Origin of the sequence: Paraglaciecola sp. (assembly GCF_039964565.1) — a bacterium.
Lineage (GTDB): Bacteria > Pseudomonadota > Gammaproteobacteria > Enterobacterales > Alteromonadaceae > Paraglaciecola.
The window spans coordinates 57,672-115,342 of the sequence record NZ_JBDVXF010000028.1 but is presented as its reverse complement, the minus strand read 5'-3'; the positions used below and the strand labels follow the sequence as shown (position 1 = coordinate 115,342).

50 protein-coding genes (2 of these 50 cut by a window edge) are annotated in these 57,671 nt (G+C 40.2%); 23 read left to right on the top strand and 27 right to left on the bottom strand.

Annotated elements, in window-relative coordinates:
• The 7 genes from rlmM to ABJK37_RS11300 all read right to left on the bottom strand — a co-directional run.
• Positions 1-337 carry the beginning of a 23S rRNA (cytidine(2498)-2'-O)-methyltransferase RlmM gene (rlmM, locus tag ABJK37_RS11330; protein ID WP_348353441.1) on the bottom strand. Its footprint begins 734 nt before the window's first position, so only the first 337 of its 1,071 coding nucleotides appear in the window; its start codon is at positions 335-337; its stop codon lies off the left edge, out of view.
• Positions 338-340: 3 nt separating this feature from the next.
• Positions 341-712: a DUF423 domain-containing protein gene (locus ABJK37_RS11325; RefSeq protein WP_348353438.1), complete on the bottom strand. Its 372-nt coding sequence runs from the start codon at positions 710-712 to the stop codon at positions 341-343.
• Positions 713-894: 182 nt separating this feature from the next.
• Positions 895-1,419, bottom strand: a complete 525-nt coding sequence (locus ABJK37_RS11320; RefSeq protein ID WP_348353435.1) for an outer membrane beta-barrel protein — start codon at positions 1,417-1,419, stop codon at positions 895-897.
• A 1-nt stretch (position 1,420) separates the two neighbouring features.
• Positions 1,421-1,642: a helix-turn-helix transcriptional regulator gene (locus tag ABJK37_RS11315; protein ID WP_348353432.1), complete on the bottom strand. Its 222-nt coding sequence runs from the start codon at positions 1,640-1,642 to the stop codon at positions 1,421-1,423.
• Positions 1,642-2,211, bottom strand: coding sequence for a DUF2975 domain-containing protein (locus ABJK37_RS11310; RefSeq protein WP_348353429.1), 570 nt, complete (start codon positions 2,209-2,211; stop codon positions 1,642-1,644). Before ABJK37_RS11310 ends, ABJK37_RS11315 begins: the two co-directional genes overlap by 1 nt.
• Positions 2,212-2,737: 526 nt before the next feature.
• Positions 2,738-3,358 carry an alpha/beta family hydrolase gene (locus tag ABJK37_RS11305; protein ID WP_348353426.1) on the bottom strand — a complete coding sequence of 207 codons (621 nt, stop codon included), beginning with the start codon at positions 3,356-3,358 and terminating at the stop codon, positions 2,738-2,740.
• The gene (locus ABJK37_RS11300; protein WP_215926061.1) at positions 3,339-4,247 is read right to left on the bottom strand and encodes a transcriptional regulator GcvA; all 909 of its coding nucleotides are present in this window, start codon (positions 4,245-4,247) and stop codon (positions 3,339-3,341) included. The genes ABJK37_RS11305 and ABJK37_RS11300 overlap by 20 nt, the downstream gene beginning before the upstream one ends.
• A 222-nt stretch (positions 4,248-4,469) precedes the next feature.
• Between ABJK37_RS11300 and ABJK37_RS11295 the strand changes: the two genes are divergently transcribed.
• The gene (locus tag ABJK37_RS11295) at positions 4,470-4,772 is read left to right on the top strand and encodes a hypothetical protein (protein ID WP_348353423.1); all 303 of its coding nucleotides are present in this window, start codon (positions 4,470-4,472) and stop codon (positions 4,770-4,772) included.
• Between the two features lie 144 nt (positions 4,773-4,916).
• Here the strand turns inward: ABJK37_RS11295 and kdsA are convergent, their stop codons facing one another.
• Positions 4,917-5,768, bottom strand: coding sequence for a 3-deoxy-8-phosphooctulonate synthase (gene kdsA, locus ABJK37_RS11290; RefSeq protein ID WP_348353420.1), 852 nt, complete (start codon positions 5,766-5,768; stop codon positions 4,917-4,919).
• A gap of 275 nt (positions 5,769-6,043) precedes the next feature.
• Between kdsA and miaB the strand changes: the two genes are divergently transcribed.
• The 6 genes from miaB to ABJK37_RS11260 all read left to right on the top strand — a co-directional run bounded on the left by miaB (position 6,044) and on the right by ABJK37_RS11260 (position 12,077).
• Complete coding sequence (gene miaB / locus ABJK37_RS11285) at positions 6,044-7,477, top strand: tRNA (N6-isopentenyl adenosine(37)-C2)-methylthiotransferase MiaB (RefSeq protein WP_348353416.1); 1,434 nt, start codon at positions 6,044-6,046, stop codon at positions 7,475-7,477.
• Positions 7,478-7,513: 36 nt separating this feature from the next.
• Positions 7,514-8,563, top strand: a complete 1,050-nt coding sequence (locus tag ABJK37_RS11280; protein WP_348353413.1) for a PhoH family protein — start codon at positions 7,514-7,516, stop codon at positions 8,561-8,563.
• A gap of 7 nt (positions 8,564-8,570) precedes the next feature.
• Positions 8,571-9,059 (top strand): rRNA maturation RNase YbeY, encoded by a 489-nt coding sequence (gene ybeY, locus ABJK37_RS11275; protein WP_348353410.1) that lies wholly within the window; start codon positions 8,571-8,573, stop codon positions 9,057-9,059.
• Positions 9,060-9,134: 75 nt separating this feature from the next.
• Positions 9,135-9,995, top strand: coding sequence for a CNNM family magnesium/cobalt transport protein CorC (gene corC, locus ABJK37_RS11270; RefSeq protein ID WP_348353407.1), 861 nt, complete (start codon positions 9,135-9,137; stop codon positions 9,993-9,995).
• A gap of 19 nt (positions 9,996-10,014) precedes the next feature.
• Entirely contained in the window at positions 10,015-11,577 is a 1,563-nt protein-coding gene (gene lnt / locus ABJK37_RS11265; RefSeq protein WP_348353404.1) for an apolipoprotein N-acyltransferase, read from the top strand.
• On the top strand, positions 11,574-12,077 hold the full coding sequence (locus tag ABJK37_RS11260) for a GNAT family N-acetyltransferase (protein ID WP_348353401.1): 504 nt from the start codon (positions 11,574-11,576) through the stop codon (positions 12,075-12,077). Before lnt ends, ABJK37_RS11260 begins: the two co-directional genes overlap by 4 nt.
• 36 nt (positions 12,078-12,113) lie before the next feature.
• On the opposite strand, the gene ABJK37_RS11255 is transcribed toward ABJK37_RS11260, so the two are convergent.
• A complete protein-coding gene (locus tag ABJK37_RS11255) occupies positions 12,114-13,055 on the bottom strand; it encodes an EamA family transporter (protein ID WP_348353398.1) in 942 nt (313 codons plus the stop codon).
• A 113-nt stretch (positions 13,056-13,168) separates the two neighbouring features.
• Between ABJK37_RS11255 and ABJK37_RS11250 the strand changes: the two genes are divergently transcribed.
• Positions 13,169-14,611, top strand: coding sequence for a PLP-dependent aminotransferase family protein (locus tag ABJK37_RS11250; protein ID WP_348353395.1), 1,443 nt, complete (start codon positions 13,169-13,171; stop codon positions 14,609-14,611).
• A 47-nt stretch (positions 14,612-14,658) separates the two neighbouring features.
• Here ABJK37_RS11250 and ABJK37_RS11245 read toward each other — a convergent pair whose 3' ends face one another.
• The 3 genes from ABJK37_RS11245 to ABJK37_RS11235 all read right to left on the bottom strand — a co-directional run bounded on the left by ABJK37_RS11245 (position 14,659) and on the right by ABJK37_RS11235 (position 18,404).
• Positions 14,659-16,302 carry a methyl-accepting chemotaxis protein gene (locus tag ABJK37_RS11245; RefSeq protein WP_348353392.1) on the bottom strand — a complete coding sequence of 548 codons (1,644 nt, stop codon included), beginning with the start codon at positions 16,300-16,302 and terminating at the stop codon, positions 14,659-14,661.
• Between the two features lie 611 nt (positions 16,303-16,913).
• Complete coding sequence (locus ABJK37_RS11240) at positions 16,914-17,834, bottom strand: PHB depolymerase family esterase (protein WP_348353389.1); 921 nt, start codon at positions 17,832-17,834, stop codon at positions 16,914-16,916.
• Between the two features lie 111 nt (positions 17,835-17,945).
• Positions 17,946-18,404 carry an N-acetyltransferase gene (locus tag ABJK37_RS11235; protein ID WP_348353386.1) on the bottom strand — a complete coding sequence of 153 codons (459 nt, stop codon included), beginning with the start codon at positions 18,402-18,404 and terminating at the stop codon, positions 17,946-17,948.
• 181 nt (positions 18,405-18,585) lie between these two features.
• Between ABJK37_RS11235 and ABJK37_RS11230 the strand changes: the two genes are divergently transcribed.
• Complete coding sequence (locus tag ABJK37_RS11230) at positions 18,586-19,551, top strand: phosphate ABC transporter substrate-binding protein (protein ID WP_348353383.1); 966 nt, start codon at positions 18,586-18,588, stop codon at positions 19,549-19,551.
• 9 nt (positions 19,552-19,560) lie between these two features.
• Here the strand turns inward: ABJK37_RS11230 and ABJK37_RS11225 are convergent, their stop codons facing one another.
• The 6 genes from ABJK37_RS11225 to dapB all read right to left on the bottom strand — a co-directional run bounded on the left by ABJK37_RS11225 (position 19,561) and on the right by dapB (position 29,344).
• On the bottom strand, positions 19,561-22,431 hold the full coding sequence (locus ABJK37_RS11225) for an EAL domain-containing protein (RefSeq protein WP_348353380.1): 2,871 nt from the start codon (positions 22,429-22,431) through the stop codon (positions 19,561-19,563).
• A 315-nt stretch (positions 22,432-22,746) separates the two neighbouring features.
• Positions 22,747-23,136, bottom strand: coding sequence for a RidA family protein (locus tag ABJK37_RS11220; protein ID WP_348353377.1), 390 nt, complete (start codon positions 23,134-23,136; stop codon positions 22,747-22,749).
• A 111-nt stretch (positions 23,137-23,247) separates the two neighbouring features.
• Positions 23,248-23,724, bottom strand: a complete 477-nt coding sequence (gene greA / locus ABJK37_RS11215) for a transcription elongation factor GreA (protein WP_215926092.1) — start codon at positions 23,722-23,724, stop codon at positions 23,248-23,250.
• A gap of 107 nt (positions 23,725-23,831) precedes the next feature.
• Positions 23,832-27,050: a carbamoyl-phosphate synthase large subunit gene (gene carB, locus ABJK37_RS11210; protein ID WP_348353373.1), complete on the bottom strand. Its 3,219-nt coding sequence runs from the start codon at positions 27,048-27,050 to the stop codon at positions 23,832-23,834.
• A 46-nt stretch (positions 27,051-27,096) separates the two neighbouring features.
• Complete coding sequence (carA, locus tag ABJK37_RS11205; RefSeq protein ID WP_348353370.1) at positions 27,097-28,242, bottom strand: glutamine-hydrolyzing carbamoyl-phosphate synthase small subunit; 1,146 nt, start codon at positions 28,240-28,242, stop codon at positions 27,097-27,099.
• A 292-nt stretch (positions 28,243-28,534) separates the two neighbouring features.
• Positions 28,535-29,344 carry a 4-hydroxy-tetrahydrodipicolinate reductase gene (gene dapB / locus ABJK37_RS11200; protein WP_348353367.1) on the bottom strand — a complete coding sequence of 270 codons (810 nt, stop codon included), beginning with the start codon at positions 29,342-29,344 and terminating at the stop codon, positions 28,535-28,537.
• 193 nt (positions 29,345-29,537) lie between these two features.
• On the opposite strand from dapB, the gene ABJK37_RS11195 reads away from it, so the two are divergent.
• Both ABJK37_RS11195 and ABJK37_RS11190 read left to right on the top strand, forming a co-directional pair.
• On the top strand, positions 29,538-30,080 hold the full coding sequence (locus ABJK37_RS11195; protein WP_348353361.1) for a PH domain-containing protein: 543 nt from the start codon (positions 29,538-29,540) through the stop codon (positions 30,078-30,080).
• Complete coding sequence (locus ABJK37_RS11190; RefSeq protein ID WP_348353358.1) at positions 30,073-31,689, top strand: PH domain-containing protein; 1,617 nt, start codon at positions 30,073-30,075, stop codon at positions 31,687-31,689. The genes ABJK37_RS11195 and ABJK37_RS11190 overlap by 8 nt, the downstream gene beginning before the upstream one ends.
• A 57-nt stretch (positions 31,690-31,746) precedes the next feature.
• Here the strand turns inward: ABJK37_RS11190 and ABJK37_RS11185 are convergent, their stop codons facing one another.
• From ABJK37_RS11185 to grpE, 4 genes are all read right to left on the bottom strand, one after another.
• The gene (locus ABJK37_RS11185) at positions 31,747-32,187 is read right to left on the bottom strand and encodes a DUF2059 domain-containing protein (protein ID WP_348353355.1); all 441 of its coding nucleotides are present in this window, start codon (positions 32,185-32,187) and stop codon (positions 31,747-31,749) included.
• A 137-nt stretch (positions 32,188-32,324) separates the two neighbouring features.
• Positions 32,325-33,461, bottom strand: coding sequence for a molecular chaperone DnaJ (gene dnaJ, locus ABJK37_RS11180; protein ID WP_348353352.1), 1,137 nt, complete (start codon positions 33,459-33,461; stop codon positions 32,325-32,327).
• Between the two features lie 148 nt (positions 33,462-33,609).
• Complete coding sequence (gene dnaK / locus ABJK37_RS11175) at positions 33,610-35,544, bottom strand: molecular chaperone DnaK (RefSeq protein WP_348353349.1); 1,935 nt, start codon at positions 35,542-35,544, stop codon at positions 33,610-33,612.
• Positions 35,545-35,688: 144 nt separating this feature from the next.
• Entirely contained in the window at positions 35,689-36,306 is a 618-nt protein-coding gene (gene grpE / locus ABJK37_RS11170) for a nucleotide exchange factor GrpE (protein WP_348353346.1), read from the bottom strand.
• 197 nt (positions 36,307-36,503) lie between these two features.
• On the opposite strand from grpE, the gene ABJK37_RS11165 reads away from it, so the two are divergent.
• The 5 genes from ABJK37_RS11165 to ABJK37_RS11145 all read left to right on the top strand — a co-directional run bounded on the left by ABJK37_RS11165 (position 36,504) and on the right by ABJK37_RS11145 (position 45,175).
• A complete protein-coding gene (locus ABJK37_RS11165) occupies positions 36,504-39,878 on the top strand; it encodes a PAS domain-containing hybrid sensor histidine kinase/response regulator (protein WP_348353343.1) in 3,375 nt (1,124 codons plus the stop codon).
• Positions 39,879-40,073: 195 nt separating this feature from the next.
• On the top strand, positions 40,074-40,628 hold the full coding sequence (locus tag ABJK37_RS11160) for a sigma-70 family RNA polymerase sigma factor (protein WP_348353340.1): 555 nt from the start codon (positions 40,074-40,076) through the stop codon (positions 40,626-40,628).
• Positions 40,621-41,205 (top strand): hypothetical protein, encoded by a 585-nt coding sequence (locus ABJK37_RS11155; protein ID WP_348353337.1) that lies wholly within the window; start codon positions 40,621-40,623, stop codon positions 41,203-41,205. The genes ABJK37_RS11160 and ABJK37_RS11155 overlap by 8 nt, the downstream gene beginning before the upstream one ends.
• 9 nt (positions 41,206-41,214) lie before the next feature.
• Positions 41,215-43,137: a hypothetical protein gene (locus ABJK37_RS11150; protein WP_348353334.1), complete on the top strand. Its 1,923-nt coding sequence runs from the start codon at positions 41,215-41,217 to the stop codon at positions 43,135-43,137.
• 181 nt (positions 43,138-43,318) lie between these two features.
• A complete protein-coding gene (locus tag ABJK37_RS11145) occupies positions 43,319-45,175 on the top strand; it encodes a diguanylate cyclase (RefSeq protein ID WP_348353331.1) in 1,857 nt (618 codons plus the stop codon).
• A gap of 150 nt (positions 45,176-45,325) precedes the next feature.
• Here the strand turns inward: ABJK37_RS11145 and ABJK37_RS11140 are convergent, their stop codons facing one another.
• The 3 genes from ABJK37_RS11140 to ABJK37_RS11130 form a co-directional block, all read right to left on the bottom strand.
• A complete protein-coding gene (locus ABJK37_RS11140; protein WP_348353328.1) occupies positions 45,326-46,129 on the bottom strand; it encodes a transporter substrate-binding domain-containing protein in 804 nt (267 codons plus the stop codon).
• Between the two features lie 178 nt (positions 46,130-46,307).
• Complete coding sequence (locus ABJK37_RS11135; protein ID WP_348353325.1) at positions 46,308-46,958, bottom strand: response regulator transcription factor; 651 nt, start codon at positions 46,956-46,958, stop codon at positions 46,308-46,310.
• 125 nt (positions 46,959-47,083) lie between these two features.
• Positions 47,084-49,426, bottom strand: coding sequence for a TonB-dependent receptor (locus ABJK37_RS11130; protein ID WP_348353322.1), 2,343 nt, complete (start codon positions 49,424-49,426; stop codon positions 47,084-47,086).
• 179 nt (positions 49,427-49,605) lie between these two features.
• On the opposite strand from ABJK37_RS11130, the gene ABJK37_RS11125 reads away from it, so the two are divergent.
• From ABJK37_RS11125 to ABJK37_RS11110, 4 genes are read left to right on the top strand one after another with little or no spacing between them, the layout of a single operon-like run.
• Positions 49,606-50,901, top strand: coding sequence for an SLC13 family permease (locus tag ABJK37_RS11125; protein ID WP_348353319.1), 1,296 nt, complete (start codon positions 49,606-49,608; stop codon positions 50,899-50,901).
• A gap of 21 nt (positions 50,902-50,922) precedes the next feature.
• The gene (locus tag ABJK37_RS11120; RefSeq protein WP_348353316.1) at positions 50,923-52,122 is read left to right on the top strand and encodes a homoserine O-acetyltransferase; all 1,200 of its coding nucleotides are present in this window, start codon (positions 50,923-50,925) and stop codon (positions 52,120-52,122) included.
• Between the two features lie 24 nt (positions 52,123-52,146).
• On the top strand, positions 52,147-53,139 hold the full coding sequence (locus ABJK37_RS11115; RefSeq protein WP_348353313.1) for a PHB depolymerase family esterase: 993 nt from the start codon (positions 52,147-52,149) through the stop codon (positions 53,137-53,139).
• Positions 53,140-53,149: 10 nt separating this feature from the next.
• Positions 53,150-53,917 carry a 3-hydroxybutyrate dehydrogenase gene (locus ABJK37_RS11110; RefSeq protein ID WP_348353310.1) on the top strand — a complete coding sequence of 256 codons (768 nt, stop codon included), beginning with the start codon at positions 53,150-53,152 and terminating at the stop codon, positions 53,915-53,917.
• A gap of 48 nt (positions 53,918-53,965) precedes the next feature.
• Here the strand turns inward: ABJK37_RS11110 and ABJK37_RS11105 are convergent, their stop codons facing one another.
• On the bottom strand, positions 53,966-54,718 hold the full coding sequence (locus ABJK37_RS11105; RefSeq protein ID WP_348353308.1) for a helix-turn-helix transcriptional regulator: 753 nt from the start codon (positions 54,716-54,718) through the stop codon (positions 53,966-53,968).
• Positions 54,719-54,870: 152 nt separating this feature from the next.
• Between ABJK37_RS11105 and ABJK37_RS11100 the strand changes: the two genes are divergently transcribed.
• The 3 genes from ABJK37_RS11100 (at position 54,871) to yiaA (ending at position 56,677) form a co-directional block, all read left to right on the top strand.
• Positions 54,871-55,233 (top strand): hypothetical protein, encoded by a 363-nt coding sequence (locus ABJK37_RS11100; RefSeq protein WP_348353305.1) that lies wholly within the window; start codon positions 54,871-54,873, stop codon positions 55,231-55,233.
• A 55-nt stretch (positions 55,234-55,288) separates the two neighbouring features.
• Positions 55,289-56,083, top strand: a complete 795-nt coding sequence (locus ABJK37_RS11095; protein WP_348353302.1) for a DUF2145 domain-containing protein — start codon at positions 55,289-55,291, stop codon at positions 56,081-56,083.
• Positions 56,084-56,218: 135 nt separating this feature from the next.
• Positions 56,219-56,677 carry an inner membrane protein YiaA gene (gene yiaA, locus ABJK37_RS11090; RefSeq protein WP_348353299.1) on the top strand — a complete coding sequence of 153 codons (459 nt, stop codon included), beginning with the start codon at positions 56,219-56,221 and terminating at the stop codon, positions 56,675-56,677.
• Between the two features lie 82 nt (positions 56,678-56,759).
• Here yiaA and ABJK37_RS11085 read toward each other — a convergent pair whose 3' ends face one another.
• Positions 56,760-57,671: the 3' portion of a carboxylesterase family protein gene (locus ABJK37_RS11085; RefSeq protein WP_348353296.1), read on the bottom strand. It continues 741 nt past the right edge of the window; only the last 912 of its 1,653 coding nucleotides appear in the window; the start codon falls outside the window, past its right edge — the gene reads right to left on this strand; it ends in the stop codon at positions 56,760-56,762.

Below are 57,671 nucleotides of genomic sequence, written 5' to 3'. Positions count from 1 at the left end.
TGCCTTCAGTGGTGTCCGCGTATTCTACTCGCAGTTCTCCGCATAAAGGAAAGTCTTCACAGGCAGCTAAAATTGAACCAATACGGTCGGTCACATCCATGTTTTCAACTACTTGTTTACAAGCAAACTGTTGGCGAGCAAAAATTAAGTGACTTAACTTGAGTTTGTTGGCTAACTCATCTGCATGCTCTTCTTGATAACAATTAAACAAGACATAACCACTGTTGGCTTTTGTTTGCGAATACCCAAACACCTCCAGTTGACTGGCTTTATCCTGAACTTCATTCGCCACATCGTTTTCAAATCCACTACGGCAATACAACAATAATCCGGCCATAGTTTAATTCGCTCCTTTTAAGGCTGCAGCTACTAATAGTGCCCAGCCGACAATAAAACACACTCCGCCTAAGGGCGTTACTGGGCCAAACCATTTAATTTGAGTTAACGCCAACAAATATAAACTGCCACTAAATAGCATGATGCCAGCCATCATAAAGCCTGCACTGTATAACAATAATGACTGAGGCATTTGGCGATACAAAATAACTAACAATATTAGAGCAAGGCTATGATACATCTGATACTGCACACCAGTTTGAAAAGTGTTTAATAGTGTTTCAGATAACTTATTTTTAAGGCCGTGGGCAGCAAAGGCCCCCAACACCACCGACAACATCGCACTAAAAGCAGCGCAACTTAATAGGATTTTCATCAAAAAGTGACTCATAAAAAAGATTAGGATCCAACAAACACCTTGTGGGTATTTGCATAAGTCATGATCATAACAAAAACCAACAACCGTTGGTTATCAATTACACGGCTAAGATTGATAGAAGGTTGTGATGTTAGTCAAAAGCACAGATTGACGATAGTTTTTGACTAATAAACTGGCTCTTAAAATTTATCGTACTTAGACTTACCAACGCCAATTGATACCGTTGATCCTTCAGATAATTCAAATTCAATCCCTGCTTGTAAATCAGTCGCGGTATCCCAAGTGTTATTCGATTGTCCATTAAGGGAATAATCTACATTTACGATCCCCACACCAGCCTGAATAAAGGGAGAAGCATGATCAAACAGACCAGTATATTTTAGTTTAGCGTGACTCCACAAACCGACATTAGTTAAGACAGAATATTTGGGAACCGGTATCTCCGTTGCGGTGATATTAGCTTTCGAAAAATTTAAGCTATTATTCCATTCAAGCTTCCAATCATTATCAAGATTGAACTGGTAACCCATTCCAATGAAAATCGTTGGTACATATTTAGCACTAACTATACTCTGCTCTGGAGCTGCGAGCATATCAACTTGAGATAATGCTGCACCGTAAAAATATTGCGGTTGTATCTCTTCAGCCATCAAGGGTGTCACACTAAAGTATGCCATAGTGATAACGGGAATTAAGGTTTTCATTTTATTCATCCTTTGGTTGTTCAGTTTGGTATAGCAAAATATCGCCGGGGTTACATTTAAGGGCTGCACATATTGCATCAAGGGTTGAAAATCTTATCGCTTTAGCTCTACCACTTTTTAGTACAGATAAATTCTGAGGGGTCACATTAACTATTTCAGCTAATTCAATTAGCTTCATTTTTCGCTTGGCTAACATCACGTCGAGTTCAATAATAATAGCCATTAGATTGTTAATTCCTGCTCTTGCTGCAGTCGCTGTCCTTCCATCATGATCCAGCTCATCACAAAAATGATTAACCCAATCAATAGTTTGAGCAATTGGTCTGAACCAAGAGAAAGCACCAGCGGTAGCGAATCTGATAACCCAGTACTTCTAAATAACAGTGTCAGCAGTATTGGGTAAAATAAATCAAATACTGGCCACACCAATAAACAAGTACCTATATTACGCAGTTGCTTAATGTGATGAATAGTAAATATGCCTCCCCGTTGATAAAGACCAAAAAGTTTAATTAGTGACCAATAAATAAATAGATAAAACAATAATTCGGGTATTAATATAATGGCATGACTATCAAATCCCTCTGCAAGCAGCTCTTCTGCAAACACACTTGAGGATTCAGGCACCCCTACTATTTGAGATACATATGACTGTGATGTTCCAACAGCTAACTCAGCAGAATTTGTTTCACTTTGCGAAATAATCGCCACAGCAATAACAATTATATTGAGACTGGCGACTAAGATTATCAACAGCCTTATTAATAAACTCACCTTTGCAATTTTTTCCATTAGTCCACTTAACAATAAGATTTCATTGTTTTAAGGCTATCACAGAAAAAACAATGAGCAACATTAAAATTATCGTTTACCGATAATTTTTTACCAAAAAACAATATTAAATTATAAATTAAGGGAAAACGGATTGGGTCACGTAAGCTGATTTCTCGAATAATATGATACGGCTAATATCATTGACAAGATGGGCGCCCGTGAGCGCGGACTCCGTGAAAATGACAACGACAGCTGAGAAATCGCTGAAGACCTTCGTTATAATGCTCCTAAAAAATGCGTAAAAATATAACTTTGTTGTGTTTTTTATAATATCTAAATTTAGCTAAAGATAGCTTGTAAATGCTCACCGTCTGCAATCTACATTAGCCGCCAAGTCGAACAGCGCTCCATGTCTGTCAATCTTGGCACAGTAGAACCCATCAGTTCACCTTGACCCAATCCCCTGCTTTTATATCCGTGTTTTCTGTGTGGTGAAGATTCTTTTTTTAACGGGATTAAAATGAGTTAATACTGTGAACCCGATTCAAATATGTAACTTAATAAATTCAGCAGTTTGAGTAATCGCTAGATTGATATGACCATCGAGAGTAAAACCAGACACTTTGCGTGGTTTAAAACTATGATCGCCATCGGGTAAATAGCTTATTTGAACCTGTGTAGACAAATTATATTTGGCGATCTCTTGACGCGTGCCAAAAGTATCTCGTTCTCCTTGCAAAATAAGTACGGGCTTATTAATAGTCTCTAAATGTTCAGTACGTAACTTTTCAGGCTTACCCGGTGGATGAAACGGATACCCCATACAAATACAACCTAGTGCAGTAGACTCTTGCAGCAACATACTGGCCATTCTGCCTCCCATTGATTTACCACCAATAAAAATCGGTAAAGTCCCAACCACTTCACTCAAAACTGTTTTAAAATGAACGAGTAATTTATCGGCTCTTTCGGGTGGTCGTCTTTTACCTAACTCTTCGGCCAATTGCATATAGGCAAAATTAAAACGCACGACATTAATATTATGTTTAGCTAACCTCTCTGCCACAAGCTGCATAAATTCACTGTTTTGCCCTGCCCCCGCACCATGGGCAAAAACAAAAGTCGCAATGGGATTTAGTGCTGAATTAATTAAAGTCTTGATCATCTTGTTCTTCTTTTACTTGGGCCAATAGCCATTCTCTAAATGCGGTAATTTTACCTAGATCAGCTTGAGATTGATGGCAAACCAAATAATAAGCATTTTTAGTAATTAACTTTTCTTCGAATGGACAAATTAAACGCCCTGCTTCAATTTCTGGCCTAGCTAAAAAGCTATAACCTAGCGCGATCCCTTGTCCTAATGCAGCCACTTGCTGAACTAACAAAGAGTGACTAAAGATGGGTCCATGATTAACATTAACGCCCAAAACATTAAAATGCCGTATCCATTCTTGCCAAGCGTCTCGGGAAGAATCATGCAACAAGGTATGCTGTCGCAGATCATCTAACTTGTCTAAAGGTTTGTTACCTTGGAACAATAATGGCGAACACATGGGCGTCAAATATTCAGTGTGTAACTTATCTGCTGCTAAACCAGACCATTTACCCTTACCAAAATAAATAGCAACATCCACATCATCAGTTAAAAAACCCTCGTCTCCATCCACTGCCTTTATGCGCAAGTCTATATCAGGATTTAACTGACTAAATTTACTGATCCTTGGTACTAACCACTGACTCGCAAAGCTAGTTTGCAATGCAACCGTTAATGCGCCCTTGCCACCTTTCGCCACTAAGCGTTCGGTTGCATCATTAAGCGACTGAAAAATTTCTTTTAAATCAAGATAATAACTCTGGCCCTCTTCAGTTAAAAACAAAGCTCGGTTTTTTCGCACAAAAAGTTTCATCGATAAAAACTCTTCTAATGCTTTTATTTGATGACTCACTGCCGCTTGGGTCACAAATAGTTCATCTGCTGCACGTGTAAAACTTAGATGCCGGGCCGCGACTTCAAAGGCTTTTAGGGAATTCAAGGGAGGTAATCTGCGATTCATAAGCAAATAATTAAACTATGTAGTGGATAAAACCTATTAAAGCATTAGTTTTTCTAATCCACAACCATACAAAATGTCATTTTATTAGATAATTTTGGTCGTATATAATTTGTGCAGTGATAAATATTTATTGTTTTAAAACAAAGAATAAAGATCACGCAGCAGATTAACGAACTATGAAAAAATCATTACTTTACATTACTAATACTAAAGGTTTACAAAATGAAAACATCTTACGCAATATTAGCTGTGCTAGCCACAGTATTTTTTACTCAATCAGCATCGGCAAAACTAGGCGAGAGTCGCTCTACTATGCAACTTGAAAAACACATGGAAATTAACGTAGAAGCTGAAATTGTTGGTAATATCAACAATATGCTAGCAAACATTCATACCTCTACCATTAAAGATGACGTCACCAAACAACTTAGCCTTGGTACAGTCCAGTCACAAACAAACGAATTAGTGCAAAACATTAATGGAACCTTGCCTGAGTTCAAATTCAAGGTCGTGCTTACTGACTAAATTTATTAAAGGTTTGTCTGCTGATTAAAACCCGTTATTCCTATTAGTAAGTTATCGCTGTGCTAAGGCCGCTAAAAACCCTTTAAGGGCTTAGCACAGCAAAACTTACAAATACACACCTTAAAATTAAGCATCTATTTTTAATTAGTCAGCACTGGTATCCAAAGGTGCGAATTCTTTAACTAAATTATCCAATGCCTGCATTTGCTGTAAATACGGCTCCAATTTATCCAAAGGCAAAGCACAAGGTCCGTCACATTTAGCTTCATTAGGATTAGGATGGGCTTCAATAAACAAACCCGCTAAACCTAAAGCCATTCCGCTTCTAGCAAGCTGGGCTGCCTGAGCACGCCTGCCATCGGCTGAATCACTGCGACCACCAGGCTTTTGTAAAGCGTGCGTAGCGTCAAAGATAACAGGCGCATAGGTCTTCATTTCGTCCATCGCTAACATATCAACTACTAAGTTGTTGTAACCATAACAGGAACCTCGTTCGCATAGGATGACTTTGTCGTTTCCAGCTTCTCCAAACTTGGTAATGATATGACGCATTTCATGGGCAGCGAGAAATTGTGGTTTTTTAACGTTGATGATGGCGCCCGTTTTTGCCATAGCCACAACTAAATCTGTCTGGCGAGCTAAAAACGCTGGCAGCTGAATGACATCTACCACTTCAGCAACAGGCGCTGCTTGGTATGTCTCGTGAACATCTGTTATCAAAGGCAAATCAAAGGTTTGCTTGATTTCTTGAAATATTTTGAGTCCTTCTTCCATTCCTGGTCCTCGATAAGAATGCACAGAAGAACGGTTAGCCTTATCAAACGACGCTTTGAATACATAAGGAATACCCAGTCTTTGAGTCACTTCTTTATAATGTTCGGCAATACGCATTGCCATATCACGGGATTCGAGCACATTCATGCCACCAAAAAGCACGAAAGGTTTATCATTAGCCACGTCAATATCAGCAATGGTGAGTTTCTGTAAATTTTGCATAAAATAGGTCTTAGTATAGTAAAATTGGTGTTGGGCAATAGCATACCAATCTATGTGATTGCTGGGTATCTGAAAAGCGTATCCTACTTTGAATTTTGCAAATTTGAGCTAACATGCAGTAAATCCCCCCCTTTAGATGTTTTTATGTTGCGTAAAAGTAGCGCTTGGCGCAAATAACCAGTAAAATCACCGGTCCGATTTTAGTGGCTGCGATTAGACGTAATCTCTATCAAGTTACTGCACAAAATGATTGCCAAAGGTAAGTACAATCCGCTATGACAAAAAAGCTATTTATTAAAACTTGGGGTTGCCAAATGAACGAGTATGACTCGGAGAAAATGGCCGACCTCTTAGACTCGACTCATGGTTATCAAGCCACAGAAACAGCTGAAGATGCGGATATCATTTTGCTCAATACTTGTTCCATTCGCGAAAAAGCCCAAGAAAAGGTATTTCATCAATTAGGGCGCTGGAAAAATCTTAAAAAAGATAAACCAGAACTAATTATTGGAGTGGGTGGTTGCGTAGCTTCCCAAGAAGGTAAAACCATCCGGCAGCGGGCCCCATTTGTTGATCTTGTATTTGGTCCGCAAACCTTGCATCGTTTGCCAGAAATGATTAATCAACTAAATGGTGGTAGTCAATCCGTCATCGACATTAGTTTTCCCGAAATTGAGAAATTTGATCGTTTGCCCGAACCCAAAGCCGATGGCCCAAGCGCTTTCGTTTCTATTATGGAAGGCTGCTCTAAATACTGTACATTTTGTGTCGTGCCCTACACACGCGGTGAGGAAGTCAGTCGACCAGTTGATGACGTGTTGTTAGAAATTGCGCAATTAGCCGAACAAGGGGTTCGCGAAGTTAACTTACTGGGGCAAAATGTGAATGCTTTTCGCGGTCCAAACTATGATGGCAGCATTTGTACCTTTGCAGAATTGTTAGAACTTGTCGCATCTATCAATGGTATTGACCGTATTCGATATACGACCTCGCATCCAGTTGAGTTTACTGACGACATCATCGATGCCTATGCACAGATTCCAGAGCTAGTTGATCACTTACACCTCCCTGTACAATCAGGTGCAGATCGTATTTTAAACCTGATGAAGCGTGGCCACACTGCAATAGAATATAAATCTAAAATCAGAAAACTGAAAAAAATTAGACCTAATTTGAGTATGTCTTCAGATTTCATTATCGGTTTCCCTGGCGAGAGCGATGCAGATTTCGAAGCAACCATGGATTTGATCCAGTCAATGGACTTCGATTTAAGCTTTAGTTTCATTTATAGCGCCCGCCCTGGTACTCCAGCAGCTGATTTACCAGACGACGTAACAGAAGAAACTAAGAAACAACGTTTAAGCCTATTACAACAACGGATCACTCAACAAGCTCTGCGTATTGCACGCAATATGGTAGACACCGAGCAACGTATATTGGTAGAAGGCCCCAGCAAGAAAAACCCGATGGAATTATCAGGACGTACTGAAAATAATCGTGTGGTTAACTTTGAAGGCTTTCCCAGCATGATCGGCCAGTTTGTTGATGTGAAAATCACCGATGTGTTTGCTAACTCATTAAGAGGTGTTGTACTGAGAACCGAAGATCAAATGAATTTACGTACTGAATTAGCGCCACAGACTATATTAGCTAAAAACCCAAATAATGTTGATGAATTGGGTGTCGGCCAAGTGGTTGTCACTCAGTAAAGTTAACCATCCGTTTAAATTAAAGAGATTTGCCATTTGAGTAACCTTGTTAGTAATGAAATTGTATTAGAACCATCAGACCACAAACGTTTATCGAGCTTGTGTGGGCCCCTAGATGACAATATCAAACAAATTGAACGTCGCTTAGGTGTTGAAATCACTTATCGAAATAACGAATTTAAAGTGTTAGGTCAAACTCAACAATCTAGTGGTGCCGCACAATTACTTAAATTGTTATATATGGAAACACAACCTATTCGAGGTCAAATTCCAGATATTGAACCAGACCAAGTACATCTAGCAATCCAAGAAGCAAAATGTTTGGAGCAAGCCGAAGCCGGCCAGTATGGAAAAGAAGTCCATATCAAAACCAAACGTGGGGTGATTAAACCTCGTAACTCCAATCAATCCCAATATGTAACCAATATCATTAATCATGATATTAGTTTTGGTGTTGGCCCTGCAGGTACCGGTAAAACTTATTTAGCCGTTGCATGTGCGGTAGAAGCCTTAGAGCGTCAAGAAGTACGCCGTATATTATTGACTCGTCCTGCGGTAGAGGCTGGGGAAAAACTTGGGTTTTTACCAGGGGATTTATCCCAAAAAGTCGATCCCTATTTACGACCACTGTACGATGCGTTGTTTGAAATGCTCGGCTTTGAGAAAGTCGAAAAACTAATGGAACGCAGTGTTATTGAAGTGGCGCCTTTGGCCTATATGCGCGGACGAACCCTCAATGATGCATTTATTATTTTGGATGAAGGTCAAAATACTACAGTCGAACAAATGAAAATGTTCTTAACCCGAATTGGATTTAATTCTCAGGCTGTCATTACCGGAGATATAACTCAAGTTGACTTGCCACGGGGCGTTCGATCTGGCCTGCGACACAGCATAGAAGTACTAAAGGATGTAAAAGATATATCCTTTAACTTTTTTAGTGCAAATGATGTAGTGCGACACCCTGTTGTGGGGCGAATAGTCTTGGCATATGAAGAATTTGAAAGCAAACAAGAAAAAGCACGAATACAAAAAAAAGCACAACAAGATGCGCTTGTTAACAAGGATGAAAACTCCTCTAAGTGAATAATTGATGAGCGCCATTTTAGATTTACAAATTGCCAGTGATTCCCCAAACATCCCTAGTTTAGAGGCTATCCAACTATGGATAGACGAGGTGTTTTTGCATCAACAGATAGCTGATAGAGAACTAACAGTACGTATTGTTGATGAATCAGAAATTCAAGAACTCAATAGTCAATATCGAGGCAAGGACAGTCCCACAAACGTATTATCTTTTCCTTTCGAAATGCCCGAACTTACTTTGCTTACTGATGTTCAAATTGATGAATCACTCTCTGCTTTTTTAGGCGACATTGTCATTTGTGCGCAAGTTGTTAGGCGTGAAGCCAGCCAACAAAAAAAGCAAAATGAGCACCATTGGGCACATATGATGATTCACGGAACCTTGCATTTGCTCGGCTACGACCATATTGAAGAGCATGAGGCACAAGAAATGGAAGGGATAGAAATCGCTATATTACAAAAATTAGCCATTGACGACCCATACCAAAATCATTAATGATGCAGTCTAAGGTATCAACTGCATTGTGTTTACGTGTAAAACTTTAATTAAACTAACCTAAATAACGAGATCATGAGCGAAGATAACCCCCCATCTACTAACGGTTCTGCCAATAAAGGCTGGCTTGATAAAATAGTTCAGACCTTCACGGGAGAACCGAAAAACAAGGAAGAGTTGTTTGACGTCATTACGGACGCCGAGCAACGTGAAGTCATTAACCCCGAAACCAAAGCAATGATTGAAGGGGTCATGGAAGTAAGCGAGATGCGTGTGAGGGAAATAATGATCCCAAGAGCACAAATGCGCACAATTGAAATAGATCAAAGTGTAGAAGAATTTCTACCTATCCTGCTTGAATCAGCCCATTCCCGTTTTCCAGTTATCAATGAAGACAAAGATCATATTGAAGGAATTTTGCTAGCAAAGGATTTACTCGAATTTGCATTTATTCCAGGCAAAGAGTTTGAACTGAAAAACATTCTGCGCCCAGCTGTTATTGTCCCAGAAAGTAAACGGGTCGATGTACTGTTAAAAGAATTTCAACAAAAACGCTATCACATGGCCATTGTTGTTGATGAGTATGGTGGCGTATCGGGTTTAGTGACTATCGAAGATATTCTTGAATTGATCGTTGGCGAAATAGAAGATGAACATGATATTGAAGAAGGTGATAAAGACGGGATTCGTCCTTTAAATAAATACACCTATTCAGTCAAAGCGCTCACTTCCTTAGAAGATTTTAATAAATTTTTCGAAACCCAATTTGACGAAGAAGAAGCCGACACCATAGGTGGCATTGTATTAAAAGCGTTTGGTCATATGCCTGAGCGTGACGAAAAAGTGACGATTAATGATCTTATATTTAAGGTGACAAACTCCGATAAAAGGCGTTTAGTACAGCTCAAAGTCACGATCCCAGAAACAGAAGAATAACCCTAGGCCTTACAAAACCTTGCAAATCACAGCAAAAGTGAACGAGTTGTCGTTCACTTCAAAATTACTTTTGTCCATTGTATTGGGTGCGTTGTTAACCTTTGCTTACGCCCCTTTTTCATTTTGGTTTACTACTTTCCTAAGTCTCAGCAGTTTTATTTATTTACTCAGCAATGCGTCCCCTAAGCAAGGTTTTAAATTGGGCTTTGCTTTTGGACTCGGTTGGTTTGGGGCTGGAGTGAGTTGGGTACATGTCAGTATCGCTGATTTTGGAGGTATCCCTCTGCTTGGCTCTTTGACGTTAATGTTGCTGCTAAGTGGTTATTTGGCCCTATTTCCGGCACTAAGTTTTAGTGTACTGTGCAGATACTTTAATCAAAATCTCTGGCCAATTGCCCTGCCCTTTATTTGGCTTTTGTTTGAATGGGTAAGAAGTTGGTTATTCACAGGGTTTCCTTGGCTTTCTTTGGGTTATAGCCAACTCTCTGGTCCACTTAGTGGTTGGTTTCCAGTCATTGGTGAGTTTGGGGTGTCTGGAGTCATTATATTGCTCAGTACAGTAATGGCGACTGGGTTGATTGCAAAGAAATGGATACCTAGCTTTTTGTTAGTCACAGTATTATTTGTATCTGGTATAACCTTAAACCATGTCGAATGGGCAAAACCAACTGGCCAAAAAGCACGTATTGCTATGGTGCAAGGTAATATAGAACAAGCGCTTAGGTGGACACCAGAGCAAGATCAGCCAACCATGGACAAGTATAAAAACATGACCGCGGCTCATTGGCATAATGATGTAGTTATATGGCCAGAAGCGGCCATTCCTCAGCTTGAGCCTGTGGCGACCGAATATCTAACTGAAATGGATAATATAGCGGCGCAAACTAACACTGGCCTGATTACCGGCATAGTCAACTACAATTTTGAAACACGCGAAGCCTACAACAACCTTATTGGGCTGGGTCAAAAACAAAGCAATGACCTAAACGATGCGTCACCGGCACGTGGGCAATATCATTACTTCCATAGTAACCGTTTTGCTAAACATCATCTATTACCCATAGGCGAATTTATTCCTTTTGAAGACTGGATACGAGGCATTGCCCCTTTGTTTGATTTGCCTATGTCATCATTTAGTCGAGGTGATTTTCAACAAGGTAACATTGAGGCAAAAGGTTACCACTTTGCACCGGCAATCTGTTTTGAAATAGCTTTCCCTCGGCAGATATCCGCTAACCTTTATTACAATACGGATTTTATTATCACTGTGAGTAACGACGCTTGGTTTGGGGGATCCCATGGTCCAGCGCAGCATTTAGAAATTGCTCAAGCGCGAGCCAAGGAATTTGCTTTGCCGGTATTACGTGCTACCAATAATGGCATAACTGCTTTTATCAATCACCGGGGTGAAATTCAAAGCCGAATACCACAATTTGAAGCCGCGGTACTTGAAGATACTATGCAACAAGTGAAAGGCTATACCCCTTACCGCTTTCTAGGTGACTGGATTATTTGGTGTTTGTCATTGTTGATCTTTGCATTCGCCTGTTTTTATCAAAAAAACCTACGGGGCACCAAATGAGTACAAAGACTCGCGACCCTAACTTTATCATTCGAGCAGCGACTATCGAAGATACTTCACTTATTTTAGGCTTTATCAAAGAGTTGGCGGAATACGAAAAGTTACTTAATGAAGTGGTAACAGACGAAGTGACCTTAAAGAATAGTCTATTTGGTGAAACCCCTTATGCAAAAGTGGTAATTGGAGAGTACCAAGGTAAACCGGTATCCTTTGCTTTGTACTTCCATAATTTCTCCACATTTTTGGGTCGCCCAGGGATCTATTTAGAAGATTTATACGTGCAGCCCGAGATGCGCGGCAAAGGTTTAGGTAAAATACTGTTAGGATATTTAGCCTCACTCGCCATTGAACTCAACTGTGGACGTTTAGAATGGTGGGTATTAGATTGGAACAAACCCGCCATTGATTTCTATCAGTCTTTAGGGGCGCAATCTATGGACGAATGGACAGTAAACCGTGTTACAGGTGGCGCCTTGGACAAATTGGCTAAACAACTGTAAACATCAATAAGTCAGCTGCCTAGCCAAGTACTTAGGTTATTTTAAATTTGTTGCTTCAACAGAGTTTGTCGCAATAACTTTATTCAACCCTAGTAGCGTTTTAATCCGATTAATGGGTGTTAAAACCACAATATTCCCCATTAACACTAGAACAAAACCCATTAAGGTACTTGATTGCCACACAAAACCTTCGAACATCATACTAAGTGCCACCGCCACCACTGGAAATAACACAACAGCATAACTCGCCTTCTCAGGACCTATATCTTTTAACAATACGAAATAACAACCAAATGCGATAACGGTTCCAAATACGCTTAGATAAAGCAGTGAAGCAATATAAGGAAGGCGCGTGTCTAATGTAAACTCACTGCCATTGATTGTAGTAAAAATCAGTAGAAACAAGCTGCCATAAAACATGCCCCAAGCATTACCTTGCATAATCCCAATACTATTTTTTGAATTGCGCACACTGGTCATATTTCCTAAAGAGGCCACAAATGTTCCACCTAAAGATAAACCCAAACCTATTATCGCCTCACTAGCAAAGTCCAAAGTTTTAACATCCTGCCAGAACAAAGCGACAATTCCGGCTAATCCCAAAATAGCGCCCATAAAGATCCTTGGCGCTATCGGTTGTCCAAAAAATATACGTGTATTAACTATGTTCATTACGAGTAAAGTGGAGAAGGCGATAGAGGTCATAGCCGAGGTTAAGTAGTTTTGTGCCCAGTACAAAATCAAATAGTTAAAGCCGAAGTTGCAACATGCCAGCACCATGAAAAACAAATGATTTTTAACGCTAAAGCCCATTGGAAGTTTTTTGATTACGCAATATCCCCACATCAGCAACGCCGCAATAGAAAACCTATAAACTAACGACACCTCTGGTGCTACGACCCCAAGTTGATATTCAATCGCTAACCATGTCGAGCCCCAGATCAACACAGTAATAATGTATAAAAGCGCGCTTCTCATATTGTCCAAAATTCCAATCTTATAGCTTTAGGCTAATTTAACTCGTAAACTGGATACTAAACAGATACAGTTAATTTAAAATACAACCTATACAGATTAAAGCGATAAGTAAGATGACTCCCTCCTCATTGAAAGAACCCAATACCTATTTGTATCAACAAGTCATCAATTTAATTACCGAAATGCGTATCAATGGTACTTTACAAACTGGGCAAAAGTTACCTTCACTACGTAACTTATCAAACGCTCTTTCTGTAAGTATACCCACAGTCAAACAGGCCTATATCGAGCTCGAACGACAAGGATTAATACGCGCCAAACCTAAATCAGGATATTTCCTTACCCAGCAAAATAAGTCAGAGCAGCCCAAAAAGGCACGTTTACCTGCTAAGCCAATAACGGTAAGTCGCCAACAGTTAATTGAGGATGTTTTTAAGTCAATTCACCAACCTCATAATCTCGCTCTTGGTGTGGCTAACCCTGTTGCCGCATTACCTATTACCAAAACTCTTAACCGCACTATGCGGCGTATTATGTCTGTGATGGGTGACAAAGCCCTACACTATGGACCCGTTGCTGGCTATGAGCCACTTAGAAGACAACTTGCCTTTAGTTATATGGAGTATGCCCTGCCATTGGCCCCAGATGACATCATTATCACTAATGGTGCCCAAGAAGCACTCAATATCGCTTTGCAATGTGTCGCTAAGGCTGGTGACGTTATTGCAGTAGAATCCCCCTGCTATTTTGGGATTTTAGAACTAATAGAAAACCTCGGCATGTTAGCGTTAGAAGTGCCAATTTGTCCCGAAGACGGCTTATCCATTCAAGATGTTGCAAGTGCCATTGCGAAACATCCAGTTAAAGCTTGCGTTTTTTCTAGCACTATTGCCAACCCTATGGGATGCGAATTAACTGATGGCGCCAAACAACAGATAGTTGAATTATTAGAAAATAATGACATCCCTCTTATCGAGGATGATGTTTATGGGGATCTGTATTTCACTGAAAAGCGTGGTTCCCCTGCGCAAAAATACAGTAAAAAGGGGCTAGTGATTACCTGTAGCTCGTTCTCTAAAACTGCAGCACCAGCCTACCGCATTGGATGGCTAGCGACTCATAAGTTTAGTCAAAAGTGTGCTCAGATAAAACGCGCGCTATCATGTTCATCCTCCCATATGAATCAAATTACACTTTTTGAATTTGTAAGAACCTGTGATTACGACCGTTATCTGGTGCAATTACGTAATATATTGCTCACTAACAAAGTGCGAATGCGCAATAAATTACAGCAAAGTTTAGGTGATAGCGTACGTATCAGTGACCCCAAAGGAGGGGCAGTGTTATGGCTAGAATTTAATAAAAACATCAATAGCGCTGATATATTTCAATTAGCGTTACAGCACAATCTGAGTGTTAGTCCGGGTACCTTGTTTTCTCCTAGCAATCGTTACCAACACTGCATAAGACTCAGTTATGGTTTGCCTTGGAACACTGAGTTAGAAGAAGGACTGGGGGTATTTGCTGATATATGTCTAACACTACAAAAAAATTGAATACTCAACTCAGAAGGCCCCCTATCTTTCTATCTTTGCGAGCTACACTAAGAGGTTTTGAAGAAAGCAACTTCTTCATTTAATTTTTCTGCAAGTTTGTCCAAGGCAATAGTAGCGGTATTATTTTGATCTAAAGAATATACCGTCTTCTTACTTATCTCATCGATTTGTGCCATCACCTCGGTTATCGAACCAATCCCAACCACCTGTTGAGTCGCGGTATCAGAAACTAACTTGGCATTTTTGAAAGAATTTCCAGCATTTTCTTCAATCTCATGTAGCAAACTCATTGCATCATGAGTTTTGCTTTGACCATCTTGCACTTTTGGTAACGTATCTTGCATCACGCTCACTGCAATTGAAGTTTCTTGTTGTACTTCTTCAATCGTTGTTTGGATCTCGCGGGTCGCCTCACCGGTGCGCAATGCAAGTTGCCTTACTTCGTCCGCTACAACAGCAAAACCTCGACCTGTTTCACCAGCACGCGCAGCCTCAATAGCGGCATTTAACGCCAGTAAATTGGTTTGATCGGATATCCCGTTGATCACATTGGTGATCCCGTCTATTTGACTCGTTAACTCTTCCAATTTACTTATCTGTTGTACTGCCTGATTCACCGTATTAGCAACATTTTGCATTGACTCTACGCTCAATGACATCGAATCAATTCCATTTTTAGCTCTTTCCACCATACGTTTTGCATTGACTTTATTTTTGGCGGCGGTTTCTGAGACATCCAAAATATTGGTTTTGATTTCATCGAGACGAGTACGAGTAGCAACTGTTAAAGTGTCTTGCTCTTGAGCAAGTACAATGATGTTTTTAGAGCCACTAGTAACAATAGTAGACTGCCGTTTTAAGTCATGTGAGGCCGCTACAATTTCTAGTACTGTATTACGTAAGCGATCCTGCATTTTGGCCATGGTAGCCAACATACTTTTGTCAAATGGGGTACTTAGTTTTTGTATTAAATTGCCTTCGGCAATCTGGGTGAGGGCTTCTGCAGCAATGACTGGTTCAGCTCCCAGAGATGTTTTAAAACTTTTGGCGATAATATAAGCCACAAAAATAGACAACAGCAAAGCGCTTAGAGTTAATACCAACATGGTTATTTTAAAGCTCGAGGCATTCTCTAAAATTTCATTGGTAGCCGCGACATTTTTGACTTCTTGCAAGTCAATAAAGGCGTTAATTGTATTTAGCCACTCAACAAATAATTGACTACCACCGGTTTTTAACAGCCGTAACGCATCGCTATTTAATCCTTGTGTTTTCGCTGTAATAACTTCGCTAATCAAGTTTTCGGTTTTTCGTTGCAGGTCATCAAGTGTGTCCAATATTGTGGATTCTTGGCTGCTGAAATATACCCCCGACTCCTGCATAGCGCGCATTTTTCTGTGGGATACCTTATAAAACTCCGTTAAACCATTAATATCATCGATATGTGTTTTAATGTTAGCTTGACTATCTGCAGTGGCAAGATCACGAATAGCAATAGCCCGATCATGCACACTACCGCGAAAGTTAATGGCATTGCGTTGTTTAACAACATTAATTTCAGTCATTGTGGTTAAGGTATCCGCTATCATATTGACGCGGTATATCCCCACCATAGTGAGTACCACCATAAGCAAAGAGACAACACTAAAGCCTATAAGGAGGCGCAGATTGATACTTAAATTATTTAGCATATTTATTATCTCTTCTATTTAAATAAGGTCACGGCAAACCATGTAAAGTGGAATTTATTTTGTGTCAGTTTGGGCGACACTACTCGAGTATAACGAAACGCAAAAAGGCACAATGTAAGTAAGAACTACCTTAAACCAATTGATTTTCGCATCACCGAAAATCGCCTCTCCTTGGTTTATTATCGTCAATATTGTCCCTACAAAAATACTGATAAAAATGGCCATTTTAATTTGTTTTTTGGACACCTTCATTTCGATCCTTTTTAATTAACTAAGCGCCAAAATTTAATGGTAATCATTGTAACCGTATCTTTAACGACTAAAAGCCTGGCTGGCAATTTTCATTTCTTTAAGCGAAACGCTATCATGGCACATGAAAGAACTGGATTTCTAAATAAAACTTTCAATTTAAATAGGTTACTTGGTAAAAAAATGTTTCATCGGGATATTGCAGTTGAGTGTACGTAAAATCTAAATTTAATCTATTAGACTAAAGCAGCAGTTGTAACAGGTTTTGCCAGCGACACTTGCGTACTAATTTAACAAAATAGTAATCAACAGGAATTCAATTTTCTAATTAGTTTAGTCGTGATTACTGACGATTTATACTGTTATTTCGGTTCTTCTTTAAGAGAATGGCGTTTGAAAAATTGCCAAATTAGTTGTGTTGCAGGTAAACCTGTTTCCGTCTTACCTAGTCCGTAACCTTTTAACGTTTCAGCCATTGGAGAGCCTGGCCAAGTATGACCCGCCTCCGTAGAACGATAAAAATCGACTTCACCTTGACCCGCACAATTTTTATATTGAATTAATTCGACAGATAAAGAATATTGAGTTCGTGTTATTGATCCACACCGATTATTTTCTACCCATGCACTTAGCGCATCCTCTACCCCCATTTTCCAATAAGCAGGCGAATCACTTTGCAGATAATAGTGATTAACATTGTCCTTTTTACCATGAAAACTAATAGTTGCCACGCCTCGTGACGGCTTACAGTCACTTGGATACCTTATGCCTGCCACAGGCCCAATAGCAGCGATGGTTGCCGATAGGTCACAGGCCAGTCGACTGCTCATTCGAGCGCCACCAGAAAAGCCAGTGGCGTAAATTCGCGTCTCTTCGATTGAAAACTGTTTTTTCAGTGTCGCAATAAGTTGCCGTATAAACAAAACATCATCAGGGCCCTTTGCCCGATTTACATTCCATGTAATGGGTCCGTTCGATTGGCGTTTGAACAATGCGAGTGGCGAAACCACAATGAAATTTTCTATTTCAGCGAGCTTTTCAAACTCAGATAATTCAACTTGTGAATCCGGATGGCTATTTGTTCCGTGAAAATTGAGTACTAATGGATAGGTCGTCTTCGCATTATAAGAAGACGGAACAAATAGTCGGTATTTTCTTATTTCACCCGCCACCTCAAGTATATTCAATAAAGGTGGTTGCTGAGCACATAAAGCGACACTTGTTAAAAGTAAGCTTAATATAACAACCCCCAACCTAAGACCTTTACCTAAAAACTGCAACATTAAGAATGACTCCGTTGTTAATTTGTTTTTTATGAAAAGATAAATAACGAGCTAATTTTTATTCGTTTTTAGTAAAATTGATGCGCTTGCGCAATTTGATAAGTACTCGCCTTAATTATCGCAGGACTTAAACAACATTGCGATCTTAGGAATCCCATGGGATGGGATCCAACGTTTATACTCAACAAACCCATGTTTTTTATATAAGATGATGGCAGGCTCATTCACTACCGCCGTTTCTACCACAGCCTCGGAGTATTCAAATGTATCTAAAACATATTCTATCAATCTGCCGGCTATGCCTTTTCTAAAATACTGAGGATCAACAGTTAAACTGTCGATTTCTAGTCGTTTTTCATTTATCGATATTTCAATTACCGCAGCAAGACAATCGTTACATTGAAAACCATAAAACAACGTTTTTGAACTTGCGATATCTATAGTGCTACGTGACAGAGGCGGAAAATTAACCGCGCCTATTAGCTCAGCCTCAACTTTATAGGCATGTTGAAAAACCTTGTAAATTTGACTCGCAACTTGTTCATTAGCATTTTCAAGTGGATAAATCATTTAATAATCTCATATATTTTATTGTTAACTTATACCTAGATTTTATTCACACTGACATAAAATATTCACAGTAATCTGTTGTAATCGATCTTTACAACGGTTTCAGTAACCAATAGTCACCTAACTAATTAAGACATATAGTCCGCCAAGTCATTAACTTATGGCACACAAGGTAAGTCATTTGAATATTTACACTGCAAGTCTAAAGGCGCTGCTCGTATCTTCAATGTTTGTTCTAAGTACGCATGATGCACAGGCCATTGATCCCCAAATCCTCCCATATCAACACATCCCCGCTTTCAAAGGTAAAGTAAATTCTATGGGTTCGGATACCTTAGCGAATTTGATGGCATTTTGGACTAATGAATTTAAGGTCATGTATCCTGAGGTTGAAATTAGTCTGCATTCAGAAGGCTCTGCAACTGCTCCTCCCGCGTTATTAAAGGGTATTGCTAATATCGCTCCTATGAGCCGAAAAATGACAGCTAATGAACTAAATGTATTTGAACTTAAACATGGTTACCACCCCACACCAATAAAAGTTGCGATAGATGCGATTGCCATATTTGTACATAAAAGTAACCCTCTTGAGCATATTAGCATTTCACAACTAGAGGCGATTTTTTCTGCCGCTCCACGTTGCATGCAATCTTCACGAATCCATTATTGGCGCGACCTTATCGAAACCGATATCAAACGGACAGTCATTGATGTGTTTGGCAGAAATGCAGACTCGGGCACTAATGGCTTCTTCAGGAATTTAGTTTTGTGCAATGGTCGATATTTAGACTCTATGCAAAGGTTGCCTGGAAATGCGTCCATTGTTCAGGCAATTTCTAACAACCCTAATGCAATAGGGTTTTCAGGCCTAGGGTATAAAACTTCAGGTGTACGGACTTTAGCCATCTTGCACAAAGGCAAAGCCACGCTTCCTGATAATATAGGTGGAACCAATTGGGAGTATCCATTAGCACGCTATCTCTATCTTTATGTAAATAAACAACCAGACAAAACACTTGAAAAATCTGTCTATGAGTTCATCTTGTATGTCCTATCCAAAGCGGGACAAACCACCGTTGAACTCGACGGCTACAACGCTTTACCACTATCTGTAATACAGCAAGAACTAAAAAAAATAGCCAACTAGTGGTTGCGCTTAAGCTGCAGTTAATCCTGTTTTCAGCATTTCAATAAAAGGTTGCGGTTTAGAAATAGCGTAACCTTGAGCGAAATTAATTCCCATATCCTTCAAGCACTGTTCGGTTTTTGCATCACCAACAAATTCAGCAATGGTTTGTTTGCCCATACTTTTGGCAATATCATGTATGGCTTTTACAGTCGCAAGATCACAAACATCATTACACATGTTTTTAACGAAAGAACCATCAATTTTGACGTAATCGACACTCATATTTTTTAGATAAGTAAATGAGGACATACCCGCACCAAAATCATCTAAGGCAAACTTACAACCTAGAGATCTAATTTCATTGACCATAACATCAGCGTTAACCAAATTCATAACTGCCGAGGTTTCGGTGATTTCAAAACACAGTTTTTCAACGGGAATAGTGCTCGTTTTGAGCCGATTTAGCATTTTAGTTAACAAGGAAGGAGAATTTAAGCTCGCTCCGGAAAGATTGATTGCACACTTCTCTAAGTTTTCAACATGTTCGTTGTTTTCTTCGAGTAACTCGATAGTTGTTTCAAACACCCAATGGTCTATACGAGTCATTAAACCATGTCGCTCGGCAATAGGGATAAACATTGCTGGGCTAATATTATTTCCTTGTTTGTCCTTCATACGCAGTAAAATTTCATAACTGTGGCGTGTATGAGCTTCACTAAGAGGTTTAATGGTTTGAAAATATAACTCGAAACAACCATATTCTAGCGCATGTTGTAGTTGCGCTAAGGTGTCTAACTCGGCGTTGCGAAAGGCTAATTCATTGTCTCCTTGTTGATGCAAGTGGTACTGATTACGTCCATTATTTTTAGCCGTATAACAAGCTGTATCAGCAGCTTTAACTAACCCTACCGCTTCAGTATAGCTGTGATCAATCTGCACTAGTCCAACACTCGCTCCGACATGGAAAACCTTGTCTTCCCATAGAAAGCGAAAGGCAGCGACGTTATCAAGTAACGCTTGTACTCTGTGTTGGGCTTGGTCACTATTCGTATCTTTTAATACCAGACAAAATTCATCACCTCCTACTCGAGCTAGTATGTCACTGCCTTTAAGGGACTTCCCTAAAATATTAGCGATATTTCTCAACAATTTATCACCCGCTTGGTGACCACAAGTATCGTTAACCAGTTTAAATTGATCCATATCGATATAACATAGAGTCGCGATTTTTTGATGGGTGTGGATGTCATTTAATACTTTCTGCAATTTTCGGTCAAAGGCATAGCGATTAAGTAGCCCCGTCAATTGATCATGGTTAGCTTGGTAGTAGATTTTTTCTCGAAGTTGAATATCAGCGGTAACATCCCGAGCAATTCCTTCTATAGCGACTAAATTATGATGTTTATCAAATATTGGAGAGTCGGTGTATTCAATAATCACGTCTTCTTTTGAAGCCGAAATGTAAGTCACTAAATACGCTTCTGTTCTGTCTCCTTGCAACTGTCGCTGGCGAATATCCTGCATATTATTGGGCATATGTTTTACAAAGTTTCTGCCATTGTGTTGAAAGTTGCTAGCTTCATAACCCAACACATCTTTTACGCCGTGGCTAATATAAGTTATCTCTCCACTGGCTTGCATCGAATAGATAAAATGACCACGTAGCCCGTCGATTAAGCGACGAAACTTAGCTTCACTGAGTTCAAGTTTTTGTTGTGAGAGGTGGCGCTGAGTAATGTCTCGTACCGTCATTGCGATACCTATTCCAGCCTTTACAATTTGTAGTTTAAGCCATTGTTTTTGAGATCCTTTATACCGGCTTAAGACACATTCAAAAGGTTCTCCATTTTCGTTCACCTTTTTGATTTTAGAGAATATATCCTTACCATTCATCTGGTCTAGGTGTTGATTAAGTGACAATGATTCTTGCTTGAGCATATCTTTACCAAATAGCTTACTGGTAATTTTGTTGGCATCAACCAATGTAAAATCGACAACATTACTCACGCCATCTGATACGGCTTCATACAACATGATACTATCCAATGCGGCTTCGCTCGCCGCTTGATAATGCAGTTGACTTTGACTTAAGCGAACTGCACTCCTTAGTTGCCAAAATAGAAATAGACAGATCAACGCCGACATTAACGAACCGCCAACTAATATCAAATTACCCATCAACACCATTTGATGTGAGCTTTGTAAATTCAATACCCATTCTCGCTCTGCAAAAATTACCGGAACTGAAACAATAGTGCCGTCATTGACCAGCACGCCGTAATCAAGAAGCTCAGTCGTACCGTCATAGATTGAGAAACTGAACTGCGGCCCAATTAAATCTCCTAGCATGGTTTCTAATGTCGTTTTAATATCGAAACTAGCAACGACATAACCCAAACTTAAATTATTCGGATCAACTCTCAATACATAAAGATCAAGTAATTTATTAAGACGAGTCAAACTTGTCGCTTTTCCCTGTTGAAAAAGTTCGTCTCCATTAATGCCGAAATCGGTGACGGGTTTACCCAATAAACCAGATCGGTTTTCAGAAGATATGTTCCAACGAACCGTAAAATCGGGGTTGAGCCACCAAATATCATCAATACCGGGCAACACAATTTTCATACTCGCTGCATGAGTATGAAACCAGTCAACTGGATTGGGAGATCTATCGGGCCAAGAGTTAATCAAATTATTTACGGCGCGGCTGCGGTCGGCTGAAAACATCTCTAAGGTATTTCCGACTTGGTGTGCAACGACCTTTGCCAACGCAACTCGTCGCCCTTCTTCACGTTCAACTAAATAAAAACGTAAAAAGGAAAATAACACCAACAACAGTAAAAACAGAATACTCGGCAGTAGATATAGCTTGTTATTTTTGTTCAAAAAAAATGTCACCAGTTGGCACCCAATACAACAGAACTCGAATGATTACCGGTGATGATATGACAACAACATGACAGTATATTGACAAGGTCAATATTCAACATATAACCGCCGTTCGACGAGGCGGTTACTATAATTTCACTTGTACAACCCACAGCTATCAAGTGTTAAATTGGCATCAACAATTTGAATATAATGACCTATCTCAAAAATTAAGCACCAAGCTAGAAAAAACAGCAATATGATCACCAAAGTGAACAAATAGGTGGCATCGAGGTTTACCAAGTAAAATTAGCAAACCTTAGCTCACTAAGAATTAGAATACCTTTAGGTTGTACTCATTACTCGAGCCGTCACCTGAATTTCAATCTTCATTTTTTCATCTAACAATCCGGCTTCAAACATTGTCGCTGCGGGCCTAATATCTCCAAAGTAGTGATTTAACACAGGCCAACAAAGTTCGAAGTCACTTTTTTTAGGTAAAATGTATGTTACCCGCACCACACACTTAAGCGCACTGTTTGCTGCAACCAGCGCTTGTTCTATGTTTTTTATACATTGTTCAGTTTGTTTAGCCACGTCGCTAGATATTGACATGTCAGCATAGTCATAACCTGTAGTGCCTGATACAAACACATAGTCACCATCAACCACGGCCCGTGAATACCCTATTTTACTCTCAAATTCAGAACCACTAGATATTAACTTTCTTTGCATAATAAAATACTCCTGACTCAATCATTTCTAATAGTTGGTCTTAAAAAACAAAAACGAGGCCTTTAGCCTCGTTTTTAGTCAAATATTTCTCATAAGAATGAGCGTTAGCAATTAGATATATTCCACTGCAATAATCTCAAACTCTATTGTCCCTTTAGGGGTTTGGATATTAACTACATCATCCAAGGATTTACCAATCAAACCTCTGGCGATAGGCGAAACCACAGATATCAAATTATTTTTAATATCGGCTTCATCTTGACCGACGATTTTGTAGGTGGTTTCTTCGTCTGTTTCCAAATTGACAATAGTCACTGTAGTACCAAATATCACTTTACCGTTATTGGTCATTTTAGTGACGTCAATAATTTGGATATTAGACAGTTTACCTTCTATGTCTTGAATACGCCCTTCACAAAAGCTTTGTTGTTCTCGAGCCGCGTGATACTCGGCGTTTTCTTTCAAATCGCCATGCTCTCTCGCTTCAGCAATAGATTTCACAATTTGTGGTCTTTTAACTGATTTTAAATGCTTCAACTCTTCACGGAGCATATCTGCGCCTTGGGCTGTCATTGGATATTGGGTCATATCAACAACTCTCTTATTTTTGTAATTTAATTCAAGTTAATGGGTACTAAATACCGCTTTTCAACTAAGGAGCAAACAATCTCGACGTTTACCCCTAATTGACGTCGTTAATGGATTCGAGTGTGTAAATCTTGTACCGAGGTTACTCTTGCTCTGTCATCCGCTTTATTGGCGTTAACTGTAGCAAAAGCCGCGTTCATAGTAGTGGTATATGCAACCTTGTTTAATAGCGCCTCTTTACGAATATATACAGAATCATCAATCGCTTGTCGACCTTCAGTGGTATTGACAATGTAGCAATATTCACCGTTCTTTATAGCATCGACTATATTTGGACGACCTTCACTGAGTTTATTGACTACGCTGCATTCTACACCGGCATTATTCAATACTGTCGCCGTACCTTTAGTCGCCTCTAGGGTAAATCCTTTAGATACCATAGTTTGACCCAGTTCAATCACTCGATTTTTATCGTTCAATCGAACCGATAATAACGCTTTGCCACCAACCGGAATCGGTTGACTGGCTCCCAAGTTAGCTTTGGCATAGGCTTCTTCAAAGTTTTCACCTACCCCCATAACTTCACCCGTTGAACGCATTTCTGGCCCTAGTAATGGATCCACGCCTTGGAATTTAGCAAAAGGTAACACCACTTCTTTAACTGAATAAAATGGCGGAATGATCTCTTTGGTGATCCCTTGTGATGCTAATGATTGACCAGCCATCGCTCTGGCGCCAATTTTAGCAAGCGGCATACCCGTAGCTTTTGACACAAAGGGAACGGTCCTAGCCGCGCGAGGGTTCACTTCAATCAAGTACACCTGACCATCTTTCACCGCAAATTGGGTATTCATTAAGCCAACCACACCTAATTCCAATGCCATCGCTTTTACCTGCTCGCGCATCACATTTTGTACTTCTTGGCTAAGAGAGTACGGCGGTAACGAACACGCCGAATCACCTGAGTGTACCCCTGCTTGTTCGATATGCTCCATTATGCCACCGATTACGACGTCTGTGCCGTCACTAATAGCGTCAACATCCACTTCAATTGCATCGTCTAAGAAACGGTCTAACAATACCGGTGAGTCGTTAGAGACTTTTACAGCATTATTTAAATAACGTTTAAGGTCATTTATGTCGTATACAATTTCCATAGCGCGGCCGCCTAAAACATAGGAGGGCCTGACCACTAATGGGAAACCAATCTTATCAGCTGCCACCAAGGCTTCTTCTAGATTTCTGACCGTGGCATTAGCAGGTTGTTTAAGGTTAAGTTTATTAACCATTTTTTGAAAACGTTCGCGATCTTCCGCTTTATCAATGGCATCTGGAGAAGTACCAATGATAGGCACACCAGCCGCTTCTAAATCTCGAGCCAATTTAAGCGGAGTTTGTCCACCATATTGAACAATTACACCTTTAGGCTTTTCGATACGTACTATTTCCAATACATCCTCGAGTGTCACCGACTCAAAGTATAAACGGTCAGAGGTATCGTAATCGGTAGAAACTGTTTCGGGGTTACAGTTAACCATTATGGTTTCGTAACCATCTTCGCGCAATGCTAAGGCTGCGTGAACACAACAGTAATCAAATTCAATGCCCTGCCCGATACGGTTTGGCCCGCCTCCCAACACCATGATTTTATCATTGTCGGTCGGATTAGCTTCACATTCTTCATCGTAGGTAGAATACATGTACGCCGTATCTGAAGAAAATTCAGCGGCACAGGTATCAACACGTTTATAGACAGGGTGAATTTCGAATTCACGACGCACTTCGCGTACATCCGACTCATCGACGCCAGTTAATTCTGCAATTCTAGAGTCTGCAAAACCTTTACGTTTAAGGGTTTTCATCAAATCATAATCGATGGCAGATAAACCACTGTGCTGCATTTGCTGTTCAAGAATGATCAATTCTTCAATCTGCACTAAATACCATCTATCAATATTGGTTAATTCAAATATTTCTTCAACCGACATCCCCATTCGCATAGCGTCACCAATGTACCAAATACGCTCAGCACCTGGTTCACGAAGTTCTCGAATGATAGTCACCTTTGCGTCGGGCCCATTAATGTCAATAATCGAATCTAGGCCATTCACTCCTACTTCTAAGCCTCGAAGGGCTTTTTGCAATGACTCCTGTTGGTTACGACCGATGGCCATGACTTCACCAACAGATTTCATTTGAGTCGTTAAACGATCATTGGCACCGTCGAATTTTTCAAAGTTAAATCGAGGTATTTTTGTGACCACATAATCGATAGTTGGCTCAAACGAAGCAGGCGTTAATCCACCCGTTATATCATTAGCTAATTCGTCAAGGGTATAACCTACGGCTAATTTCGCCGCTACTTTGGCAATTGGGAAACCCGTGGCTTTGGAAGCCAACGCTGACGAACGAGACACCCTAGGGTTCATCTCAATAATCACTAATCGACCCGTTTTAGGATCAACACCGAACTGAACATTAGAGCCACCTGTTTCAACTCCGATCTCTCGTAAAACCGCGATTGCAGCGTTACGCATGATTTGGAATTCTTTGTCAGTTAAGGTTTGTGCTGGAGCGACGGTAATCGAATCACCCGTATGGACCCCCATAGGATCAAAGTTTTCTATGGTACACACGATAATACAGTTGTCAGCTTTGTCCCTGACCACTTCCATTTCGTATTCTTTCCAGCCGATTAGGGACTCATCAATTAACAACTCACTGGTAGGCGATAGATCTAATCCGCGGCGACAAATCTCTTCAAATTCTTGTTTATTGTAGGCAATACCACCACCAGAACCACCCATAGTAAAAGACGGACGAATGATACAAGGAAAACCAATACGACTACTGACGTCAAAAGCTTGTTCTATCGTGTGTGCAATTTCAGCGTGAGGGCAAGACAAACCTATGGATTTCATGGCTTTGTCAAAACGTTCTCTGTCTTCTGCTTTATCAATGGCGTCGGCGGTCGCACCGATCATTTCAACACCAAATTCTTCAAGCACACCATATTTATTCAAATCAAGGGCGCAGTTTAAGGCCGTTTGACCTCCCATCGTGGGCAACACTGCATCTGGACGCTCTTTTTCAATGATTTTTTTCACCACTTCCCAGTGAATTGGCTCAATATAAGTGGCGTCCGCCATTTCTGGATCTGTCATGATAGTCGCGGGATTTGAGTTAACCAAAATCACTCGGTAACCTTCTTCACGCAACGCTTTGCAAGCTTGTGCACCTGAATAGTCGAATTCACAAGCTTGGCCTATAACGATAGGGCCTGCGCCTAAAATCAATATGCTTTTTATGTCGGTACGTTTTGGCATGTATCTAATTACTCTACTAATTCTTGTACTTTAAAAGGTGCGAGCTTTATTGGCTTTGCTGCATCAACTTTATGAAATGGTCAAACAACGGAGCGGCATCGTGTGGCCCCGGACTGGCTTCTGGGTGCCCCTGAAAACTAAACGCAGGCTTGTCTGTGCGATGAATTCCCTGTAAGGATTTATCAAATAATGACACGTGGGTCACTTCTAATGTAGAAGGCAGGTCGCGCTCATCAACTGCAAACCCATGGTTTTGACTGGTAATCATAACGCGATTACCTTTAATGTCTTTAACAGGATGGTTGGCACCATGATGTCCAAATTTCATTTTCACTGTTTTTGCGCCACTGGCTAACGCTAATAGCTGATGCCCTAAACAGATGCCAAAAATCGGAATATTTGTCTCCAATAATTGTTTAATGGCTTCGATCGCATAAACACAGGGTTCAGGATCACCCGGTCCATTGGATAAAAACACACCGTCTGGTTTTAACGCTAACACTTCATCAGCCGTCGTTTTCGCAGGAACAACAGTCAACTTACAACCACGGTCGGCTAACATACGCAAAATATTGCGTTTCACACCAAAATCATAGGCAACTACGTGAAACTCTGGGTTTTCTAATGCGCCTTGGTAACCTTGTCCAAGAGTCCAGCTACCATCAGTCCACTGGTAAGACTCATCGCTAGTTACCTCTTTAGCCAAATCCAAGCCCTTGAGCCCAGAAAATGCCTGAGCTTGAGCTAAAGCGCTAGATTCATCTAATGGAATATCATCAAGGGTATTACTAGCAATAATACAACCGTTTTGCGCGCCTTTATCTCGCAAAATCCGAGTTAATCTTCGCGTATCAATATCCGCAATACCCAGAATGTTATTTTCTTCTAAATATTCAGACAGACTTTGCTCGCTACGAAAATTACTTAAGATCAACGGTAAGTCACGAATGATTAGGCCTTTAGCCCATATTTTATTTGATTCACAATCTTCAGAATTTATCCCCGTATTACCAATATGTGGGTAAGTAAGAGTGACAATTTGTTCTGCATAAGAAGGGTCAGTTAGAATTTCCTGATAACCTGTCATTGAGGTGTTAAACACAACCTCCCCAACCGACACACCAGAAGCTCCAATTGCAGTACCTTTAAAGACAGAGCCATCTTCAAGTACTAAAAGGGCAGAATTAGCCAAATCAACCTCCAGGTTAGATATTAAACGGTTTTAACCTAGGACTCCGATTTAAAAATCAGTAAAATGAGTCCAAAGATATCCATATAAACATATGATTTAAATGAACATTTAGTCAATTTGCAAATTATAAAAGCGTAAAATCTAAGCGACTCCACTGAATTTTGGCAAATTCGCAATATTATACATACAAGGGTGTTTCAGGTCTATTCACAATTATAAAAATTGCATAAATAACCGTTTAACCATATTTTTTATACATAAGGGGTAAAAGCAGTCATTCTATAAATGTAATCTAGCGCATTTTAAAACCGAGTACATCTTCCATATCATACAAACCTGCTGGCTGATTAACGATCCAATTGGCGGCTTTGACCGCCCCTTTTGCAAAGGTTAATCGACTTGAAGCCTTATGTGTAATTTCTATTCTTTCACCTAGGTCCGCAAATAAAGCGGTATGTTCACCCACTACATCACCCGCTCTGACGGTAGCGAACCCAATAGTTTGGTGATCACGTTCACCTGTTTCACCTTCTCTGCCGTAAACGGCACATTCAGATAAATCTCTACCAATTTCACTGGCAATCGCCTCACCAATCGCCACAGCTGTACCTGATGGCGCATCTTTCTTAAATCTATGATGGGCTTCAATTATCTCAATATCAGCGGTTTCAGCCATCACAGCAGCAGCTTTCCTGACTAAATCCAGCATTAGAGTCACACCTACACTGTAGTTAGCTGCGAAAACAACAGGGATAACTTTAGCAGCAGCATCTACCATCGACTTTTGTTGTGCATTTAATCCAGTGGTGCCAATTATGACTGGCTTTTTATGAGCAACACAAAAAGCCAAATTATCTGTTAACGCTTCAGGTAAGGTGAAATCAATCAATACCTCTATTTGTTGGACTTTCGCAGATAAATCGTCACATACCAACACACCTTTTTTGCCTATACCTGCCAGTTCTCCTACATCCGTTCCAACAAGGGAAGACGTTGCTCGCACGGTAGCGGCAGTCAACGTGTCAGACGCACTTAATTCGACAGCCTCGATCAAGACTCTACCCATTCGGCCATTAGCACCAAAAATAGCAATATTACTCATAGTGATTAAATTATGTTTTTCGTTGAAAGTTTGTGAAGCGATTGTGCCTGATTTATGTCTTGGTTGCAGTATTCAAAAATTAACTTTTTTTGTATAACTAACCTCTGCTTTGTATAAGCGAGGCAGCACTTATCGGTAAAGTCATATAGTATTGGTTTTATTGCAATAATTTTACCCTTTTTATGGACTACTCATGCCAGAAAGTAATTTTAGTAACTCAAACGTTACTATTGAGCAACTACCCACAATATCAAAACTAGAGCAACAACCTCTATCTGAAAGATATGCTCCCATCAACCGTGTAATAAATTTAAGCGTTATCTTGGTTGTTTGTTTTATTGCGTCGTTTATTTATTTGCAACCATTTGTTGATTTACCAGCTGGCTTACAAAGTTTTTTGCCTTACTTTACTTGGGCGGTTGCTTGCTTAGGTGCTCTTTTCACTTGGTTCATATACGCTGGAGATAACGTTAAATCTTATGCATTGAGGGATTTGGATTTACATTATTCCAGCGGTTTGTTTTTTCGAAAAGTAGTGAGTCAACCCATTACCCGAATTCAACACATGGAACTAAAACGAGGCCCTATTGAACGAAAAATAGGTATAGCCAAGTTACAAGTTTTCAGTGCTGGGGGCGAAATGCATACCTTCGAAATACCTGGGTTACCCGTGGAAAGAGCACAACAGATACGTCAATTTATATTGCAACACAAAGATGTGGTCAAACATGGATAGTGAAAACAAGGTATCTTCAATCGATGACACAGGGTCCACAGATAATTTTCACAATTTAGACAAATGGCAAGTTTTGTCGCCAATAGCGATTTTATATTTTGGGGTAAGTGTATTTAAACATCTCTTTAGCAATATTATCTTTTTGATACCAGCAATTGCAGTGAGTTATAAAAGTATACTCGAACACCCTTTTGTTTGGTTACCCGGTATTTTATTAGCATTGGCCTTGCTTTCAGTTTTCGCCTTTATTAGTTTCAAAGTCTATCGCTATCGGCTAACAGACGATAATATCGAAATCCGTTCGGGGATTTTCAGCAAAAAGTATCTAAACCTACCCTTTTCTCGAGTTCAGAATGTCAAAATAGAACAACCTATATATTACCGTTTTAGCGGTCATGCTTGTTTAAAACTCGATACCGCTGGCTCGGCTAAAAATGAAGCCAAATTAATAGCGATAAAACTAGATTATGCGCAACAGCTAAAAACCCAAATACAACAACACGGACAAAATAGCGAAGCACTCAACAAGCAACAGCACCCTACAGCTGATAGTAACGAGTTTCAAAGTGAATCTGCAGCAAACAACACTACGCAGGAAATAGTGCTCAACCGCCGAAAATTATCTGATCTGGTCATTCACGGTATTACCAGTAATAGAATTTGGATATTTTTAGGAGGATTAGCTCCCTTTTACGACAGAATATTCAACTATATTGGCGAAAGCTTGACGAGTTTAGGGATTAATTTAACCGAGTTATTTAGTCTACAAAGCCATTCAATACTCGAAGTAGCCTTGTATGCCCTTTCATTCACTATGTTATTCATGTTGCTATTAGTGAGCTTTTCAGTAATAGGCGCAATTATTAGTTTCTATGGTTACACCCTAAATAAACTCGCTGACAAATATATAAGACGTAGCGGTCTATTCACCAAACACGAAGTCAGTATGAGTTTGAGTCGTTTGCAAATGGTGGTGCAAAAACAAGATTGGTTAGACGTATTACTAAAACGAATTAACCTCTATTTTGAACAAAGTAGTTCCTTTGGCAAAAACCTCGATTCGTCCGCTTCCAGCAGTAAAATAATTGTCCCCTCTATTAAACCCTATGAGTCTCAAGCACTGATAGATGACGCCTACCCTGATAACTCCCTTAATGTTTTAGTCAATAACCATGAGTTTGATGCCATTAGTAAACGCTTTATTTTCCGTAATATTGTTTATATTTTTATGCCTGTGTGGCTAATAGCGCTAAGTTTTACACTGTTAAATGGGAAACCAATGTTAGCTCTGTTGGTGAGCATTTTGTTTGTGACCCTATGTGGGTTAGTTATTTTACGTTGGAAACGTTGGGGTATCGCTAAAGATAAAAATTTTGTTTACCTAAGGAAAGGTTTACTAGGTGTCGATTACTATTGTTTTCCTATCTATAAACTTCAGCAGATTCAGTTCAAACAAAACTTGCTTATGAAACGACGACAATTAGCCACTGTCAAATTCGTGCTCGCCTCCGGCTCATTAACGGTCCCGATGATTAATCAAACATTAGCCTACGAATTAATTGACCAAGGACTTTATCAGGTTGAGTCCAGTAAAAAATCTTGGATGTAATAAAAAGCCGCTTAATTTAGCGGCTATATATTACAACATGTCGCTAACCCGATAACTTCATTGAGAAGCGTTATTTTTGAGGGCTGCGTGTTTTTCCATAACTTTCATAAATACACTTTGGCCCCATTGTTGACCAATCTGCATTGATTGCTGCATTATTAACGGCTGCGATGAGATAAGTTTTTTGCCTGACGGTGTATTATAAAACGCTAGAATTGCTTGGATATCTTCTTCACTCAAGTGTTGTTGGTACACGGGAATGATGCTCGTTATCAATTGGTCAAAATTCATTTCTGCAGCCACATCCTGCCAAAACTCTTCCGTAGCGTCGGGAATAGACTGTTTTAAAGCAGGCATCATCTGACTCATCATCATTTCACCTAATGCTCCCGCTCCGGAAATGTCCATTAATTTTTGGACACTTTCTGGTTTTGCAGGCTCAGCTAATATAGGTAAAGACAATCCTAATACAACCAATATAGATACAATCTTGCGCATAATTTTTCCTTTTTATTTAGTTTTAATATTTACAAAGAATGCATGTTAGCTATCTTTGTCACACGTCCTTAATGAATTTTTCAGATGAATAAAAGCCGCTAAAATAGCGGCTTTAAAATCAATTGGTGATGGCTAAATTAATTAGTTAAATCATCAAAAAACTTCTTCACACCATCAAAAAAGCCACTTTCTTTGGGACGGTTTTTAGCAACGTCTTTGCCTGTTCCCATTGAGCTTTCCAATTCATCTAACAACTCTTTTTGACGAGCACTTAGATTAACAGGTGTTTCAATGACCACCTTACAAATTAAGTCACCAACACTACCACTACGTACTGACTTAACCCCTTTGTTTCGCAAACGGAACATTTTGCCCGTTTGAGTTTCAGCGGTAACCTTTAATTTAACCTTGCCTTCTAAGGTAGGGACTTCAATTTCACCACCTAAAGCGGCTCGTGTGAAACTTAAAGGCACTTCGCAGTACAAGTTGTTACCTTCACGGGTGAATATTTTGTGTTCACGCACATGCACTTGCACATATAAGTCACCTGCTGGTGCGCCCATTTCACCAGCTTCACCTTCGCCAGATAAACGAATTCTGTCACCCGTATCCACACCGGCTGGAACTTTAACCGATAAGGTTTTCGTTTTTTCAACACGGCCTTGACCGTGACAAGCTTTACAAGGATCAGAGATGATTTTGCCTTTGCCTGAACAAGTGGGACAAGTTTGCTGAACAGCAAAGAATCCCTGACGCATTTGCACTTGACCTTGACCATGACAGGTTGGACAAGTAGTCGGGCTTGAGCCTTTTTTTGCACCAGAGCCATCACACACTTCACAACCAACTAAGGTTGGTACGCGAATTTCGACATTTTTGCCTTTCACCGCTTCTTCTAAAGAAAGCTCTAAGTTGTAACGCAGGTCAGAACCTTGGCGAGCCCGAGATTGACGACCACCGCCTCCTCTTCCACCACCAAAAATATCACCGAAAACGTCACCAAATATATCGCCAAAATCACCGCCATGACCACCACCGCCGCGATTAGGATCAACTCCGGCATGTCCGTATTGATCGTAAGCTGCACGTTTCTGCGAATCGGTAAGCATTTCGTGAGCTTCTTGCACTTCTTTAAATTTTTCTTCCATAGCTTTGTCACCCTGAGTTCTATCTGGGTGGTATTTCATCGCTAGGCGCTTATAAGCCTTTTTTATCTCGCGTTCGGTGGCACTTTTGTCAACACCTAACACTTCATAATAATCTCGCTTCGACATCTCGATTCGTTATCCTGCGGTATCTAGTTCTTATTTTGCCATAGCCATAAAATGACTAGCTTTTAATACAAACACGGCGCAACCAGAGTTCACTGTTGCGCCGAGCTAGGCCAACTCAATAAGGAGTCAGCCATTTAAGTCGAAAAAATTATTTCTTTTCGTCTTCTTTTACTTCTTCAAACTCAGCGTCAACCACATCATCATCTTGTGATTTAGCACCTGCATCAGTTGCTTCTGGGCCACCTTGAGCGGCGCCTTCAGAGGCAGCTTTAGCTTGAGCCACTTCCATTAATTTGGCAGACGCTTGAATAAGCTCTTGAGTTTTCGCTTCAATCGCTTCTTTATCACCTTCTTTCACTGCTTCTTCAAGCGCAACGACAGCGGTTTCAATTTCAGCTTTATCTTCTTCACTTAACGCATCACCAGCTTCTTCAACTTGTTTACGTGTTCCGTGAATCAAACCATCAGCCTGGTTACGAGCTTGAACAAGTTCTTCAAATTTCACATCCGCATCTTTGTTTGCTTCAGCATCTTGAACCATTTGTTCTACTTCTTCATCAGTCAAACCAGAAGAGGCTTTGATAGTGATTTTTTGTTCTTTACCTGTATCTTTGTCTTTCGCTGATACATGTAAAATACCATCAGCATCAATATCAAAAGTCACTTCTATTTGTGGTGCACCACGTTGTGCCGCACGAATGCCTTCTAAATTAAACTGACCTAAAGATTTATTACCTGACGCTTGCTTACGCTCGCCTTGCAGACAGTGAATTGTTACCGCTGACTGGTTGTCTTCTGCTGTCGAGAAAGTCTGAGACTTTTTAGTCGGTACAGTGGTATTTTTCTCGATTAGAGTAGTCATTACACCACCCATAGTTTCGATACCTAAAGAAAGAGGCGTGACGTCAAGTAACAATACGTCTTTCACATCACCAGACAACACGCCACCTTGAATGGCTGCACCGACTGCTACTGCTTCATCAGGGTTAACATCTTTACGTGGCTCTTTACCAAAAAACTCAGTGACGTATTTCTGAACTAAAGGCATACGTGTTTGACCACCTACCAAAATAATATCGTTGATATCACCTACAGACAAATCTGCATCAGCAAGGGCTTTCTTAAGCGGCTCTAGTGTAGCCTTAACCATTGACTCTACTAGTGACTCAAGTTTTGCACGGGTCAACTTAATAGTAAGGTGCTTAGGACCAGACGCATCAGCAGTAATGTAAGGTAAGTTCACTTCAGTTTGCTGCGCAGAAGATAATTCAATCTTGGCTTTTTCACCGGCTTCTTTTAAACGCTGCATCGCAAGAGGATCTTTACGTAAATCCATACCTGAGTCTTTCTTAAACTCATCTACTAAGTAATTAATGACTTGGTTATCAAAATCTTCACCACCTAAGTGCGTGTCACCGTTGGTCGCTAAAACTTCAAAGGTATGTTCACCATCAGCTTCATCAATTTCGATGATTGAGATATCAAAAGTACCACCACCCAAATCGTAAACAGCAACAACGCTGTCGCCTTTTTTCTTGTCCATGCCGTAGGCAAGTGCTGCTGCTGTCGGCTCATTGATAATACGTTTCACTTCAAGACCAGCAATACGACCAGCATCTTTAGTCGCTTGACGCTGTGAATCGTTAAAGTAGGCAGGTACTGTAATAACGGCAGCTGTGACTTCTTCGCCTAAGTAATCTTCGGCGGTTTTCTTCATCTTTTTCAACACTTCAGCAGAAATCTGCGGTGGTGCCATTTTTTCGCCTTTGGTTTCTACCCATGCATCACCATTGTCAGCTTTAACAATTTTGAAAGGCATGATGTCGATATCTCGTTGTACTTCTTTATCTTCCCAACGACGACCAATTAAGCGTTTAATTGCGAACAAAGTATTTTGTGGATTAGTCACCGCTTGACGCTTAGCTGGTTGTCCAACTAGGATCTCACCATCATTTGAGTAAGCGATGATAGAAGGAGTAGTACGATCCCCTTCTGCATTTTCTAATACTTTGGCTTTGTCGCCATCTAATACTGCTATACAAGAGTTAGTCGTACCTAAATCGATTCCAATGATTCTACCCATTAGTTTGTCTCCAAAAAATTGTTCTTAAAAGCTTGTACACTTTGTGGGGTTATTATTTAGATTTTCAACATCTTATTGAAAATAAACCCTCACAAAACCTTAATTATTTTTGCTCACACCATACTTATAAAATAAGAACGGAAATTAAGCTTGAGTATCTACGCCGCCCTCTGGCGCTCTCGTCACCATTACCATGGCAGGTCGCAACAAACGGCCATTAATCTCATACCCTTTTTGCATTACAGCCATGACCGTATTAGGTGGCAACTCTGCATTTTCTTGCATCGACATAGCTTGATGCTGTTCAGGGTTGAATGGTTGACCTTGAGGGTCAATCACTGTCATTCCAAACTTTTCAATTGTGCTGATAAATGACTTAAGCGTTAGCTCAACACCGTCAACAATTGGTTTTATGGCTTCATCATCTGGATTAGCCACTTGTATCGCACGTTCTAAGTTGTCAGCTACTGGCAATAATTCACCGGCAAACTTCTCTAATGCAAATTTGCGCGCTTTATCAATTTCGCCTTGAGCTCGCTTGCGAGCGTTATCGGCTTCTGCAATCGAGCGTAAAACTGAATCTTGTTGATCAGCAAACTTAGTTTCTGCAGCAACAACTGCGGCTTCCAACTCAACAATACGTTGCTGATCTTCAGTCAACTCAACGACTTCTTGTTCAGCGTTTTGTTCAACGTCTTGTTGCTCTACTTCTACACCAGCTTCTAACTCTTCTTCATGCTGATTTGTTTGTTCGTTTGACATGCTTAGCTCCGTATACTCTTTAAGCAAATTTTCAACTGCCACTAGTAATGGGGTTACATTTATAAGCTTCAAGGGCAGATAATTGATGTTTTTGCTATTTATCTTCAAAAACTAAGGACTAGCGCTCAATATACCATCTTTCATATTTACCTCAGTAAGGGTAAAGTACTGAATTATTAGATTATTTTTTTTAGCTTATGATAAATGTTTGGAGTGTTTCTGCACTAATACTTTGCTACCTATTAGTTCTGTTTGCCTTAGCGTTTTGGGCAGATAAACGCTACAAAGGACAGCAGCAACACCCCTTTATTTACAGTTTAGCTTTAGGTGTGCATTGCACATCGTGGGCTTTTTTTGGCACTACCACCCAAGCGACTCAATATGGTTGGGCTTTTATGCCGACATATTTAGGTGTAATACTAGTGTTCCTATTTGCGCATCCGGTATTACGCAAAATCAGTTTACTGTGCCACCAACACCAGGTCAGCTCTCTAGCAGATTTTATTAGTTTACGCTTCGAAAAATCATACTTACTCGCTGCATTAGTCACGCTCCTATGTTTAGTTGGAGTGATTCCCTATATCGCATTACAGCTTGATTCAGTCAGTCAAAGTGTGGCAATTTTAGTGGGTATAGACGTCAACTGGAGTGGCAATGTAGGCGCCTATGTCGCAATTTTCATGGCACTTTTTGCTATTTTGTTTGGGACTCAATCCCTCAGCGCCAGCGATAAACATCCTGGTCTAATGCTAACCGTTGCTTTCGCTTCTGTGGTTAAGCTTCTGGCCCTGCTAATTGTTGGTGTATACGTTTGTTATGTGATGTTTAACGGTGTTTTAGACTTATTCGGTCAAGCTCAATTACATCCTAAAAGCCAACAAATCATCCAATCTGACTCCGCTATTTGGGTATACCTCAGTCACATGTTATTGGGGGTATGTTCAATGTTCTGTTTACCACGCCAGTTTCATATCAACTTTGTCGAAAACAATGGCAGCGAAGAACTTAGAACCGCCCGCTGGATGTTTCCACTATATTTATGTTTGATAACAGTGTTTATTCTACCGATTGGAATCGCAGGACATATAATATTTGATGCATCCACTGAGGTTAATACCGATATCTATGCCCTTGCATTGCCTTTAGAAGGTGGCAGTAACAGTGTCGCGCTTATCTCTTTTATAGGTGGTTTATCAGCAGCCACTAGCATGGTAATAGTGGCGACCCTTGCAATGGGGATTATGATTTCCAATAACTTAGTCACGCCGCTACGCTTAAAAATACAGCTACAGCGCCTTCAAAAACATAACCTCACTCCCAAAGCCGTATTGTTCACGCGCCGCGCTACAGTAGTAGTAGTAATGAGTGTTGCTTATTTATATCACTTAGATATTAGTCAAACCGCACCACTAGTAAAAAGTGGCATAATAGCAATCGCTTTGTTATCACAAACCCTTCCTATCATTATTGGTGGTTTATATTGGCGAAAGCGTAACAAAACAGCTGCCATGATTGCTTTAGTATCAGGGGCATTGTGTTGGGCTTATTGGTTACTGTGGCCAAGTATTACAGCCAGTTACTACTTTGATCCACCACCCGACGACTTACAACTCGCATCTGGATTTGTATTGAGTTTATTGGTGAATACGTTTTGTTTCATCGTGTTTAGTCTGATTTTACCCACCAATAAAGAACTACAAATAAGTGGACAAAAAGAGCTCGCGTTTTCTTCCTTAAATCAGGCGACAAAAATATCTAAACTACTGGCGGTTACTGAAAAAGTGTTAGATAAAGAGCGTCATCAGTTCTTGCTCGACAATCTTCCCACCGAGCAATCATCGGCCTACGCCAGCCCTAAATTATTAGCAAATATTGAGAACGAGATAGCCAATCAAGTGGGTAACGTAAGTGCGAGAATTTTACTCTCTGCGATAGCCGAGAAAAAAGATGTGGCCATTGAAGAGTTAGTGGAGCTAGTCGAAGAAGCGAGTCATACATTTCACTTTAATCACGAGGTTTTACAATCCTCGGTAGAACATATTCAACAAGGTATATGTGTAGTTGATGTAAACCTGTCGTTACTCGCTTGGAATCAACGTTATGTAGAATTGTTCGATTACCCCACCAGTTTGATTCGCGTTGGTATTCCAATTAAAGACTTATTATTATTTAACGCCCATCGAGGATTATTCGGCCAGAAGGCGAAAATAGACTCCGAAATCGAAAAACGTATGCAATACATGCGTATTGGAAGCCATTACAAATTTCTACGGGAACAAGAAAACGGACAAACAATCGAAGTCAACGGCAGCCCATTGCCCGGTGGTGGGTTTGTTACGACTTATAGTGATATCACCGATCACATCAATATTCAGCAGCAACTAAAGCAATCTAAACAACACCTAGAAAGTCGGGTTGCTGAACGCACCGCTCAATTGGAAACGGCTAACATAGCCCTTGACGGAGCGCGGCAAGAAGCCGAAAAAGCAAACGACAGCAAAAGTAAATTTCTGGCCGCGGCAGGCCACGATCTAATGCAGCCTTTTAACGCCGCAAGCTTATTCGCTTCTCTAATTAAAGAAAAAGCCCCGAATCAAGACATTACAGACATGAGCCATAACTTAATTCAGTCGTTGAATAACGCTGAAGAACTTCTTTCTACTTTATTGGATATGACGCGCTTAGACTCGGGTGTGTTAACCCCAAACATTCAGAACTTCTCTCTAAGCGAATTGTTAACTCCTTTGGTTCACGAATTTTCCATTTTAGCGCAGCGGAAAACAATTCAGTTAAAATATGTATCTTGTTCATGTTGTATAACGTCAGATAAAAAGTTACTGAGACGCGTATTACAAAACCTAATATCTAACGCGGTTCGTTATACCGATTCTGGCAAAATTTTAGTGGTAGCAAAACGGCACAGTCAACAGCTTAAAATAAGGGTGTATGACACAGGGAGAGGCATCGCTAAAGATCAACAACAAGAAATATTTAAAGAATTTAATCAATTAGATAATCAAAACAATAACCAAGGTTTAGGGTTAGGTCTAACAATAGTAGAGCGAATTAGTACCCTACTTCAGCACCCAATCAAATTAACATCAACACTAGACCATGGCAGCTGTTTTGAAGTTTCCGTACCTAGAGGAGCAAAACTAACTAAAAGCGACTCTTTGCAAATTCACAGCACAGCCGATTCATCAGTGTTACTTCAAGGTAAAATGATAGTGATCATCGAAAACGATGTGAATACTATTCAGGCTGTCACACATTTGTTTAAAAGCTGGGGAGCAACAATTTTTGCATTTAATAACGTCGACGATGCTTTAACAAAATGCACTCGTTGCCCTGATATGTTGTTTCTCGATTACCACTTAGACAACGGAGCAACAGGCATACAAGCCGCCCAAATTTTGCGAACAAATTGGCAGGTCAATGTACCTGGCGTGTTAAGCAGTGCAGACAGAACCGAAGAAGTAAGAAACCAAGCTATAGAGGCAGATTTACATTACTTACCAAAACCCATAAAACCCGCAGCGTTAAAGCGTTTTTTAAAACAGATCATGCCTTAGTTTGGTTCCACGTATGCAAATTCACCAAACTAATTTATCAAGCTCATTTATCCTGCCCCTTAATAAACTATGAACAACTGCTGGATTACTATTTAACGATCAACGGCACATGCCTTGTACTATTTTTTCAACAAATTGTAACCATTGTGAGGGTTGAAATGTCTTTAACCTTAAAGCATGACACTTAAGGACACTATGAGCAGTAACAAGGGATTTAATCAGGAGGTGAGCCAAGAGTTTATAACACAGGCTAAAACTCAAGACCCCGAAACACTAAAAGATTTATATAAGTGTTACGCTGACGCGTGTTTCACTACAGCTTACCGTTTGAGTGGTGATGCTTCATTGGCTGCGGACATTTGCCATGAGGTATTTATAGTAATGATTGAGAAACTGCATAGTTTTAAAGGTCAGTCGGTTCAGTTTGGCGGCTGGATGAAGCGAATCGTCGTAAATAAAACCATTAATCGTATGAAATTTGAAATGCGTTTTACTGATATTGACGACTCCCCAATTGAGCACCCCAACACGCTTTTTACTCACCAATGGCTTGATTCATCGATTGATTTACATCAATTATTAGAAAAGTTGTCCGATCAACATCGAACAGTCTTATGGCTTTATGAAATAGAAGGTTATAGCCACGCAGAGATTGCTTCGATGTTTAACAAATCAGTGAGTTTTTCCAAGGTAACCGTATTACGAGCTTATCGTTCGTTACAACAATTATCTGAGGTATCCCATGTCTAATCATTTAACAGATGAGCAAATACTTGTACTTGACGATATAAATCACATTCATCTTACAAGCTGTGAACTTTGTCAGCAACGCTTACAAAACCGTGATCAAATCCGTAAACAGTTAGCCGCGCTGCCGTTATTACCTGCGCCAGAAATTATTGCCCATAAAATTGAAACCGAGTTAAACGCTAGGCAAACTTCTACATCACTAAATACTGCCTCAAATAATAGAGGTTTTATGTGGCGTACCTCGCTGGTTTCTATGGCCGCGTCTATCGTAGTTGTAGTAGCTATCAGTTGGTGGCGAGTGACGGCACCTGTGAACGACGATGTGTATAGTGCCTTGGTTCAGATAATTGAAAAAAACAACCAGGTTTTTAAACAAAATAGTCATGACATTGGCACAACCGAGGTATTTATGACAATGCAATTTGATGATGAACTCAGTGATATTGAGACTGCTATCCAGAGAGCGTATCTCAATAATTCATCACCAGAGAAAAAGCTTAAATTGTGGGAACGACGTCATGCACTACTCAAAAAAATGAAACAGTCACAATTGACTGCAACACAACAGCAAATTTAGGAGCAGAACATGTATAAAATCATCATAATAGCGCTGTTGGTATTTTACACAAACGTCAGTGCTCAAACACTTAGCAAACAATCACTTGAATTAATTGATACATTAAAGACACAACTTAAGGATGAATTTTCTCACGTAATTACCCAAGCGAAAGAGCAAAATATTCCCCTATCAGCACTAAATGGTCGATATCAATACCTTAAACATGATTCAGCTGCACTCGGGGTTATTTTTGAGCCTAATTCACAAGGCCTAAAGGTCTTATCTATTCGTCCTAACAGTGCCGCCGCTTACGCCAACTTAACTGCGGGTATGATTATCACCCACATTAACGGGATAAGTGTCACATCACAGAGCAATAAAACGCTGAGCCATATACTTAACAAATTGATGGCTATCGATACCCTGATTTTAAAGATTGCAGCGATAGACACCCCCTTAAGCATAGATTTTTCCAAGACAACGCGATATTCCCCAGCCTATCAGTTACAAATTAGCATTGAAGAAGCGAACACAACAAAAAGTAACAACAGCCCAGAGACGTTGCAAAAATCGCGAAGTTTACTCAGAAAGGTTGAGCTAAATATCCGACGTACCTTGGATCAAATAGTTAAATTTGAAACATCTAACGACAAACCTATTGACAATATAAACTTTGAACTATCCGATACAGTGAAAGGTGAATATTCTTATAAGTTAATTTTAGGGGACTCCCTCAACTATCACTATAGTTTACCAAAATTGGCAGACTTCAACGATGGTCGCTTGCCAGAATTACCTGCCTGTAATACAGAGCAATGCCGCAAAACTTATTTTCAATATTTAAGTTTACACTCCGAAAACACGGGTGTTTTAGGACGATTACGCACGACCCAATTTAGCCTTGCTGGTTATGGAACTCAACAGAATCTAACGGTAGCAATGCGTTTGTTTGAGACGATTGCAAAATTTTCCGAGTTATCTTATGCCAATGTTATGGCGGGTAAACTGTTACTCGAACATAAAAATGAACCTATTAGCGCATCAATATTTTTACGAAGAGCAGTAAAAGGAGAACAACCCGATCCTGAAGCGCTCAGGTTACTCAGCAAATTATACAGCAACCCTGAATTTGGCGTGATTACGCCAGAAGAAGCCTTACGTTTTGAAGAACTTGCCCTTTCCTATCCCTTGCCAGAGTTTAATTTATCAGCAGAGGAGTTTATGACTCGTGAGCTGGCGCAGTTTCCTGTCAACAAGAGCGGTTTTGAGAGTAGATACCGAGTTTCAACCAGACCAAGAAATGAAGTTATCCAGTTAAATGGCAAAGAAGGCGTATATCCATATTTGGTATTAAAAGATTTATCCTATTGCCAGACTGAAAAATGCCAACATCACTTTAAGTCATATTTTATAGTGAATAACAATCAAAGTTCATCGAATCAATTAGTGACCCAAATGAGGCTAGGTGAAATGTATAAAGCAGGATACGGTGTTAAGCCGAATCTTGTTAGAGCTATGTCATTTTTTGAAAATGCAGCCAAAAGTAATATTCACTATGCTCAATTCCAATTTGCCACTATAGCATTCGAACTCAAACGAAAAATAGATTATGCCAAAACCATGTTAGAGCGCTCCGCAGAAGCGGGATATCTACCTGCAATGAATAGTTTAAGTTTCCAATTCGAAATAGGCGAACATCGTGATAAAGATCTTAAAAGAGCTCTGTATTGGAAACAGCAGTATCGAGATTACAGTAAAGCAAAAAATACTATTTCACAAATAGATAATGGCGATGGCCTATCAGCAAAAATAATTAAACGATTACAAGGCTACACAATCGATTTGGATGAGTTATTTGAAGTTGAATCAAGATTGTTAAGCAAAGCTAGCGAATATCGAAATGGACGTGTATTTGAATTACCCCTAACGTTTGAGGATAAATCCCATTAACATACGATAAATTCGATTGCCGGAACCTTATTATACTGCTAACTCAATTTATTCTTTTATGTAATAAAATTAGAGTGTTATTCACTTTATCCATGTTATTGTTATTATACGTGGGTGAGTGATTTTTTTTTAGATGTGATGTAAATGCGATGCAATTCAATCTTAAAATAGAACAAAGATTATGTTGAAGTCTACTAAACACATCGCATTAATAGTGATCATTGTACTTTGCACTTTAAGTGCGACTCAACTGTCTGCCGAAACCATCCCTACACTCGATGTCCAACAAGAACTTAAAAATGGCAACGCTAGCCTCGCTGGAGATTGGGCGCTTAGCTGGGGTGAATGGACGCCTTTAGCCAAAGTGCATTCTTCAGAATCCAAGTTCAAGATTGTTCAGTTACCTAATTTTGTCCGTACTTTAGTGGATGAAAAAACGTTAAATGCATATCGCTTTGGTACCTATGCACTCAAACTAAAAAATTTACAGAATACCTTCAAAGAACCAGCAATAAGGATGCGTAATGTCAATGATGCATGGCAAGCTTGGTGGATTGACGAATCAGGCGCAACTCAGTTTTTAGGTGAGTCGGGGAAAATCGCAAAAGAATACGATGCTCAACAAATGCGCTTCAAGACATATATTTTGCAGTTACCTAAAAATGAAAACACAGGCACCCTAGTTATTTACCTTTCCGCACAATTATATAGCCGAGCTGGCATGTACGGAGCCTTCGAAGTAACTGAATTTGAACAGGCAAATAAATCCCTTCTTTCTGATTTAGCCAGTCGAGTCGCATTAATTGCGATTGGTTTATTGGTGGTTTTTCAGAATATTTTGTTCTTCATATTTCGACCAAAGGAACGCGTGCTATTATTGTTAGCGGTGTTTGCGTTTGCTGTTTTGTTGCGGGCGACGGTATCAACCGATTACGCCTATTATCTGTTAGGAGACCCGCTCCTATTTGATGTTTTACTAAGATTGGAATATATCACTATTGTATGGCCAGCAGTAGCTGGAGTGCACTTTTTCTCGTGTCTGTATCCAGCTAAACATTCTGACCTGATGATTAAATTAGGTTACATAGTGGTGGCAATGATAGTGGGCTGTACATTCATGGTATCACTGCAACAAGTCGTTAGTTACCTACTCTACTATCAAGTAATTTTGGGAATATTTTCTCTTTATACTTTGTGGTTAATAATTCATTCAATCATCGATAAATCTCATCGTTCGACGCTAATGTTCGTTAGTGGTCTTATCCTATTCATGGGGGTGATCAATGACGTAACTGCCGCCTTGTCAAGCTCATATAATCTCTACCTTTCAGAATACACTATATTTTTGTTTTTATTCGCTCAAACTCAATATCACTCGCTACGCTTTGTGTCTGCGCTTGATACGGCGGAACATCTAACTGATAACTTACAGGAAGAAGTAACTGAAAAAACCCAAGAGTTGTCGTCGCGCAATAGAGAGCTTGAGGACAAAGCGCAATATTTGAAACTTCAACATGATCAGATAAAGGAATTGTCAGAAACTGATCACCTCACCGGGTTATTCAATCGGCAAACATTTGATAGTTATTTTGAATTGCAATTTTCTGAAGCCATTGCGCAATCGAAAAAGTTAGCATTACTTATATTAGATATCGATAACTTTAAAAAAATTAACGACACTTATGGACATCAAGTAGGAGATGAGTGTTTAAAAGCGGTGGCACAATATTTAAAACAAACAAATTTACGCAAGGATGATTTTATTGCTCGTTATGGTGGCGAGGAAATCGTCATAATATTAAATAATACCGATATCAAGAGCGCCCAAGAAATCAGTCAAAGAATTTGTGATGGGATGCGTCAGATTAGATTAAAACCCGAACTAGCCTCTGTTGTACTGACTGCAAGTTTCGGTTTGGCTGAAGTAACGTTCAATGGCGCTAACAATATAAATCAACTATTAAAATTCGCGGATGATGCGCTCTATAAAGCCAAAGCTCTAGGAAAAAACCAAGTTGTAACGGCAGTGCCAGCGTAGCGCTACCTATATTTTTTCAGTCCATTTGGGAACTAAACGGATATCAGGCGCGCTAACGTTACAAAGAGAGCGTGTTTTTAGAACAAAAAATCCAGTTATTGCTTTTGTGAACTTTTAATGATGACTATTGCCACAAACACCAACCCAATGCTATTTATAGCGTGCAAGAATTGCTTGGTATTCACCACTGGATTTTAATTTATTTAACTGTTGATTAAATTCATTTCGAAGTTTTTCAGATTTGAATAAATAACCATTAGGACTATCGCCAAGCAACGCAAAACGGTCTACTTCTTGTGAATTATCAATCTCGTTATTATCCGCCAATTGAGCACGGTAATAGTCAAAAATATGCGCATCCATTTGTACTACCTCAAACCTTTCTAAAAATAACATTTTGACTTGCATGGCTTGGTCAAAAGTTTCTCTATAGCGGTCATGCCCCTTGACCATATTGGCGTACTCGTCCCCCAAATGCACTGCCGCGTCTTGCCACGACAGCAAACTATGCTTTTTGAGATCGCTCAACTGAGTAAATTGGTAATTATTCTTGCGTAAACTAAACGCAAAATTTTCGTAAGAATAGGCAATATCGGAGAGATAGCCGGGGAGATTGTATTGTTCAATAATATTGATATTCATATCGGATACAATATCCACATCGCCGGTTTGATAGGCTTTACTACGACGAGCATAAGGCAAATAAAGAGGTTCAATTTCGTAACCTAACGGAACCAATGCCGCTTTTAACAAATCTACAATGATCCCTTGGTTAGTATCGACAATCACCCATGGTGCCAACACTTCACCAAAGGCAACAGTAATTTTTTGGGCATTTTTTTCGGCACTATTTGCGGCATTGTTTTCTGCTCTTTGCTCGGCACTGTATGCTGAATTGAAAAACAACAAAAACAACACCTTTATGGTTACTTTCACTCGCATTTTACTCTTCATAACCACTCGGTAATTGGAAATTACGCGCCAAATACTAATGTCTATTAAGCGAAGGCACAACTTACACTTTAGTATTACTTGTTTGTTTTAGTTGGGCAAAGTTCAACTCTAATATGAGTAAAAGCTAACGCAAACAGTTCACCCAATTCTTCGATAGCGAGTCAAGAAGTACATCAATTTACTCCCCTGCTACTGTGCTCATTACACTTTTGAACATTACTCCAGCCTGCGTGCGGTTATTAAAACCTAACTTATTTAGAACTGCAGAAACATGTTGTTTGATAGTCGATTCACTAACTTGCAACTCAAATGCGATTTGTTTGTTTAATAACCCGTCTGCCATCAACTGCAAGACTCTAAGTTGATGGGGGGTGAGCTTTTCTAAGCGCGATGCAAACGTGATGTACTCAGAATTATTTAATTGCTTAACTTCATCGAGCATATCCTCCGGCACCCATATTTGACCGTCTAAGATTTGCTCAACCGCTTCGGTGATAACAGGTAGTGGAGTGGATTTTGGGATATAACCACTTGAACCAAAATCTATCGCTTTTTTGATGATGTCTGATCGTTCTTCTGCAGATACAATCACAACCAACACGTCAGGATAGTGATTACGCAACACAGTCAGTCCCATGAGCCCTTGATTACCCGGCATGTTCAGGTCTAGAAAAACCAACTCGATATTTTGATTAATAGTCAATAAGTCTAAGGTTTCCTCAAAACTTGCAGATTCTAAAATATTGTCACCTAGGACATTTAGCACCGCATGTTTTAATGCACTGCGAAATAAGGGGTGATCATCTGCGACTATGGCTTTCGCGAGCATTAATATAACCTTTAAAAATAAGAACCGAGAAGTACAGCCAGTAGAGTATGATTATTTTAGAGTTATGCCAATGCATCAACACAAAAAAGGCAGCCTAAGCTGCCTTATCATTAAGTGAAACAAAATTAGAATCTATAACCCAGTGTTAAACTAACCGTCATCGGATCACTATAGTAACCAATTAAGGTGTTATCACCACCAGTACCGGCTGTGTATCCAGTTGGGTCATCGGCGTTTTCAGTAACAAATTGATACCCACCAACGACATATTCTTCGTCAGTTAGGTTTTTAGCATGCAAACCGCCGTACCATTGACCGTCGGTGCTAGACCAAGATACGCTAACATTAAACAAACCATAGCCATCTTGGGTCACAAGACTGTTTGATGTTTCAGTAATAGTGTAATCGTCACGGTAGTAATAATTAGCATTGAAAGCGAAATCGCCCATATCATTGGACCAAATATAATTTGCCGCAAAGTTAGCGGTATATTCAGGCGTGTTAGATATCGCAAAAGTATCTGAAATATCCACCGGACCCGCTTCTGTTTGTTGGATCACCTCATCAAATTCAGCGTCGATATAACCCAAGGCAATGTCAAAGGTTAACTCGTCCGTTGCAGCATAGGTGATTTCTGCTTCAAGACCTTGCCCCGTTGAGCTACCAACGTTACCCAAGATTTGTTGTAGATCTTCTGGTGAGCTAACAGGTAACACAGAAATATACTGCCTATCTTTGTGATCTAGAGCAAACAAAGTCACGTTCGCACGTAAATTATCATTCCAGTCACTTTTCATACCAATTTCAAAGGAATCCACTATTTCTGGATCAACTGAAGGTTCATTTATAGTGGCTCTTGGATTAAAGGTACCCGACTTAAAGCCTTGGCCATAACTGGCATAGAACATTATATTTTGAGCGTATTGATATTCAACACTCGCACTTGGTGTTAAGCGAGACCAATCTTCGGTGGCAGGCGCATCTAACACGCCATCGCCATTGGAGTCAGTACCTAACACTTGTGGTACCAATTCCCCTTCAGGTCGCACATAACCCGGGATCCAGTTTGAATAGGGATACACATTGTCGAACACTAAACCATTATTAACAAAGGCTGATTTTTCTTCTTTGGTATAACGTAATCCCAAAGAAACAGACACCGTGTCTGACAAATCAAAGTTGCTTTGAGCATAAGCGGCTTGGCTCTCACTATTATTACAACCAGACACTTCTCGAGTCAGCCCTGGCGTGCCAAACGCCGCACGACCTAACACACCTAAAATAGCGTCGAAATTACCACACGACTCGCCGTCATATAGATACAAACCACCCACTATCCCAAATCCATCTCCCGCATAATTTAGATTAATTTCGTGAGTATCATTGCTATCTGTATATTCTGCTGGCACATCAAATATATCTAAAGCGGTGTTATCAAAGTCAATATTGGTGGGCGAATAACTTTCTCTGTGTGAACCAATATATTTAACTTGCAGCGCATCACTTACGTCATACTGCGCCAACCAACTGTAGCCTTCTAACTCTACTTTGTTGTAGGTAGGCATACTGGTATAAGAATCAAATACGCTATCTGGAACGGGTGCGTCGGTCAGACGACTCGGTAATAGCCGATAGCCACCTTTAGAATTAGAAGTATCTTCAGTTTTGTCCCAACGTAGTCTAAAAAACAAATCCTCCGTTGCATGAAACTCAACATTAAATCGAGCCGCCCATAAATCTTTGTTGTAGTTCTCTAGATCTTGATCTGGAAGCGCTGACTCTAAGTACTCACCGAATCCATCACGATTAAGCGAGGCGTAGCCAAATCCGACATATAATTTGTCTTGAATAATTGGCAATTGTCCAGTCAGTTTAAGGTCTTGCTGAGAATAACTACCTAAAGTAGCTGAAACATTAACCGAGGTGTCTCCCGACATTTCTTTGGTCACATATTTGATTGCACCACCTATGGTATTTTTACCATACAATGTGCCTTGAGGACCTCTTAATACTTCGATACGTTGCACATCTAATAAGTCTAGTACCGCTCCCTGAGGTCTTGCGATATATACATCATCAACATATATACCGACACCTGGCTCATATCCCCACAAAGGGTCTTGTTGCCCTACACCACGAATAAAAGCAGTTAAAGTCGAGTTAGTACCACGACTGTTTTGTAACGTTGTATTGGGTGAAAATTGTTGTATTTCGGTAATAACCGCGATACCCAGTTCGTTGAGTTCCATTTCCCCAATAGACGTTACGGCTATTGGCACTTCTTGCAAACTTTCTGTGGTTTTTCTTGCCGTCACCTCAATGCGCTCAAGACCTTTTTTATCTTCGTTTTGCTGTGCTTGTAGGTTACCACTGCTTAACAACACAGTTCCTACTGCCATGGCGCAAAGCGAGTGTTTAAATAGTTGTTTAGTAGCAGTCAAACTTTCGGCGTTATTTATATTTTTCATTATGTGTCCTTGGATTGTATTTTGTTTTTCTATTTGCTGCGGTCTAAGTAACCTTAATCCAGAACTGAGTTGATGTCCTTAGTACCATAGTACTATGGGCATTAATGACACTTTGCCACACACTTACACCATCCTATTAAGCCTGCGGTCACAGACTTAAATTAAAGGAAACAAACAATATGCTTAGTTTAATTGGCCTCATTGGTGGATTGCTACTGTTAATAGTGCTCACTATTCGTGGTATGAATCTGTTTATTGCCGCACCTCTTTGCGCGCTTTTGGTGGCTCTCACCAGCGGTTTACCCATTTTTATTGGAGATAGCAACTTTGTAACGAGTTATATGCAAGGCTTTTCTGGTTTTATCGCCTCTTGGTTTTTTATGTTTTTGCTTGGTTCGCTATTTGGCAAATTCATGGAAGACACAGGAGCTGCGGATTCATTAGCTAGGTGGATCATCAGCAAGTTAGGTCGACAACAGGCTGTGGTTGCCGTTGTATTAGCTTGTGCGGTGCTGACTTATGGTGGTGTAAGTGTATTTGTGGTGGCTTTTTCAGTTTACCCGATGGCGCTTAGTCTATTTAAAGATGCCAATCTACCACGGCGCTTTATTCCTGCTGCATTGGCTTTTGGTTCAGTGACTTTTACAATGACTTCTGCAGGTTCGCCCGAAATTCAAAACTGGATCCCCATAAAATATTTAGGTACCTCACCTTTTGCTGCTTGGGAAGTCAGCTTAGTGGTAGCCATTTTTATGGCAAGCTTTGGCTTTTGGTGGATGCGAAAAATGATCAATAAAGCAGTAGCCAATGGTGAAAAATTTGAAACTCGAAGCCATGATCCTGAAATCCCAGAAAGAGACTATCCCCACCCTTTTACCGGAATTTTTCCGCTGTTTGTAGTATTGATTTTGTCTTTTCTGTTACATGATTCATTGCAGCAATTGGCGCTAATCGTGGCGTTAGGTGGCGGCGTGTTAAGTTTAATGGTAATCAACTTCAAACACTTCCATCACTTAGAAAATGCTGTCACTGCAGGCACCACTGGGGCGCTAATTGCAATTGGTAATACCGCGGCAGTAGTAGGATTTGGAAGCATAGCCAAATCAACTATCGCATTTCAGACTGCGGTCGAAGTTATGTCACAAATACCTGGCAATGAGTTAATTGGAGCCGCTATTGCCATTAGCGTCATTGCCGGACTAACAGGCTCGGCTTCAGGTGGACAAGTGATTGCACTTCCGCTTCTAGCACCAGGTTATCTAGAACAAGGTGTTGACCCAGATGAATTACATCGCATTGTTTCAATTTCATCTGGCGCATTAGATTCGTTGCCACATAATGGGTATGTGGTCACCACGATCAGAGCAATCTGCCACGAGACCCATCAACAAGCCTATTGGGCATTGGGCGCAGTAACGGTAGTTGTACCTATATGCGGTGTGGCATTGGCAATCGCTTTATTTAGTTTTATATAAATCATCCCCAGGAAAATTGATATGACGCAACTCAAACCACATCACCTTAAATACTTTACGGTGTGTCTGATTTTGATATTTAGCTCAATTGCTAGCGCAGAATTATTGGTAGCTAAACAAAAATTTGAGACAGAAAACTTCAACACATTTAATGGAAAAACCATAAAAAAAGTACAAGTTGGTTGGGAAAGTTACGGTCAATTGAACCCACAAAAAGACAATGTAATATTAGTTACCCACTACTTTTCCGCCAGTTCTCATGCCGCTGGTAAATACACTAAAGACGATCCACAGGCCGGTTACTGGGATGCACTAATAGGTCCAGGTAAAGCCATAGATACCAATAGATTTTTCGTTATTAGTGTCGACAGCCTAGCCAACTTAGGAGCATACGATCCAAATGTCATCACAACTGGACCAGCAACAATTAACCCCGATACCGGCAAGCCTTATGGTTTGGACTTTCCCGTTGTCACTATTAGAGACTTTGTGAATATACAAAAGTTGGTGCTCGAAAGTTTAGGCATTGAGAAGCTCCATGGCGTCATTGGAGCATCAATGGGATCAATGCAAGCAATTGATTGGGCATCAGCCTATCCTGACTGGGTGCCAAGAATGGTATCAATCATTGGAAGTGCCCAAAGTGACGCTTGGACAACATCTCTATTAGAACGTTGGGCAATCCCAATTCGACTCGACCCAAATTGGCGAAATGGCAATTATTACGGGCATACCCCGCCAACTGAAGGATTAATCGCAGCCTTAATGTTCATCACCCAAGATGCCTTGACTCCCATGGCGTTTAACCAAGTAGGTCAAACAGCTTCGGTTAATCACAACCCATTAGAATTAGACCCGTTGCAGTCAATAACAGCCCGTTATTCTATTACCAACTGGCTAAGAGAGCGTGCACAGCAACGAGCAAAGTTATCCGATGCTAACCATCTATTATATTTGACTCGTGCATCGCAACTGTTTATTACCGGCCACGGTGCAAACCTCACCTCAGGTTTACAAACTATCCAAGCTAAAACCCTATTTATACCCTCAGGCAATGATCTACTACTGATGCCCTACCTAAGCCAAGAGGCCAACCAAGCGCTTTTAGACTTAGGCAAGGTCAGCCAATTAGAAAAGCTAACAGGCGATTCTGGCCATCTAAACGGAGTGAGCGGCATTAGCGAAAAAGCCCTCAAAATTAAAGAGTTTATTGAACAATAATTTATGCCATCAAAGAGTAACAAAATGAAAAAAATAACCATTGTGCTGTTAAGCGGTTTACTCGCTAGTAGTAGCCAAGTATTTGCAAACAATCTCAATCTAGACCTTACAGAAATTGGCGTATCTGGTTTATCAAGTGGCGGGTTTATGGCAAATCAATTCCATATTGCCCATTCTGATTGGGTTACTAAGGTTGGAGTCATTGCGGCTGGCCCCTATTATTGTGCGCAAAATAGTATCAAAACTGCCCTATCTCAGTGTGTCAACAAAAGTACTGAGGCCACTAGTCAGAATCTAACCCTTCAAGCTGAAATCTACCAAAAGCGACAAGAAATTGCGAAATTGGAGAATTTAAAAGGCAGCAAAGTCTGGTTATTGCGGGGTACCAAAGACACAAAAATAGATATTGATGTCACTCAAGCCTTACACCAGCAATACCTCAAATGGATTGACTCGGACAATGTGCAATACGTAAACGATAAACCTTTCGCTCACCACTTCCCCACGCTTGCATCGGGTTCACCATGTGATGTGTCAGAGTCTCCCTTTATCGGCAATTGTAATTACGACGGGGCGGGAAAGATGTTGGAATTTTTGTACCCCAATTTACAACCCAGAAACCCTCAACCAACCGGGAAAATAGTGTCATTTAATCAAGAATCTCTAGGTGGCGACTCAGCGACCACACTCGCTGACAATGGATTTGTGTATATTCCTAAAAGTTGTGCGGCAGGTGAAACTTGTCAATTACACATTAGCTTCCATGGCTGCCAGCAAAATTATCAAACCGTAGGCAATCAGTTTATCGAACACAATGGTTTAAACAATTGGGCTGACAACAACCAAATGGTTGTTCTTTATCCACAAACCAAAAACTCCACTTTTATGCCTTTGAATCCTCAGGGATGTTGGGATTGGTGGGGTTATACCAGCACTGAGTATGCCACCCAAAATGCACCACAAATTGAAGCCGTAAAAAAAATGGCTGAATCATTAAATCAAAAATTAGATATTTAGGAGAATAGTTTTGTCTAACAAAAATGTACTAATTACTGGTGGCGCGAGTGGAATTGGTTTGGGAATTGCCGAACACTTAGGCGCTTTGGGCCACCATATTATTATTGCCGATATCAACCTTGATGCGGCAACCAGCGCTATGGAGCAATTGCAGCAGCAAGATATGAGTGCAGCAGCAATTAAACTTGATGTTACCAATTTGCAAGACGTAAGCGACTTGCCTAACAAACTACAACCACTAACAGTCGATGTGTTGATCAACAACGCTGGCATACAACACGTGAGTAAACTAGAAGATTTTCCCCCTGAAAAATGGCAACTTTTAATCAACATTATGTTAGTCGCGCCAGCCATGTTAAGCCAAGCACTATTGCCAAAAATGCGCCAACAAAATTACGGCCGAATTATTAACATAGGCTCGGTGCATTCGGTGGTCGCCTCTCCCTTTAAGTCTGCCTATGTAGCGGCTAAACATGGTTTACTAGGGTTTGCTAAAACACTTGCCTTAGAAACCGGTGACTGTGATGTAACGGTCAACACATTATGCCCAGCATACGTAAAAACCCCATTGGTAGAAAACCAAATTGCGGCTCAAGCCATTGAAAACGGTATTAGCGAACAACAAGTCGTAGATACAATCATGTTGGCACCTATGCCTAAAAAATCCTTTATAGGAATAGATGAACTGGCAGCGACTGCAGCATTCTTGTTATCTAACGAAGCCAGAAACATCACAGCCCAAGCACTAGTGATTGATGGTGGATGGACCGCTAGATAAGCCTCTCTTAATTTTATTCACCCAACTACCTGAAGTATCTGAGTATATTCAGGTAGTTGGGCCGCCATGTTGTTTACGCATATTCTCGAATAACGAGGGCTCCCAAGGACGCATCGCCATTAACAAACCAATATGTTGTCTTTTGTTTAACGGTAAGTCCGCGTCTTCTTGATTCAACACTGCCGCTTCTTTTGTTAATTGATTAAGTTTACGCTGAATGATTTCGATAGATGATTGCGAGTAGCGTCCCCGTAAATAAAAACGGAACAACCATTTTTCATTTTGTTTTGGAGCCATAAATTTAACCATAACCTCCTGCTCCATGAACTTTTCCAATGGCCCCCCTGGGATCCATCTAAAGTCTTGGGCAATCAATGATTTAAAATGGTTATTGGGCAATAGTTCAATAATTTTCAGCTTGTCTAATCTGGCTAATAATTGAATACATTGATGTTTATCTATGTCGTAATAATCAATGATCTCATCAAATTTCCATGCATCACGCACACATACGGCGATTAACAGTAACTTAGGATCAGCTAATAGTTGGTTTTCTTGCTCTGCTGTCAACTGGCTGATTTTCTGCACTTGTTTTTCAGTTAGCATAAACAAGTCCGATAGGCGCATATGCAAAATATCGCAAAGCTGCTCCAGACGCTGCAACGTAAAGTTTTGAGTCGAAAAGATCCGTTTGATATTGGCTTCGCTCATATCTAGCTTAAGTGCAATATCTTTGTAAGTAATTTGTTGTTGTCGCAATAATTGTTTCAACGTTTGACTGACTTGAGTGATTTGACTCATAAGCTTCCCAGTTAAGATGGTATACCTAAACTATACCTTAAGTGTTATTTGAGTATACAAATATCATTAGTGTTTACCAATCAAATACCAAGACTTAATGTGTAGCGGGTTCAAACACGAGTTAACAATCCTCAATCAATAAAGGAACAACAATGAAACTAACCAATATTGCTTTACTTTCAACTCTTGCCATTACCTCAGCCACTGCCCACGCAGAAGGGTCCACTCACCATAGTGGCCAAGCAAGTAAACATTCTGTCTTAGCTGTAGGTCATGGCGCTTTATCCACTGCTAAAGTAGCCAGCGCAGTGGTGGCTGTGCCACTTGTAGTAACGGGAAGCCTAGCCTTAAAAGCTGGCGCCGCCAGTGTTCAAACCGGAGCCACTTTTGCTGATTCAGCCAGTACACATACAAGACATCGGTCTTTGGTGATCACCGAAACGACAATCACCGCAGATCCAGCTCCAGATCAAGTGATGGTTATCAAGAAAAAACACCGCGTTATCACTAATTAGACCTTAGCAGCCAAATTAATTGATAGCTTTTGATTACGATTAAAAGGAATAAACTATGAGTGTTAGCCGATTATTTATTTTACTGGCTTTATTTAGCCTTCCTACTTGGGCAGGAAGTCAGGCGAATGCCCCTGCGGTATTAGCGCCCGAAAAAATTGTTAAATTTGCCAAAGATGTTGAAAAATATGCCGCGTCTAAAGGCGCAAGAGCATTTATCATTGCCCGAGTTGGTCGACCAGAGAAAGATCTACCGAAAGGTGTTCTCTTTACCCACACAGCGATTGCAGTCTATTCAAACATTCAACTGGATAGTGGTGAATTTGTCCAAGGTTACGCTATTCACAATCTATATCAGCTCGATGGCAAACCCGATAGGAGTCAACTTGTACAAGACTATCCTGTGGATTTTTTCTGGGGAGCACAGAGTTTAAAAGCAGGCATAATTATTCCTAGCGATGAAATCCAAACCCAGCTAATAAAACTAATCGCCAGTGGTGACAATACTAAGTTACACAATCCTAAATACTCAGTAATAGCTAACCCAATGAATAGTCAATTACAAAATTGCACTGAACATACCTTAGATATGCTCAATGCCGCCATTTATCAAACAACAGATGTACTAAAACTCAAAGCCAATACTCGTGCTTACTTTACTGCTCAGCAACTTAAAACCAGTCGCTTTAAATTAGCTCTTGGCTCTATATTTATGGATGAGATAACCACCAAAGATCACCACGGAAAAATTGCAACCGCCACTTTTGGCTCTATCCACAAGTACTTAGATCATTACCAATTAAGCCAATACGGCGTAACCTTAAATGCGGATGGTGACGCAACTGTACTTTAAGGTAAAGAATAGTATTAATATACCTTTGGTAGTAAAAATCACTACAAACTGTAAAAGGGTATATTTTAAACTAACTAGCGTTTATTGTAACCCCAGTTAAACAAGCTGACTAAATCACTTACAAGGAATTCGATTATGACAACTCAAGCCCCTACAAAGTCTTATTTTTTAGCGTCTATTGCCGCTTTAGTAATTGGAGCTGGCGCATATGGAATTGGCCTATTCAATGCTGAGATGGCGTTAAATGAAAAAGGCTATTATTTGTGTATCATTTTATACGGGTTGTTCTCTATGGTGTCGCTACAAAAAACCATTCGCGATAAAGCTGAAGGGATTGCCACATCCAAAATTTATCACAGTATTTCTTGGGCATCAGCAGGGATTTCTATTGCCCTACTAGGTATTGGGTTATTCAATGCAGATTTATTATTGAGCGAAAAAGGCTTTTACGCTATGGCCTACGTTTTAAGCATCTTTGCAGCAGTAACCGTTCAAAAAAACGTTCGTGACAAACACGCTTTTGAGTCACAACAACCAACAACACAAACCTCAGTGCATCAAGACGCACTACAAGACGAAATAATCACCGAATAACAAGGGAATAGGTAATAGAGAGCTAAGCTCTCTATTACTACTGCGTACTACTTTTGCACCCTTAACGGAAACCTCAACTAAATCAGCCCTCCCCCAGTTCGAAGCCATTGATTTTAGCCATCAAGGTATAACGCTTACGCAATAACGACATACTCTCTTGTGTTATTGTCGTGCCTATAACAAGTCGTTTATTATCTTCGAATTTAGGCCAAGCAGGAAATTCACTGGAATTGGGATCGCCAGTTTTGATAAAGCGGATAAAATAGCCCTGAAATGTTGCCGAAATAGCGTAATCGTCGTCATTCCAAGCAAACACGTTATTACTTGCTAAGTTACCCATCACATATTCTATTTCAGCCGAATGTACCGCACCTCTGCTGCTCGGCTGCGCTGGACTATCCTTAGACTTCTCGACTAAACCACCAGCTAATGCTGGCTGCATATCACTGAAATTCGATGTTAATTGTGGTCTAGGGTGAGTATATAAATAGGAATAAACACTTTGGTCACTATGGCGTTGTACGTATTCCGTCCATACCCAGGTACCGTAACTTAAGAAACGGTCGCTGGCTAAAGCTTGAGCAGAATCTAACACTGACTCTTTGTTACTTGCAGGATACAACGCTAGAATTTGCTTAAAATATTTAGGATAAAGCTGCTTTACTGCTTTGTGATAATTTTCAACACTCGCAATCTTGTCTCCTAATACTTGATTAGCGCCACCTTCTTCTGAATTTACACCAGCTAAAACAGGCACTTTCGCCAGATGACCTTGCTGCAATAAAGTCAATGGAGCATCAGGGAAAAAATAATTATCAATATTAGGTTTATACCAAATTAGGTCGTGCTCTGCAGTTTTCTGAAGTAACTCACTAGCACTTAATTTTCGAAGGTCAGCGATAGACTTAACCCTCAGCGTAGTTAAAAGATCCTCCCCTTTTTGCTCGGCCATTTCTAAAGTTTGGCTAGAAAAACCAGATCCAACTATTGAACC

Excerpts from the sequence above, each read along its gene's own strand:
- ABJK37_RS11325 (WP_348353438.1), bottom strand. The coding sequence starts at position 712 with ATGAAAATCCTATTAAGTTGCGCTGCTTTTAGTGCGATGTTGTCGGTG.
- ABJK37_RS11320 (WP_348353435.1), bottom strand. The coding sequence starts at position 1,419 with ATGAAAACCTTAATTCCCGTTATCACTATGGCATACTTTAGTGTGACA.
- ABJK37_RS11315 (WP_348353432.1), bottom strand. The coding sequence starts at position 1,642 with ATGGCTATTATTATTGAACTCGACGTGATGTTAGCCAAGCGAAAAATG.
- ABJK37_RS11310 (WP_348353429.1), bottom strand. The coding sequence starts at position 2,211 with ATGGAAAAAATTGCAAAGGTGAGTTTATTAATAAGGCTGTTGATAATC.
- ABJK37_RS11305 (WP_348353426.1), bottom strand. The coding sequence starts at position 3,358 with ATGATCAAGACTTTAATTAATTCAGCACTAAATCCCATTGCGACTTTT.
- ABJK37_RS11300 (WP_215926061.1), bottom strand. The coding sequence starts at position 4,247 with ATGAATCGCAGATTACCTCCCTTGAATTCCCTAAAAGCCTTTGAAGTC.
- ABJK37_RS11295 (WP_348353423.1), top strand. The coding sequence starts at position 4,470 with ATGAAAACATCTTACGCAATATTAGCTGTGCTAGCCACAGTATTTTTT.
- kdsA (WP_348353420.1), bottom strand. The coding sequence starts at position 5,768 with ATGCAAAATTTACAGAAACTCACCATTGCTGATATTGACGTGGCTAAT.
- miaB (WP_348353416.1), top strand. The coding sequence starts at position 6,044 with ATGACAAAAAAGCTATTTATTAAAACTTGGGGTTGCCAAATGAACGAG.
- ybeY (WP_348353410.1), top strand. The coding sequence starts at position 8,571 with ATGAGCGCCATTTTAGATTTACAAATTGCCAGTGATTCCCCAAACATC.
- corC (WP_348353407.1), top strand. The coding sequence starts at position 9,135 with ATGAGCGAAGATAACCCCCCATCTACTAACGGTTCTGCCAATAAAGGC.
- ABJK37_RS11260 (WP_348353401.1), top strand. The coding sequence starts at position 11,574 with ATGAGTACAAAGACTCGCGACCCTAACTTTATCATTCGAGCAGCGACT.
- ABJK37_RS11255 (WP_348353398.1), bottom strand. The coding sequence starts at position 13,055 with ATGAGAAGCGCGCTTTTATACATTATTACTGTGTTGATCTGGGGCTCG.
- ABJK37_RS11250 (WP_348353395.1), top strand. The coding sequence starts at position 13,169 with ATGACTCCCTCCTCATTGAAAGAACCCAATACCTATTTGTATCAACAA.
- ABJK37_RS11245 (WP_348353392.1), bottom strand. The coding sequence starts at position 16,302 with ATGCTAAATAATTTAAGTATCAATCTGCGCCTCCTTATAGGCTTTAGT.
- ABJK37_RS11240 (WP_348353389.1), bottom strand. The coding sequence starts at position 17,834 with ATGTTGCAGTTTTTAGGTAAAGGTCTTAGGTTGGGGGTTGTTATATTA.
- ABJK37_RS11235 (WP_348353386.1), bottom strand. The coding sequence starts at position 18,404 with ATGATTTATCCACTTGAAAATGCTAATGAACAAGTTGCGAGTCAAATT.
- ABJK37_RS11220 (WP_348353377.1), bottom strand. The coding sequence starts at position 23,136 with ATGCAAAGAAAGTTAATATCTAGTGGTTCTGAATTTGAGAGTAAAATA.
- greA (WP_215926092.1), bottom strand. The coding sequence starts at position 23,724 with ATGACCCAATATCCAATGACAGCCCAAGGCGCAGATATGCTCCGTGAA.
- carB (WP_348353373.1), bottom strand. The coding sequence starts at position 27,050 with ATGCCAAAACGTACCGACATAAAAAGCATATTGATTTTAGGCGCAGGC.
- dapB (WP_348353367.1), bottom strand. The coding sequence starts at position 29,344 with ATGAGTAATATTGCTATTTTTGGTGCTAATGGCCGAATGGGTAGAGTC.
- ABJK37_RS11195 (WP_348353361.1), top strand. The coding sequence starts at position 29,538 with ATGCCAGAAAGTAATTTTAGTAACTCAAACGTTACTATTGAGCAACTA.
- ABJK37_RS11190 (WP_348353358.1), top strand. The coding sequence starts at position 30,073 with ATGGATAGTGAAAACAAGGTATCTTCAATCGATGACACAGGGTCCACA.
- ABJK37_RS11185 (WP_348353355.1), bottom strand. The coding sequence starts at position 32,187 with ATGCGCAAGATTGTATCTATATTGGTTGTATTAGGATTGTCTTTACCT.
- dnaJ (WP_348353352.1), bottom strand. The coding sequence starts at position 33,461 with ATGTCGAAGCGAGATTATTATGAAGTGTTAGGTGTTGACAAAAGTGCC.
- dnaK (WP_348353349.1), bottom strand. The coding sequence starts at position 35,544 with ATGGGTAGAATCATTGGAATCGATTTAGGTACGACTAACTCTTGTATA.
- grpE (WP_348353346.1), bottom strand. The coding sequence starts at position 36,306 with ATGTCAAACGAACAAACAAATCAGCATGAAGAAGAGTTAGAAGCTGGT.
- ABJK37_RS11165 (WP_348353343.1), top strand. The coding sequence starts at position 36,504 with ATGATAAATGTTTGGAGTGTTTCTGCACTAATACTTTGCTACCTATTA.
- ABJK37_RS11160 (WP_348353340.1), top strand. The coding sequence starts at position 40,074 with ATGAGCAGTAACAAGGGATTTAATCAGGAGGTGAGCCAAGAGTTTATA.
- ABJK37_RS11155 (WP_348353337.1), top strand. The coding sequence starts at position 40,621 with ATGTCTAATCATTTAACAGATGAGCAAATACTTGTACTTGACGATATA.
- ABJK37_RS11150 (WP_348353334.1), top strand. The coding sequence starts at position 41,215 with ATGTATAAAATCATCATAATAGCGCTGTTGGTATTTTACACAAACGTC.
- ABJK37_RS11145 (WP_348353331.1), top strand. The coding sequence starts at position 43,319 with ATGTTGAAGTCTACTAAACACATCGCATTAATAGTGATCATTGTACTT.
- ABJK37_RS11140 (WP_348353328.1), bottom strand. The coding sequence starts at position 46,129 with ATGAAGAGTAAAATGCGAGTGAAAGTAACCATAAAGGTGTTGTTTTTG.
- ABJK37_RS11135 (WP_348353325.1), bottom strand. The coding sequence starts at position 46,958 with ATGCTCGCGAAAGCCATAGTCGCAGATGATCACCCCTTATTTCGCAGT.
- ABJK37_RS11130 (WP_348353322.1), bottom strand. The coding sequence starts at position 49,426 with ATGAAAAATATAAATAACGCCGAAAGTTTGACTGCTACTAAACAACTA.
- ABJK37_RS11125 (WP_348353319.1), top strand. The coding sequence starts at position 49,606 with ATGCTTAGTTTAATTGGCCTCATTGGTGGATTGCTACTGTTAATAGTG.
- ABJK37_RS11120 (WP_348353316.1), top strand. The coding sequence starts at position 50,923 with ATGACGCAACTCAAACCACATCACCTTAAATACTTTACGGTGTGTCTG.
- ABJK37_RS11115 (WP_348353313.1), top strand. The coding sequence starts at position 52,147 with ATGAAAAAAATAACCATTGTGCTGTTAAGCGGTTTACTCGCTAGTAGT.
- ABJK37_RS11105 (WP_348353308.1), bottom strand. The coding sequence starts at position 54,718 with ATGAGTCAAATCACTCAAGTCAGTCAAACGTTGAAACAATTATTGCGA.
- ABJK37_RS11100 (WP_348353305.1), top strand. The coding sequence starts at position 54,871 with ATGAAACTAACCAATATTGCTTTACTTTCAACTCTTGCCATTACCTCA.
- ABJK37_RS11095 (WP_348353302.1), top strand. The coding sequence starts at position 55,289 with ATGAGTGTTAGCCGATTATTTATTTTACTGGCTTTATTTAGCCTTCCT.
- yiaA (WP_348353299.1), top strand. The coding sequence starts at position 56,219 with ATGACAACTCAAGCCCCTACAAAGTCTTATTTTTTAGCGTCTATTGCC.